Origin of the sequence: Halomonas sp. DQ26W (assembly GCF_003339685.1) — a bacterium.
Taxonomy (GTDB): Bacteria; Pseudomonadota; Gammaproteobacteria; order Pseudomonadales; family Halomonadaceae; genus Halomonas.
Genome location: NZ_QPKI01000018.1, coordinates 1 through 57,240, shown reverse-complemented (window position 1 = coordinate 57,240; position 57,240 = coordinate 1). Strand labels below are relative to the sequence as shown.

Sequence of the window (57,240 nt, the reverse complement as noted above, 5' to 3'; positions counted from 1 at the left end):
CGCACCATGGCCGCCAGACCATCATAGGAGCGCCGCATATCGGTGGGCTGGGTGCACAGCCAGAGCTGGACGGGCGGCCTCATCGGCCATCTTGCCGGAAGCGCAGGCAGACCCCATCGCCCAGGTCGAGCTCGATCTCCCAGCCTCGTGCGTTATTCTCTGGCGACTCATCAGGATCGGGCGCTATCACCGGCGCGAAGACGCAAGCCTCGGCATCGATAGGCCGAGATGAAGCCGGAGCCGTTGCCCCACGCGCTTCAGCCGCCGCTTCCAGAGCTGGAACGAGCTCTTGGATAGGCCCTTCTGTTCACAGAACACACGCTGCGACAGACCGCTACCGTCTTGTTCCTCGATCCAGGCCTGCCACTGCTCGGCCGGGTAGCGTGGATGGCGTCTTGTCGGCATAGGAACTGGTTCTCCGTCGGTGAGTGACGGGATCAGCGTAGGGGCTCAGGCCACTTCAAGAAATGACGCGCCCGAATGGCCGGTTACATTGGAAAAATAGTTCAGTGGCTGCTCTTGGTATAGGGGGGTAATTTCACCATAACCGTTCAGCATTTAGATTTAGGGGAACGGTGCCGTGAGAAACGCTCTCAGGCCATCAGTCAGGATTCCGGCTGTATCGGTGCCTATTATTGTAGAAATGATAGCGCAACCCTATCGGTTGGCCCCCGGTACCCAGAGCACGTCCTGGGTGCCATTGGCATTGGCCTTACGGGCTGCGACGAATAACAGGTCGGAGAGGCGATTCATGTAGCGCAAAGTCTCGAGATGAGTCGGCGCGCCTTCCACCAGCTCGCTGATCAGCCGTTCTGCCCTTCGGGCTATGGTACGGGCCATATGTAAGTGAGCTGATAGCAGGGTGCCGCCAGGGAGGATAAACGAGCGCAAGCTCTCCAGTTCTGCATTGAACTCGTCAATACTCTTCTCGAGAATTTCCACTTGTGACGAGGTGACACGCAAGGGGGGAAAGGGCGGGGCATCTTGATCGGGCGTGCACAGATCAGCACCGACATCAAACAAATCGTTCTGGATCCTGGCTAGCAGGAGTTTCATGTCGCCCTCGGCATAGCACTGGGTCAAGCCGATGGCGGCGTTGGCTTCGTCCACCGTGCCGTAAGCTGCTACCCGCAAATCATGTTTTGCGATCCGGCTGCCATCGCCTAGGCCAGTTTGTCCCTTGTCGCCGGTGCGGGTATAAATTTTTGTAAGCTTTACCATCCCGTTTCCTCCTGCGAGGAATTTATCATTGAGTATCCTCGGCTAGTGCCAGAAGGATACAGTCATAGGCCTCTGCCAGGCTCGTTGCATCGAGTAACTGAGGCTGATGCTCCAGCAGTTCGGAGACGCGACGCACGATCAGCGATTGGACGTGATAGTGGCGCCGCCGCCGCAGCGTTTCGCTGGCATTGCAGTGCTCTGCCTGCCAGGCGAGATGTTCACTGATGGCAGAATCCAGTTTGGCCAGCCCCTCTTCGTGTTTCTGGCTGGTCTCGATTACCGGGGGGCGCCACGCTGCTTGAGATCGCTGGACGATGCCGCGGATTTCCGAGGCGCTTTTCTTGGCGCCGGGGAGGTCGGCCTTGTTGATCACGTAGATATCGGCCAGTTCGAGAACCCCGGATTTCATCGCCTGAATGGCGTCGCCGGCGTTGGGCTGCAGCACCATCACCAAGGTGTCCACCGAGTGGCGAATGGCGTGCTCGGCCTGGCCCACGCCCACCGTTTCCAGTAGCACCTCGCGAAAGCCATACCCTTCCACGGCTTCCAGCAGGTCAAGGACGTTATCGGCAAGACCGTCATGAGAGCTGCGACTGGCCAGCGAGCGGATGTAGAGATCCGGCTCGTTGGCGATGGCGTCCATACGAATGCGGTCACCCAGAATCGAGCCACCGGAGAGCGGGCTGGTGGGATCGATTCCGAGGATAGCGACACCACCTTTTTCGCGGCAGGCGGAAAGCCGGTGCTTGGCAAGACGACTGATCAAAGTGCTCTTTCCGGCGCCTGGCGCGCCGGTAAAACCGATACGCACTGGCTCCATCGAGGGCTCGGGGCGCTGCGTACTGTGTGCCAGGCTTTCCGCCACCGAGGCATTGGCCAGACGGGTCAATTCTCGGCCGAGTGCACGGCGCGATCGAGGGGCAAGGCCGCTCATGTCAGCCTCCTCGTGGGGTATGTGGCGCCTGGATATGCCAATCCAACTCGGACAGCTGATCGGCATCCTCGTCGAGCAGTGGCGGTGGCCCGTAGTAAGACGGCTGGCCTTGGATCTTGATCGGGTTGCCCACCATGCGAATGTCGCCATGGGCCGTGGGTACCGTGACGACCATTTGTCGGGAGCGGGTCAGCTCAGACTCCAGGGCGTCTTCGAGGCTTTGAACGCCGGCCACGACCACACCCAGCGGGGCGAGTCGTGTGATCCATCTGTCGGTAGAATCCCTCAACAGCACGGCTTGGACGTCGGCAATTACCGCCTCGCGATTAGCGGTGCGCCCGGCCATGGTGGCGTAGCGCGGATCCGTGATCCACTCCTCGCGGTCGATTTCGCGGCAGAAGTCGGCCCAGAAGCCATCATGGGTAATGAACAGTGCCACATGGCCATCGCTGGTAGGGAATATCTGTGCCGGCACGATGTAGGGGTGGCCTCCGCCGGGGTATCGCTGGGCCTTCTGGCCGGCGTTGAGATAGGCCCCGGCCAGGTAGTTGAGCTGCGAAAGCATGGTGTCGTAGAGGGAAACATCCACCTGGCCCCCTTTGCCCTCCACCAGCTTGGCGGTGAGCCCCAATGCGCCCATGATCCCGGCAGAGTTATCGACAACGGAGTAGCCGGTTTTCACTGGTGGGCCATTCGGATCACCGGTCATGGCCATGACACCGGCCAAGGCTTGAATGACGTAGTCGTAGGCAGGCTTCTCGGCGAAAGGTCCCTCAAGGCCGAAGCCTGTCAGTGCAAGGCAGGCAATCTTGTTATTGTGTTTACGAAGGGCATCATAAGTCAGTCCCAACTTGCGGACTGCTGCGGGCCGCATATTAGTGAGCAGGGCGTGGGAATTGCTTGCTAGCTCACCAAGCCGCTTCTGGCCCGCTTCGCTTGTCAGGTCGAGACTAACGCTGCGCTTGTTGCGGTTGAGGCTGGCGAAGTAAGCATTGTGGGGCCCGATGAAATGGGGTCCTATCTGACGGCCGATGTCGCCTATGCCGGGGGCCTCGATCTTGATCACTTCGGCACCTAGGTCAGCAAGCAGCATGCCGCAATAGGGGCCTGCCAGCATATGGCTGACTTCCAGTATGCGGATGCCGTTTAGTGGGCCGGAGGGTGCGGCGTTCTGGTTCATGAGAGAGCCCTCTCGATGGCGAGAATAACCTCCTGCAGGGGCATGTCCGCAGTGAACACGCCGCATACACCTGCCTCAAGCAAGGCCTCGCGGTCCTTCTCAGGAATGGTGCCGCCCACGAAGAGCTTGATGTCGGCAGCGTCGTACTCTTCCAAGCAGCGCATGGTCTCACTGACCAGTGCCATGTGGCTGCCGGACAGCATGCTGAGCCCCACCACGTCTACATCCTCATCCACCGCCACCTTGGCGATATACTCCGAACTCTTTCGCAGCCCGGTGTAGATGACGTCGGCGCCGGCATCGCGAAGCGCCAGGGCGATCACCTTAGCTCCTACGTCGTGTCCGTCTAAGCCGGGCTTGGCGATCAGGATTCTTTTGCCTTTTAAGCTCATGGGATGTCTCCACTGGTGATGGGTGAGCGTCGGCTCAGAGTCGGATGGGTTCCTGGAACTCGCCCCACTGTGACTTGAGAGTGGCGACCATCTCGCCCACCGTGGCGTAGGCGTGGCAGCAGTCGATCAGGTATGGCATAAGGTTCTCGTCATCCTTCGCTGCAGCCTGCTCCAGCGCCTTGAGCGTATGTTCGGCCCTAGCCGAGTCGCGCTCGTCGAGCAGGCGCTGGTACTTCTCCTGTACCCGCTGGGCGGCCTGGGGGTCGACCTTGAACACCTCTCCGAAGTCGCCAGTCTGGTTTTCTCGGCGGAAGTAGTTCTGCCCCACGATCACCGTTTCCCCTCTGTCGACTTTCTGCTTGCGTTCGTGCGCGCGTTCAGCGATGCGCGCCTGCAGATAACCGTCCTCTATCGCCTTCTCCACCCCGCCATACTCATCTATCTCATCGATGACACGGCGCGTTTCCTCTTCCATCTTGTCGGTCAACCATTCCACGTACTGGCTGCCCCCCAAGGGGTCCACCATCTTCGAGATGCCGCTCTCGTAGGCGATAATTTGCTGAGTGCGCAGGGCAATCTCGGCACTGAATTCGGTGGGGATCTGGAATGCCTCGTCATAGGCGCAGGTGAATACCGACTGCGCGCCGCCGAGGGTGGCCGCCAGTGTCTCGATGCTCACGCGCACGATGTTGTTGTAGGGCTGGGCGGCGGTAAGCGACGAGCCGCCGCAGACTACCCCGAAGCGGAAGCGCTGCGCCTTGGGGTCGGTGATCCCGAAGCGCTCTTCCAGGAGTGACGCCCAGAGGCGACGTGCCGCGCGAAATTTACAGATCTCTTCGAAGAAATCCATGTGCACGTAGAAGAAGAAGCTCAATCGGTTGGTGAACTCGGTTGCGTCTCCACCGCGGCGAATCAGTTCGTCCACATAGGCCAGGCCGTTGGCGAGGGTGTAGCCCAGTTCCTCCACCGCGGTGGCGCCGGCGTCGCGCACATGGGCACCGGCGATGCTGATCGGGTTGAAACGCGGAGTTTCGCGGTTGGAAAAGAGGATGGTATCGGAAATCAGGCGCATGGAGGGGCGCACTGGAAAAATCCAGGTACCGCGGGCCACGTACTCCTTGAGGATGTCGTTCTGGATGGTGCCGGTGAGTTTTTCGCGGGGGACCCCTTGTTTGTCGGCCACTGCGCAGTACATCGCATAGATGATCGCGGCCGTGCCATTGATGGTGAAGGAGGTAGAAATGCCGCTCAAGTCGATACCGTCGAAGAGGATCTCCGCTTCGGCGAGATTGGAGAGAGACACGCCCACCTTGCCCACCTCGGAGCGCGCCATGGGATCATTGGGGTCAAACCCGCACTGGGTGGGCAGGTCGAGGGCCACCGACAGGCCGGTCTGGCCGCTTTCCAGCAAGAAGCGATAGCGTGCGTTGGTGTCCTCTGCGGTGCCGAAGCCGGAGTACTGGCGAAACGTCCACAGCCGGCCGCGGTAGCCGTTAGGAAAGATGCCGCGTGTGTAGGGTGGCTCGCCGGGGGTACCTGGGTCGGGGTGGCGGAGCATGTCGGGGGTGATTCGCTCGGGAATCTCGATACCGGAGGCGGTATGCGGCGCTGGAATGGGTGGTGTGCGGTTTCCGGAATCGCTCATGGAGATTTCCTCGTATTCAGAATCTTGTCTGCGGCTTCCCAGTGATCGTCATGCGTCCAGGTAGCGACGAGATGGTGGGTCTCGATCTCGGCAAGTTCTGGTTTTGACAGGCCGTCGGCATGGCTCAGCGCCAGTGCCTTGAAGCCCCGAAGAACTTGGGGTGCCTGGGCAAGCATGGGCTTGGTGAACTGCTCGACACACTGCTCGAGCGTCTGATCGTCCTCGGCCACTTGGTCAATCAAGCCGATGCGATGTGCGGCATGGGCGTCGAGTAGCTCGGAGCGGGTCAGCAGGCGCAATGCCAGCGGTGTCGGAAGACGGCTCAGCAGGCGAGTGCCACCGCCCCAAGCGGTCGTGATGTTGAGCTTGCCCTGTATGAAGCCAATGCGGCTGGTGGGCGGGGAGATGATGAAATCGCAAGCCACGGCGAGTTCTGCGCCACCGCCAATGGCGTCACCATTGAGGGCGGCGATGACAGGAACCGGAAACTGGCTCACGGCATCGAGTGCGCGCCTTGCCTCTTGGCTCATGGTGGTGGCTTGCTCCTCGCTGCGTACCTGAGCGAGATCCCGCAGATCGCCACCGGCGGCGAAGTTCTTGTCACCCGCGCCGGTCAGCACGACCACTTTCCACTTGGGTTCCGCGGCGTGCTCAGTGAAGACATCGGCGAGCTCATTGAGTACCGCCCGGGACAGGGCGTTTCGTTTCTCGGGGCGATGGATGGTGACCCTCAGCAGAGGGCCTTGTGCGTCGACAAGAAGGTATTTGGCCATGGAGGCTCCGACGGAAGATGTTGGCGTTGTTTATTTCCGCATAATGAATAAACATACTTATATGTGAAATTATCTGTCAAGTTGAGATGCCCCAGCGATCAGCCCATTTGGGGCAGGGCACCGAGGCGAAAGGAGGCATGGCATGCCGAAGTCTCCACCCCCCACCGCGCCACTTGACCACCCCCTGGCCTCTAGGCGGGAGGCTTGGGTCGTGGTGGCGACCACCACTTGGGTGCAGGCATTGACCAGTGCCGCCATGCTGCTGATACCCGTGTTGGCACCGCAGATTGCGGCCGATTTCGGCATTCCCACCGGCCTGGTGGGAATGCAAGTGAGCCTGCTGTATGGGGTTGCCATGCTGGTGTCGTTGCAGGCGGGATCGCTGGCTCGGCGCCTCGGTGCCTGCCGCTCCAGTCAGGTGGCCATGGCGTTGGTGATGGTGGGTTGCGCGGTGGCAGGGGGCGGTACGCCGGCCGCGCTGCTGCTTACCACGCTGCTTCTCGGCGTTGCCTACGGTTTGACCAACCCCGCGGCGGCACAGCTTCTGGCGCGTTATACGCCGCTGCGCCATCGCAACCTGCTCTATTCGATCAAGCAGTCCGGTGTGCCGCTGGGCGGTGTGCTGTCGGGCTCCCTGGCGCCGTCACTTGCCCAGGCCTGGAGCTGGCACGCTGCGTTTCTTGTCCTGAGCCTGGCCGCGCTGGTCACCGCCTTGGCATTGCAGCTGCGGCGCCGCGAGTGGGACAGCGACCGCGCGCCCGCCACGCTGCTGCGGGGCTCCGGTAGCCTCGCGGTACTCTATCGGCGTCCGCCGATTCTATGGCTAGGGATGGCTGGGTTCTGTCTGGCTGCGGCTCAGTTGTCGTTGCTGAGCTTTACCGTGGCGTTCATGGTTGAAGAGTTACTGATTACCCTGGTCACGGCCGGGGTGATCATGTCGGTCGTTCATGCTTCAGGGGTCTTTGGCCGCATTGGCTGGGGGATGCTGGCCGACCGATTGGGAAGGAGTGTTCCCGTGTTATGCGGCCTGGCCATTGCCATGTCGGTCTTGTTTGTCGCGGTCTCATTGCTCGGGCCAGACACCCCAGTTTGGCTGGTGATAGTCCTGCTGAGTGCAGCCGGGGGCACTGCGATAGGCTGGAACGGTGTTTACCTTTCGGAAGTGGCGCGTCGCAGCCCCCAGGCCGAAGTAAGTGAGGCCACCGCCGCGGTTCTTGTGCTGACCTACATGGGAGTATTAACTGGGCCCGCACTGTTCAGTGTGATTGTCTCGCTGGGAGGCAGTTATTCCGTCGGCTTTTTGCTTCCGGGTTTGGCATCACTCTTCGCGCTGTTTTGTCTGCGTCGCGCTGTTCTGGTGTCTGAGACTACTGCTCATAGCGAGGCTAGTCGGTCGCCATGACGAATCAAGGCTTCACGGTACCGCTCGTAGTGACGAGCCATACGCTCCATCGGCCCGGCAATGGCTAGGCCCAATGTTTCACCGAATACCGGAAGGGCGATGGCGAGCGCCATCACGTCATCGACATTCTCGCCGCGAGTGACGAAGTAGCCGCGTCGCTGGCCATTGAGGATGTCATCCAGCAACTGGTCGCGGTCGGTAATGGTGCTCGATGTCACGCTGGGCAGTGGAAGACGCTCCAGCAGACTCTGCAACCGCACGCCGCTTTCCTCACCGAGCATGGCCTTGCCGATGGCGCTGGAGTGCAACGGTTTGGCGTCACCCGGGTTCGCGGCGTAGCGCACGGTATGGGTGCCTTCGATGATGTCGAGATACACCACACTGTAGTCCTGGCGCTTCCCGAGAATCACGGTTTCACCAAGCTCATCCCGAAGGTCCTGCAGCACGGGCGAGACACTCTCGAGCAGCGGGTCATGCGAGGCGATCGACTGGGCGATCTGCAGCAGCCGCTTGGTCGGGTAGACGCGTTTCTTTTGCTCCAATACGTAAACGTAACCCAGGCTCTGCAGGGTCTTGACCAGGGCATGGCAGCTGCTGACAGGGGCGTCGATGCGCTTGGCAAGATCCGTCAGTGCGAGGGGGGTCTGGGCTTCGGCGAAGGCTACGAAGAGGCTCAGGGTGCGGGCTGCCGTCTTGACGCTTTCGGGCCGGGAGGGGGCTTTCTGGCCAACGCCAGTGCTGACGCTAGAGGATTGCTTCATAGTGACTCGTCCATTGCTCTTGAGGACCCGCCGAACGATGCCTGGCGACTGACCGCTTCTTCCTCTCCAACCCCGCAAGGGTACTTGATGCGCAAGCGTTTGCGAAATTCGGTCAGGCGGCCCTTTCATTCTATTCGGTTTGCTGAATAGTATTACACATGCATGAAAATCTGCTAGCTTTGTACTAAGCATGACAGCGAGACACCAGTCGCTCTAGAGGTCTTGCACTCGGGCATACCATGAGAACTTGATAAGGACCACATTTCCAAGCGAGACAACCTACGCACCACGGACACGCCAAGAGGACAACAACAATGCATACCAACAAGCATGGCACTTCCTTCAGCTTGAACGCCTTGACTCTCAGCGCTGCGGGTATTTTTGCGCTCAGCCTAGTGCCGCTGGACTCGGAGGCCCAGGCTCGTCTGGCCATGGGTGGAACCCATAGTGGATCGGCGTTCTACTCTTACCAGGTTGCCGTCGTTTCCGATTGGAACGATAACGTCGACGGCGTCAACATGAGTATCCAGGAATTGGGTGGTGCCTCGGCCTCGACCCAAGGGCTGCTACGCGGCGAAGTCGACATGGGAATTGCGGTGACGTCTTCCGATCACCAGGCCATGCAGGGTGAGGGCGAGTATGGCTCGCCAGCAGAGAACCTGCGCACCCTGTATTTTTTCGCGCCGCTACCCTTGAACTGGGTTGTGTCAGCCAATTCTGATATCCATTCGCTAGAAGACCTCGCCGGCCGAGATTTCAACTCCGGGGGCAGGGGCACCGCCACCGAAGGACAGACCGAGACAGTGCTGGAAATTCTCGGCATCGAGCCTGACTATTATCGTGCCGGGGCCAGCGATGCGCTGGATGCCTTCCAGAACCGCCGTCTGGATGCCTTCGTCAAGGCCGGTCTGCACCCCGATGGTTATATTCAGCAGGCCCATTCATCACGTCCCATTCGACTGCTTTCCATGACACAGGATCAGGCGGAGAAAGTCGCAAGCGAACAAGCCTACTTTAGTGTCGGCGAAGTTGATGCCCAAGATCATTATGGCGAACAGCAAAGCCCTCTGATGACCATTCAGACCGGTATCGGTATCAACACCACCAGTGAGCTAGATGAGGAGACTGCGTACGGAATCATAGCGCGTGCTTTCTCCGAGGCTGGTATGAAGGCAGCGTCCGATGGTTATGCGCCTGCCGCTGATATCGACCCGTTGCAGTTGACACTTAATGCAAGCGTGGCTCCGTTGCACGCCGGCGTGGTGCGCTACCTCAAGGAACAGGGCCACGACGTTCCGGATCATTTGATTCCGGCCGAATACGCCGAGTAAGAACCTGCTTGTCGGGTACTTTAAACCGTGTGTTAGGCGGAGCAGAGCCTAAGGCTTTGCTCCGCCTGTCGACTGTGAGTTCAAGGCGGCAGGGCTTCTTCTATGAGTTCAAGTGAACGCGTCACGCATCTTCGTCGCTTCAATGGTGTGGCCGGGGGGGTGATAGGCGGCCTGGCGCTGGTATGGATCCTGTTCCATATAGTGACTGCTGGCGTGGGCACACTCCCCAATTACCAACAGCGAGCCGTCCACCTGGGGGGAGCGCTATTCTTTGTATTCCTGCTCTACCAAGGACGTCCCCGCTTTCCTCGCCTGCAGCTTTTCTTGCTCGACCTGCCCTGTGCATGTGCCTGCGTGGTACTTCTCGGCTATGTGTTTGTCAACTACGACGCCATCGTGATGAGCAACTGGTATGTGAATGAGTCCGTCGAAAAGGTTTTTGGCGTGACCCTGTTTTTGCTGTTGCTGGAGGCGGTACGACGCACTTTGGGCTGGATGTTTGTCAGCCTGATCGCGGTCTTTTTCTGCTATGCGTATTTTGGCCCCTATCTCCCGGATCCTTTTGGCCATAGGGGCTTATCGCTCGAGAGGTTGATCTACGTCTTCTATATGGGTAACAACGGTTTGTTGGGCACTCTCATGGGCATCTCTGCCACGGTGGTGGCCTTGTTCCTGATTCTTGGTGCGCTGCTCAACGTTAGCGGGGCTGGCGACACCTTTATCCGTATTGCCATGCGCCTGGGGGGACGCCTGCGTGGTGGGGCGGGCATGGTGGCGGTTATCGGCAGCGCCTTTATGGGCATGATCAACGGCAGCACAGTGGCGAACGTGACCAGTACTGGTGTGCTGACCATTCCGCTGATGCGACGGCTCGGCTTCAATCGCAACCTGGCTGGTTCCATCGAGGCGGTAGCCTCCACGGGCGGGCAGATCATGCCGCCCATCATGGGGCCCGGGGCCTTCTTGATGGCGGAGCTTTTAGGGATCCCCTACCTCGAGGTGGTGAAGGCAGCCCTGGTACCATCGGTGCTTTTCTTTACCGCTCTGCTGCTGGGCGTCTATCTCATGGCCCGCCGCTACGGGCTTGAGGCGCTACCACCCCAGCTGATTCCATCACGCCGCGAGGCCTTTGAGCCCCGAGCTATGGGCAACCTGCTGGTACCGATCGTGGTGCTGCTGTTCTTCATCTTGCAGCACTACACCATCCAGACCGCGGTGTTCTGGTCTCTAATGTCGATCATGGCAATGATGTTTCTCAACTCGCTGCTCCCGCGAAGCCAGCTCAGTAACGAGGCCAGTGCTCGTTCGCTGGAGCTCGCGGGTCTCGAGGCGCAGGTGGCTCGGGAGGAGGCAGCGTCTACACGGGGGCGCATGATTGACCTGCTGCGGGACACCTACGAGGGCCTCTACAGTGCAGCGCTTAGCGTGGTGTACATCGCTATGATCATTGCCGCGGCCCAGGTGATGGTCTCGATCATCAACCTGACTGGATTGGGGGTGACGCTGTCTCAGGTGATTCTGGCCATCGGCGGAGATTTTCTGATCCTCTCATTGTTGCTCACCATGGCTCTGGCCATCGTGTTGGGTATGGGCATGCCGACGCCAGCGGCTTATGCGGTGGGTGCCGCGGTGCTGGCTCCGCCTCTGTTGAATCTCGGCTTCGATCGCCTGCCTTCACACTTGTTCCTGTACTTTTTCGCCAGCGTCTCGGCCATTACGCCACCGGTGGCAGCGGGAATATTTGCGGCCATTGCGATTAGCGGGGGCACCTTCCTTGCTACCGCACGCTTTGCATTGACCCTTGCTTGCAGCCTGTTCCTGCTGCCGTTTCTGTTCATTCTCAATCCGGAGCTAACCTTGGCCGGCGATCCTTTGACCATCATACTTGCTGTGGTCAGCGCTATGCTGGGAATTGGATTCCTTTCGGTAGCAGCCATTGGTCAGTTGGGAGAGAGGATGAAAGTGTTGCCTCGGTTAATGATAGGAGCAGGGGCCATCGTCATGGTCACTCCTGGCTTGTGGTTCGACATCATTGGCATAGCTTGTCTGCTAGCGGGCATTACCTTTCATCACTTGAGTTATCGTCCCAGCCGCCTCAACAAACACCGTGATGAGAACTCCTGACTTAACCCTTAATTCGTCATCGCGAAATCTCCTGCTATCAAGATAAACGTAGCGGAAATCTCACATTGTCGGTGGACCGGTTTCTGGGGGGGAAGGTCACCGCCGACATCATGAGTCTGATCCAGACCGCTAAGCTGAATAGCCATGATCCACCGCCTAACTGGAAGATGTGCTGGTTCGCCTGCCAACAGAGAAGTCCAGTCAGATCGACGAACTCCTGCCGCAGCACTGGAAGCCGGTCGACTGATCACTCGCAAAGGGTGATGACCGACTGCTTACGGAACACTGCCACTGATGTGCATAACATCTGTACCCATGGGTGCAACTTGAGGGCGCAGGATTGCGCTAGGATTGGGGAATGCGAGACCTATCGGATCCGAATATGGCAGATCACTCAGTGACACACCTCTCTCCCGAGCAGCAGGCCCGATGGATCGTGGAGCGAATAACGCCCTGGTCCGGTTCAGAAGACGCCGCCTGGGCGTGGTATCGCAGCTACCCAATCGCCGCGCTTGGCGGTCGCACTGCCCAACAGCTGGTCGAGGATGGGCATGCCGACGATTTGCTGGAGTACCTGTCACTTGCCGACAGGGGAGGGTACGCATGACACGGGCCACTCCTGACGCCCCCTTTCGCGCTGGCTGCGCAATGGAGAACGTTCATGGGCGTCATCGACTTCGAGGTGCTACGCGCTGCCGAGCAGCTCAGCGGCGACAGGAAGAAGGCCTAGGCATGGTATCGCCAGCCGCTGCTTCTCTTCGATCACCAGACGCCAGAGCAGTTGGTAAATGCAGGTCGAAAGACGGCCCTTCTTCGCTATCTTTGGTCGCTTGAAGCTGGCCCGCTTGGCTGAGTAGCTCATGAACGAGCCGAAGGGGAGGACACTATGGGCGACTGGATTTTCCCCGAGGACTAACCGGAGCTACGCCTGATATGCTGGTTCCGCCGCACTGATGAGCCAATCGAGGAACGACAGGCCTGGGAAATCTATGAGCTGAATTGGCGCTATGTGTATCTAAACTGGCTGACCGAAGAAGAAAAGGCGCTCATCGATAAATTCAGGAAAAGTACGGCAACGGTGTCAACGCCAGATCACCCGGCTTGCCGGGAGGTATTTGGTAGCTAGGAAAAGGGCGCCGGGTGGTTGAGCAAGCCGAGTCGGGTACTAGGGGGTATCAGTGCGCTGGAGGCCAGCACAACGCCGCAGGGCTACGCTGCTGCGGTGAAGTTGTTGGAACAGCTACGCCATGGCTTCGCGCCATGAGAGCCGATACTTGGCAATCCCTAAGAATTTCTTAGTGCTTCGAGATCATGTGTAAACCCCATGGTCGATTCGGCCAATCAGATCCAGCACCTGCTGAGGGTCGTCTTGCATGACATCGATGGGGCGCTTCCACCCAAGTCCCATTGCCTCATGATGTAGCCATCGGTCTGCCGCTGTTCGATCACCCCCGAACAGATCGATTGCTGCCCGCCAAACTGCGATTGCACCATCCTCCTGTGTGGGCTCCAGTGGTTTCTCATCTATCGCTGAGCTGAATACCGGCAAGAGGAGCGTTCCTTCGCCGGCACTCTCCTCCAACTTCCCCGCCATTAGAATCTCCTCCTGGGAAGGGTAGTGGCGCAGCAGGCGCCAGGCTTCCTGGCGGATAGCCTCGGGGAGTGACAGGTCGCGGTGTAGCGCGTCAATCTGGATGAGAAGCCAGCGACAATCAGGATGAGAACCGGGGTGTCACTGAAGGATGTTGCCTCTCAGGGCGCCCGCCATATCGGCAGCAAGCTCTGGCCTGGGGAAGTAGATCACGGCTTGTGAATGTTGGTGGTTGTCTGGCATTTGTCTTGCCTCAGGGAATAAGGCGGACGAGCGGAGAGTGATCAGGTGGCTTGCATTCCCGAGAGCACGTCTTCCATGTCAAGGTCGAGGAAGGCGAGAAGGTTCTTTTCATCCAGAGGCCGGGAGAGAAAGAAACCCTGGACGGTGTTGCATTTCATTGCGATGAGGGCCTGGAGGGTTTCCCTGTCTTCGACGCCCTCGGCGGTCACCGTCAGGCCCATTTCATGAGCGAGGGCGATGGTGGAGCGCACGATGAGGAAGTGCCGGTCATTGATCAGCATGTCGCCCACGAAGCTCATGTCTATCTTGACCTCATCGACGGGGAACTCGCTCATGTAGGAGAGCGAGGAGTAGCCGGTCCCGAAGTCGTCTACCGAGATGCAGGCGCCGGCATCATGCAGGTTGGAGAGCACATCGCGGGTGCGCGATGGATCTTGGATGAAGCCGGTCTCGGTGATTTCCAGCCAGAGGCTGCGTGCCAGCATCGGCGGCGCCAGGCCCCGGGTAATGAAATCGACCAACTCGGGTTCCATGAGGTCCTGGGGCGCCATGTTGACACTGATATGGAAGCCCGAGGCAGCGAGGCCCGTGCGGCTCAACATGTCGCTGGCCTCCTCGATTACCCAGCGTGCGATCCGGTGCGTCAGGCCGGCCTGTTCCAGCATGGGAATGAAGCGCCCCGGTGATACCCGCCCCAGGGCGGGATGCCGCCAGCGGATCAGCGCCTCGACACCCCGCACTCGTCGAGTCTCGAGATCCAGCTGGGGTTGATACTCGAGGAACATGTCACGGGTGCCGTGGCGATTGAAGTCCTGGAGCAGGAGCAGGTCGTCGATATCCGGCTCGAGATCGGCGCTGTAGATCACCCATCGACGGTGCGACTCTCGGGCCTTCGCCACGGCCAGGATGCCACGGCGAACCAGATCCTCTGCACCGTCCTTCTCGCCGAGGCTGGCCTCGTTGACGATGCCGACGACGTAGACGGGGTCGAGATCAACCAAACCGAGGTTCAGCGGTTCGGACAAACGCCCGACGAGTTCGTTGCCTTCCAACACCTTTCGCGTCGCAATGGCGAAAAGCCCCGAACCGAAATGGCCGACCAGCCGAGCATCCTGGCTCTCCAGCAGCCTGGCAAAAGCTCTCTGCAACTCCAGCGCCACCTCGTAGCTGAAGGCAGTGATCAACTGCTCGAGATTGACCAGTTGGATCAGGGCAACGGTCGGAGACCAGTCGGGGTCGGCCTCGATCAGTTTGTTGAGTTTGCTGATGAAGGCGCTGCGATTGGGGAGCTCAGTTAGCATGTCGTGCTCGATGCGATACTCGAGCTCGCCCTGCAGCGCCCGGCGAGATTCCAACTCCCTGGAGAGCTGGCGGGTCTTGCGGGCCACCTGCCGGCGCAGGGACCAGGTCCAGAAGTAGCCGGCAATTCCCAGTAGCAGCAGCGGTAGGGCTATCCAGGCCAGGGTGCGCAGGTGGTCCCGCCAGGTTGGCGGCTGCCACTCCATCTTGGGGAGCCAGTCCGCGTGTATATCGAAGTAGGTGCCGCTGGCTTGCAGCAGGCCTACCTGCTCCTCGAGCCACGCATGCAGGTCGTCACGCCCTTGCCTGACGGCGAAGGCATAGGCCTTTGGCCAGAAGGGCCGGCTGATCTGATAGATATCAAACTCCGCCTCGGCAATGACATACCGCGCTGTGTGGGCGGCGACGAGGGCGATATCCGCGCGACCTTCCACCACAGCCAGCAGGGCGCTCCGGATGTCCACCTGGGGGATCAGCTCTGAACCGGCCGGGTTCTCGATCAGATGATTCTGTGCATAGCCACCCTCCACGACGGCCACCCGCATGCCGGAGAGGTCGTTGGGGTCCTTCTGGGTTGATTCGGGAGAGGGGGCATAGATGCCGTGTGCCACGTGATAGATCGGCGAGGTGAAGTCGAATCGCTCGTCTCGCTCCTCGGAAATGAACAGCGCCACCACGTCGGCTTCGCCCCTCTCGATGGCCTCAAGGGCCTGATCCCATGCCATCAAACGGTGCTCGGCCTCGCGGCCCTGTTGATGCGCGATGGCGTCTTGGAGATCGATCACGAAGCCCATCGGTTTGTTGTTGTCATCGAGCCACTGGAAGGGGGGGTAGTCGTTGGAGCCCGCGAATACCACGGGGTCGGGGATCTGTTCCGGAGGTGGCGGAATCTGGGCGACTAGCGGCAACGAGGAAGGTACAGCCAAGCCGACGACGAGCAGGCAGGACCCGCTCACTTTTCGCATCCCATCGCAATGTCTGAACCCCATGGAAGCCTCACGTTTCCAGTTCCGTATGGTTTGTTGCCTTGTACTTGTTGTCTTGTAAAGGCGTGTCTCAATCAAGGGCATACCATCCCACTATGAAGCATATGAAGCCGCGTGGCTGTCGCAGCATGGCGACCTGAGTCAGGGCGCACAGCGCATCACGCAGGTCGGCCTTCAGTGGCATGGGTTTCAGACCGTGACAGGCCAGCAGGCCCCAAAGCTTCCCTCTTCGTGCATGGCCACCGACAGCGAGGCGCCGACGCCCCATAGGCGGCCACCCCGGCCTGCCGAGCACCGCGACGATCATCAGCGGTCCGAGTATGTTGAGCCACTGGGGCATGCTGCCGAGGCCGTCATCGCCGACAAGTTGCGAGAGGCGGTGCCGCATCCACAGTGAGTTACGGCCACTTCAAGTCTACCGCGATCGGGTCGTGGTCCGAGGAGCGGAAAGGGTCCGGCTGGAAGTAAGGCGCTGCATTGTCCGGTCCGTCGTAGCCGAGGAAAGGCGGCTCGTCGGCATTGATGGGCCAGGGGCGGACATCTGCCACTGCCGCGGCCAGTTCGGGGCTGGCCAGGGCATGGTCCAGATAGCCTGACTCACCGCGAAACACATAGCTATAGCGGCGTTCTGGCGGCAGCTCCCGGGCAATCAGATTGAGCAGTCCTGCGTGGGCCAGGGTGCGGATCGGGTCCTCGGCGCCGTAGGCATTCAGGTCGCCGATCAGCAGCACGCGTTCGTGTCCCTGGGCGGCAGCGAGGCGGTCGATAAAGTCTTTCATGGCCTGTGCCTGTTGCACCCGGCGCTGGTTCCAGCAGCCCTGGCCACGGTCGATATCGCCCCGGGGCGGGCAGCCGGTCTTTGACTTGAAGTGGGCGGTGACGACGCCGAAGGCGGGGCCGCCGTCCACGCTGCGGAAGAAGGCCGCCAGCGGCGGGCGGTGATGGGTGGGGTCGTTGTCGGCATAGAGCTCGCTCACGGCCTCTACCCGGTCCGGCCGGTAGATCAGGGCGAGCTTGATGGCATCGCTGCCTCGGTCGGCATTACCGCCGACCGCGCGATAGCGGATACCGGTCCGCTCGCTCAGCTGCTCGACCAGGTCGACCAGGGCGCGTGGGTCGTTCTCGACCTCCACCAGGGCCAGGATGTCGGCCTGCAGGCCCTCAACCGCTGCGGCGAGCCTACCCCTCTGGCGCTCCAGCTCGTGGGCGTTCGCCGCGCCGCGCTGGCCGAGTGTGATGAAGTAGTTCTCGACGTTGAAGGTCGCCACCCGCAGACGCTGCCTCGGTTCCGGCAGCGGCCCCGGGCGCGGGTTGGCGTCCTCGAAGTATGGCTCCAGGGTCGGGTGCAGGCGGTAGGCGTCGAAGGCGTGGGCAAGTATCCCGGTCAGCCCCTCGACGCTGCTGCCGACGCGGCGGCTGCCGTCCGCATCCAGATAGGGAATGGGGGTCGGAAAGGCGCGGTAGCTGCCGTCGTCCAGCACGAGGATATCCCGCTGCTGGGTCTCGCCGGGGGTATTGGTGGGGCGGAACAGGCGTTCGGCGGCAAGCGCGAGGGAGCCGTAGCGGGCGAGCTCGTAGTTGCCGGTGACGGTCAGGGCCTGCGGAAACGCCAGCATTAGACCCTCCTTCCGTGACAGCTGCTCCTCGCTGAGCGGCCAGCTCACCGTCAGCGGCTCGGGCAGCCGGTCGCGGGCGCAGGGCTCGATCCGCTCGACCCGCTGCAGTTGGATCTGGCCGCGGTACTCGCCGGTCCGGGCGTGGAGCTGCAGGTGCCTGCCGGGGGTGATAAGCGCTTTATCGGTCGACGTTGCGCTGGGCATATAGACGAACAGGCCGACAGGGCCTTGCTCGGTAGTCCGTTGCAGATAGAAACCGCCCAGCCGTTCGCGGCCGAGGAACTCCCCGGTCACCACGCCGTCGGCGATCACCTCGCGGCCGGAAGGCAGGGCCGGACGTTCGCCATGGCCCTTGATGGCGGCCAGGTCGGTGCTGGACGGCTCGGGGCAGCTGGCCGCCGCCGGTGCGGCCACCAGCAGCAGGGCGAGCAGCAGGGGTAGTGGCCCTGCGCAGCGGGCCACGGCATGGCGGCGGCGCTTGCCGGTGGCAAGAGGGTGGTCGGTGTCGGTCATGGTGGGCGTCTCAAACGAATTCGGCGTTGTGTGTCCTGACCGTCACACCGGCTTCTTCGCCCGGCACCACGATCATGAATTCGCCGTTGCCGAGGTAGGTCACGTCGTGTCCGTCGTGAGTTCGGAAGACGGAGGTGCCACGCGTGGCTCCCTGGCTGACCTCGAGTCAACGGCTGCCGGGGCGGTCGCTGGGGCGTCGATTCGGATTTCTTCCGGATTGCCGTTGATCAGGCTTCTTCCCGCGCATGCCGTTCCAGGCGTTTTTCGCCTTGGCTCGGTTCGCAGGTTTTCTCAGCCAGTTGATAACGGCGAACAGGATCCATCTTCTCATACAGACCTCCCTGCCTGAGTGAGAGTGACATGGTTGACAAGGTCGCTACAGGTCACGGTCGTGGTTGGGCCTCCGTGAGGCGTGATACGGGCTGACATCTTGCCTACGCTTGTCGGGTCCGTGCACGACACGGTTCCACCCCTCCTTTATTTTTTCTTCAGCGAGTTTGCGATTTTCAGGCTTGCGTAGCCAATAGGCGCCGGCAGCCAACACGAGCAAACGTAGCATACGAACTCCTTTTCGTTTGGGCATTCCGCTTAGGTATGGCTGGCTGCCCCCCATCAGTCAAGCGGTATAGCGGTGCAGGAATCGAGGCAAGACATGAAAGGGCTCGGTTCGGTACGCCTTGCGTTTCACTCCGGTCGCCAATTTATTTAGCGCTTCCCTTGGTGTCACGAGCCGGTATCGTTAAGCTGCACGCTGTTTCGATACCTGCTTCGATCCCGTTTCGATCCCCAATGTAAAGGAAGCCCCGGCATGTTCGTGATGATTCTTGGCCTACTGATCTTTCTTGGTGTGCACTCCGTGCGCATCTTTGCCGACGACTGGCGCAGCGCACAGGTCCAGCGTATGGGGGAGTTGCGCTGGAAGGCGGTTTTCTCGGTGATCTCGATCATCGGTCTGGCCATCGCCATCTGGGGCTACGGCCAGATGCGCCTCGATCCCCTCTGGATCTGGTTTCCGCCCACGGGCCTGCGCCATGCCGTCGCACTACTGATGATCCCGGCTTTCATCTTGCTGGTGGCGGCCTATGTCCCCGGCAACCATATCAAGGCCAAGCTGGGTCACCCGATGGTGCTGGCGGTCAAGGTGTGGGCACTGGCTCACCTGCTGGCCAACGGTCGCCTGGGCGATATCGTCTTCTTCGGTGCCTTCCTGGCCTGGGCGGTGCTGGACTTCCGCTCAGCCCGCCGCCGCCAGCCGGCACCACAGGCGACGCCTCGTATGGCCGGAACTGCCATTGCCGTGGTCGGCGGTCTGATCGCCTATTATCTCTTCGCCTTTCATCTGCACGTCTGGATTACCGGCGTCCCGGTCATGTAGGCCGTCGCCACCTCTGCATCACAATCATTCGCCTCACAATCATTCGCCTCACAATCATTCGCCTCACAATCATTCGCCTCACAATCACGCCGGCTTTTTGCCGGCGTTTGGGTCGGCCATACCTCCTCCAGCCCCCCTAGTGCCGCGGCGATGGCGGGCTCATCGCTGCGCTGGCGCTGCCAGATGAAGTTCAGCGAGCAGGGCAGGCGCCCCCCTTCGACGACCACCAGGCCCTGCTCCTGGCGTTCGCCCATGGCCAGGGCGTCACGAGCGAGACTGAGCCCCACACCGGCACGCACCAGATCCAGCATGCAGGCCTCCTGATCCACCTGGGCCACGCCATTGGGGGTAACCCCTTGCGGTTCCAGCACGCCCTGCAGCAAACGATGATGGACGGATTCCTGGGGGAGTTACGATCCACGGCAGGGCTGCCAGGCTAGGCCAGTCAGTGCGGGTAGGCCGCTCGCTCCAGCCGGCGGGGGCGATTGATTGAGACGTAAGACGCGTTACTCTTGTAGTCTGGACGGATTTAATGGCAATACGTAGCGAACAGAGGCAAGTATTATGACAACGACCAACATCGATCACTATATTGCCGGTCAGCGTGACGCGGCTGAGACCACAGAGCGCCAGGCGGTGACCAACCCCGCCAGCGGCCAGGTGACTGGGCAGGTGGCATTGGCCGGTTCGGCCGATGTCGACCGCGCTGTCGATGCGGCGAAGGCCGCCTTTCCGGCTTGGGCCGATACCCCACCGATTCGACGCGCTCGAGTGATGTTCCGCTTCCTGGAGCTACTCAACGCCCACAAGGATGAGCTGGCCCAGGCCATTACCGCAGAGCATGGCAAGGTGTTCACCGACGCTCAGGGCGAGGTGGCCCGTGGTATCGATATCGTCGAGTTCGCCTGTGGCATTCCGCAGCTGCTCAAAGGCGATTACACCGAGCAAGTCGGCACCGGCATCGACAACTGGACGATGCGCCAGCCGTTGGGTGTGGTAGCGGGAATCACCCCGTTCAATTTCCCGGTGATGGTGCCGATGTGGATGTTTCCGCTGGCGATCGCCGCCGGCAACACCTTCATCCTCAAGCCGAGCCCGCTGGACCCCAGCCCCTCGCTGTTGATCGCCGACCTTCTCAAGCAGGCGGGGCTCCCCGATGGCGTATTTAACGTGGTCCAGGGCGACAAGGCCTCCGTCGAGGCGCTGATCGAGCATCCGGAGGTCAAGGCGCTCTCCTTCGTCGGCTCCACCCCCATCGCCAACCTGATTTACGAACGCGGCGCGCATCACGGCAAGCGCGTCCAGGCCCTGGGCGGCGCCAAGAATCACATGGTGGTGATGCCCGATGCCGACCTGGACAAGGCCATCGACGCACTGATTGGCGCGGCCTACGGCAGTGCCGGCGAGCGTTGCATGGCGATCAGCGTGGCGGTGCTGGTGGGTGACGTGGCCGATGAGATCGTGCCGCGCCTGGCTGAGCGCGCCCGTGCGCTCAAGGTCAAGAACGGCCTCGAGCTCGACGCCGAAATGGGTCCCATTGTCACTGCCGCGGCCCACCAGCGCATCACCGGCTATATCGACAAGGGCGTGGAAGAGGGCGCCGAGCTGGTGGTCGACGGCCGCGATTTCGACGCCGCCACCACCGGCGAGGGCTGCGCCGAAGGCTTCTGGATGGGCGGCTCGCTGTTCGACCATGTCACCCCGGAGATGACCATCTACCGCGAGGAGATCTTCGGTCCGGTGCTAGCCTGCGTGCGCGTGCCTGATATCGCCACGGCAATTCAGTTGATCAACGACCACGAGTTCGGCAATGGCGTGAGCTGCTTCACCGAAAGCGGCAGCGTGGCGCGCGAATTTGGTCGTCGCATCCAGGTGGGCATGGTGGGCATCAACGTGCCGATCCCGGTACCCATGGCCTGGCACGGCTTCGGCGGCTGGAAGCGCTCCATGTTCGGCGATACCCACGCCTACGGCGAAGAGGGCGTGCGCTTCTACACCAAGCAGAAGTCGATCATGCAGCGCTGGTCGGACTCGATCAACGCCGGCGCCGAGTTCGTCATGCCGACCCACAAATAATCTTGGCTAGGCACAGGCGAGTGCCTTTGCGTAGCGAGAGGCGCCTGTTGCCGGGATAGCCTCGAGCGATATCGCCAAGGGGAAAGATAAAAAGCGATCTGGCCGCCGCAACGCGGCTGCCCTGAGAGAGCACACCATGGCAGAGCAGGAATTCGACTATATCGTGGTGGGCGCCGGTACCGCCGGCTGCCTGCTGGCCAATCGCCTGAGTGCAGACCCGAATAACCGGGTGCTGCTGATCGAGGCCGGAGGCCGCGACAACTACCACTGGATTCACGTGCCGGTGGGCTACCTCTACTGTATCAACAACCCGCGCACCGACTGGTGCTTTCGCACCGAGCCAGACAAGGGGCTGAACGGGCGCTCACTGATCTACCCCCGTGGCAAGACCCTGGGTGGCTGCTCCAGCATCAACGGTATGCTCTACATCCGTGGCCAGGCCCGGGACTACGACGGCTGGGCCGAATCCACCGGCGACGATGCCTGGCGTTGGGAGAACTGCCTGCCGGATTTCATGAAGCACGAGCATCACCAGCGGCTCGACGAAGGCGGCGATGCGGACCCTGCACACCGCGACTACCACGGCCATGGAGGCGAATGGCGGGTGGAGAAGCAGCGGCTCAAGTGGCAGGTTCTGGAGGACTTCACCGAGGCGGCGGTTCAGGCCGGCATACCCCGCACCCGGGACTTCAATCGCGGCGACAACGAGGGGGTCGATTACTTCGAAGTCAATCAGCGTGGCGGCTGGCGCTGGAACGCGGCCAAGGCGTTTTTGCGCCCGGTATGTGAAAAGCGCGGCAACTTCACATTATGGCACTCCACCCAGGTGCACCGCCTGCTGCTCGAGATCGGCAGCGAGGGCCGGCCCCGCGCTACCGGCGTCGAGCTAGAACGCGACGGCGGCCTCAGCCAGGTGAAGGCGACTCGCGAAGTGATTCTTGCTGCCGGCGCCATCGGCTCGCCGCAGCTGCTGCAACTCTCGGGCATCGGGCCGGCCTCGCTGCTTGCCGAGCACGACATTCCCCTGGTACACGAGCTGCCTGGTGTCGGGGAGAACCTGCAGGACCACCTGCAGATCCGCTCGGTTTACAAGGTCACCGGGGCCAAGACGCTCAATACCCTGGCCGCCTCCTGGCTGGGCAAGGCGAAGATTGGCATGGAGTACGTGCTCAAGCGTACCGGCCCTATGAGCATGGCGCCTTCGCAGCTCTGCGCCTTCACCCGCAGCAGCGATGAATACCGCCACCCCAATATCGAATACCACGTCCAGCCGCTGAGCCTGGAAGCCTTTGGCCAGCCGCTGCACGACTACCCGGCGATCACTGCCAGCGTGTGCAACCTCAACCCCACCAGTCGCGGCAGCGTGCGTATCAAGAGTCGCGACCCGCGTCAGGCCCCGGCCATCGCGCCCAACTACCTGAGTACCGAGGAAGATCGCAAGGTGGCAGCGGATTCGCTGCGGGTCACGCGGCGCATCGCCGAGCAGCCGGCCTTCGCCAAGTACCATCCCGAAGAGGTCAAGCCGGGTCTGGAGTATCAGAGTGACGACGAGTTGGCGCGGCTGGCCGGCGATATCGGCACCACTATCTTTCATCCAGTAGGCACGGCGAAGATGGGCTGCGCTGATGATCCCATGGCGGTGGTGGACCCCCGCTTGCGCGTCCACGGCGTCGATGGGCTGCGGGTGGTGGATGCCAGCATCATGCCGACCATCACCAGCGGCAACACCAATTCGCCAACCCTGATGATCGCCGAGAAGGCGGCGGGTTGGATTCTTGCAGAGCAGTCGTAACGCCACTGGGTTGGCAATCAGTGCAGTTCGAGCCGGCGCGATCCGCCAGGGAGGCGCCGTTTCTCGCTTCTTATCATGCTTTCGATGAAAATAGTGTTTGACGCGGACCTGCCAAAGGGGCATTCTTGGCACCAGTTGGTTAGTAAGTGGAACATCGCAAGTGGTCATCGAAGGCTCATGGCGTCGATCTCCCGGTGAAAGTTTCTTGTCTTACCCAGCATAACTCGGGTATTTCCCGGTAACATCTAACGCTATTCGAGGAATTCGATAATGGCTACTGGTACAGTTAAGTGGTTCAACGACACTAAAGGCTTTGGCTTCATTTCTCCGGACGAAGGCGGCGACGACCTGTTCGCACACTTCTCCGAGATTCAGGTTGACGGCTTCAAGACCCTGCAAGACGGCCAGAAGGTTTCCTTCGACGTCACCCAGGGCAAGAAAGGCCTCCAGGCTTCCAACATCAAGTCTGTCGACTAATCGATTGACCTGATGCACGCTACCGTCAGGTAGCGTAGGAAAGGGCTCGCTTCGGCGGGCCCTTTTCATTTTCGTCTTTTGCAAAATTAGCATTTGACGTGTGCTGGCATAAGGCCCAAGCTGTGCCCAGTTGGTAGCAAGGCGAACATCGCAAGAGGTCATCGAAGGCTCATGGCATCGATTTCCCGGTGAAAGTTTCTTGTCTTACCCACTGCAACTCGGGTATTTCCCGGTAAATCAAAACGCTATTCGAGGAATTCGATAATGGCTACTGGTACTGTCAAGTGGTTCAACGACACCAAGGGCTTCGGCTTTATCTCTCCGGACGACAGCGGCGACGACCTGTTCGCTCACTTCTCCGAGATTCAGGCTGACGGCTTCAAGACCCTGCAAGACGGCCAGAAGGTCTCCTTCGACGTCACCCAAGGCAAGAAAGGCCTCCAGGCTTCCAACATCAAGGTCGTCGACTGAGTCTTGACCGACCCGGTTTGATCTGATGTGCGCTTCCGAAAGGCAGCGATGAGCAGGGTCCGCTAAAGCGGGCCCTGCTTTTTGATAGGGTGTAACAATTGTTATATTCGATTATCGAATAGGCAAATCTCCACAAATATCTTTATGGAATAAGCGTCGTTAGGCACAATGGGGTCTTTATTTCCGACGGAATCACCCAATGCCCTTCGACGCCTGGATCGCACTCAGTGTTGTCATCGCGGTCTTCCCGCTGATGGCCTTCACGCGTCTCGGGCCTGACATGGTGCTGCTCGGCGCCCTGATTCTGCTGCTGACGCTGGGTGTCATCGATAGCGGCGAGGCGCTGGCCGGCTTTTCCAACAGCGGCCTGTTCACCGTGGCCTTTCTCTATGTGCTGGTGGCGAGCATTCGCGATACCGGCGGCATCGACCTGATCATTCGCTTCGTGCTGGGGCGTCCACGCACCCAGGCTGGTGCCCGGGTGCGGCTGCTGCTGCCGGTCGCCGCCCTCAGCGGCTTTCTCAACAACACCCCGGTGGTCGCCACCTATATCCCCGCCGTACTCAGCTGGAGCCGACGGCTTCAGATCCCCTCGCACCGGCTGCTGATGCCGCTCAGCTTTGCGTCGATCCTGGGCGGTACCATCACCCTGTTCGGCACCAGTACCAATCTGGTGGTGCACGGCCTGCTGGTAGAGCGCTACCCGACTCTCGCCATGGGCGTGTTCGATATCGCCCTGGTGGGCGTGCCGGTCGCCGTGGTCGGCCTGGCCTATCTGCTCTTCATCGGACACCGCCTGCTGCCCCAGCGGCGCGACGCGGCCCAGGCCTTCGAGAACCCCCGGGAATACACCATCGAGATGGAGGTGGACCCCGGCGGCCCCCTGGTGGACAAGACGGTGGAGGAAGCCGGGCTGCGGCACCTGCAGGAGCTTTTCCTGGTGGAGATCGAACGCGACGGCAATATCGTCAGCGTGGTGGGGCCGGGCGAACGGCTCAAGGCCGGCGACCGGCTGGTCTTCGCCGGCACTTCGGCGGCGGCGGTGGAGCTTCAGCAGATTCGCGGGCTGGTGCCGTCGCACCATGACGGCTCGAGCCTGGAGAAGGACTTCAAGGAGCGCCGGCTGGTGGAGGCGGTGGTCTCCGACCAGTGCCAGTTCGTGGGCCAGCGCATTCGCGACGGTCATTTCCGCACGCTCTATGGGGCCGCGGTGCTGGCCGTATGCCGCGGCGGCGAGCGGGTCGCCGGCAACCTGGGGCAGGTGCGCCTGCAGCCCTCCGACGTCCTGCTGCTGGAGGCGCGCCCCCCCTTTATCGAACGCCACCGGCAGTCCCGCGACTTCCTGTTGATCAGCCAGCTCAATGGCGCGGCGCGCCCGGTACACGAGAAGGCCTGGTTGGCCTGGAGCATCTTGCTCTGCGTAGTGGGGCTTGCCACCTTTGGCGTGATGAGCATGATGAACGCCGCCATGCTGGGCGCCCTGCTGGTGCTGATAACCGGGTGTTGCACGGTGGGGGCAGCCAAGCGCGGCCTGGACACTCAGGTGCTGTTGACCATTGCCGCTTCCTTCGGCCTGGGGGCGGCACTGGAGAGCTCCGGTGCCGCCGGCACGCTGGCAGGGATGGCGCTGGAGCTCGCGGGTGGCAGCCCTTGGCTGTTGCTGTTCGGTACCTATGTGCTGGTGGCGCTGCTGACCGAACTGGTGACCAACAACGCTGCGGCGGTCATCGTCTTTCCCGTGGTCATGGCCAGTGCCGAAAGCCTGGGGGTGAGCCCCATACCCTACGTGGTGGCGGTTATGTTCGCCGCCTCGGCGAGCTTCCTCACCCCCATCGGCTACCAGACCAACCTGATGGTCTACGGACCCGGTGGCTACCGTTTCGGCGATTACCTGCGCGTGGGCGGACTGCTCAACCTGCTGGTGGCGGCCACGGCGCTGACGCTGATCCCCCTGTTCTGGGCCTTTTGAGCGGGCCCTTTTGAGCGGGCCCTTTTGAGCGGGCCCTTTTGAGCGGGCCCTTTTGAGCAGTGCTGCTCGCGGTGAACCCGGCTTTACGTTAGGGTGTCGGTTTTCGTCCACTCCCTCGATTGGAACCCAGCTCATGAGTAGCCACGATGAACTGATCATTGAGCCGAAGAGCGGCAAGCCTGCCGATGCCTGCGTCTTCATTCTTCACGGCCTGGGCGCTGATGGCCGCGACTTCGAACCGCTGGCCCCGGCCTTGCCGCTGCCTGCCGATACCAGCGTTCGCTTCATACTGCCCCATGCGCCGCGTCTTCCGGTGACCATCAACGGTGGCATGGTGATGCCGGCCTGGTATGACATCCTGGAGATGAGCCTCGACCGACGCGTCGACGAGAAGCAGCTGGTGGCCTCCGCCGAGCGTATCCAGGAATTGATAAGGGAACAAATCGGCCATGGCATCGACAGCCGTCGGATCATCCTGGCCGGTTTCTCCCAGGGTGGCGCGGTGGCCTATCACGCGGCGCTTTCGTTCCCCGAGCCACTGGGCGGCCTGCTGGCGCTTTCCACCTACTTTGCTACCGCCGACAGCATCCCGCTGGCCGAGGCCAACCGTGACCTGCCGGCCGAAGTGCACCACGGCTCCTTTGACCCGGTGGTGCCGGAGCAGTTGGGCAAGGCGGGCTACGAGAAGCTGCTGTCGCTGGGCCACCCGGCGAACTATCGCAGCTATCCCATGGCCCATGCGGTCTGCCCCCAGCAGATCGGCGACATCGGCAAGTGGCTGGGCCAGCGGCTGTCCCGCTAGGCTTACGCAGGGCACAATTCCATGAAAATGTCTGCTTACAAATTCTCCCTGCTCGCCTGTCTGCGCAGCAGTCGCCCCAACTTCCTGGTGCTGGCACCGCTGTGCGCCGGTTTGGCGGTGTCCGCTGCCTGGCACGACGGCCATTCGCCGGCCGGGCTCGACATCTTGCTGGTCATGCTCGCGGCGCTGCTGGCCCATGTTGCGGTCAACCTGTTCAATGAGCATCACGACTTCCGCAGCGGTCTGGATAGTCTCACCACCCGGACACCCTTCTCGGGAGGAAGCGGCTCGCTGCCGGAGAATCCTGAGGGCGCCGGTGCCGTGCGCATCGCGGCCTGGACCTGCCTGGTTGGCGTGGTGGCGATTGGCGCCCTCTTTCTATGGCAGGTCGGGGCGGTGATGCTGGCCTATGGGCTGCTGGGCCTGCTGCTGATCGTCGCCTATACCGGCTGGCTGACCCGGCGCCCCTGGCTTTGCCTGCTGGCGCCCGGGTTGGGTTTCGGCATCCTGATGGTGGCGGGGGCCTACCAGGCGCTCACGGGGATGTTCTCGCTTACGGCCCTGGCGGTCTCACTGGTACCAGCACTGATGGTCAGTGCGTTGCTGCTGGTCAATCAGTTGCCTGATATCGAGCCGGATCAGCGTGTGGGGCGCGATCATCTGGCCATCCGGCTGGGGGTTCGTCGCGCTTCCAGGCTGGCGGCGGCCATAGTGCTCGCCGGCTTCGCCGTCATTCCGATCGCCTGGCTTTTCGGCGTGCTGCCTGCCGGCGCCTGGTTGATGTGGCTTGCTGTTCCGGCAGCCGCCTGGCTGGCCCGCGGGCTCTGGTGCTTGCCGGTCGACGTGGAGCGGGGAAAGCTCGCGCCGCTGCTGCCGCTGATGGGGCTCAATGTGGTGGTGTTGTTGGGGAGCTTGATCCTGCTCAATGCGGGGCTGTTATTGGCCGGCTAAGGGCCGTCTCATCCAAGGTCTGTCTCGACAGCCACCGTTAGGCTGGGCAAGATAGGCGGATACTTCGGATGCCGTCAGGATTACGCCATGAGCACTTCCCCCTTCGCCAATCTTCCCGACTCCCAGGGCTTTTTCGGCCGCTTCGGCGGCCAGTTCATTCCGCCCGAACTGAAGCGGGTCATGGACGAGATCGATGCCGCCTATGAAGAGATCCGCGTGCGCGAGGATTTCCAGCAGGAGCTCGCCGAGCTCTTCTCCGACTATGTCGGCCGGCCCAGCCCGATCTTCCATGCCCGCCGGCTCTCCGAGAAGCTCGGTGGGGCACAGATCCACCTCAAGCGCGAGGATCTGAACCACACCGGCGCCCACAAGATCAATCACTGCCTGGGCGAAGCCTTGCTGGCCAAGTTCATGGGCAAGACCAAAGTGATCGCCGAGACCGGCGCTGGTCAGCACGGTGTGGCACTGGCCACGGCCTGCGCCTTGGTGGGCATTCCCTGCGAGATCCACATGGGGCAGGTGGACATCGAGAAGGAGCACCCTAACGTCACCAAGATGAAGATCCTCGGCTGCAAACTAGTGCCGGTGACCCGTGGCACGGCGACGCTGAAGGATGCCGTGGATAGCGCCTTCGAGGAGTACCTCAAGGACCCGCAGAACTACATCTACGCCATCGGCTCGGTGGTGGGGCCTCATCCCTTTCCCAAGATGGTCCGCGACTTCCAGTCGGTGATTGGCCGCGAGGCCCGCGAGCAGTTCCTGACTCGCCATGGTCGCCTTCCCGATCATGTCACCGCCTGCGTCGGTGGCGGCTCCAACGCCATCGGCATATTTACCGCTTTTCTCGAAGATGAGTCCGTGCAGCTGGTCGGCGTGGAGCCCGCCGGCGAGGGACTCGACACCCAGCGCCACTCCGCCACCCTGACCCTGGGCAAGCCCGGCGAGATCCACGGCATGGCCTGCTACGTGCTGGAGGACGAGGCGGGCAACCCGATGCCGGTCCACTCCATCGCCTCCGGCCTCGATTATCCCGGCGTCGGGCCTCAGCACAGCCACCTGAAGGAGCTGGGTCGGGTCGACTACGAGACGGCCAGCGATGATGAGTGCCTGGAGGCCTTCCTGGCCTTGTCCCGAGTGGAAGGCATTATTCCGGCACTAGAGAGCGCCCATGCCGTCGCCTGGGCAATGCGTGTCGCTCGCACGCTGCCCAAGGATCAGCATATCCTGATTAACCTCTCTGGCCGCGGCGACAAGGATGCCGACTACGTGGCGGACAAGCTCGGCCTGTAAGCGATAGGCAGGGTGGAATTGGCCCTTCGGGGTTGAGTCAGGCAGGATAAACCCCAAGGTATCACTATTGATACCTTCGTAATCAAGCACAAGGAGCCTGTGGCGATGCCCGATTTATCCGAGGAGTTACGCCTGCCTGAGGCCTGCCCTAATTGTGGTAGCCACCTCTACCGCGTGTCGGAAGTTCATAATCCCGACGACAAGGTGGTCTGTGCTTCCTGCAACCACCACCTGTGTTCCTATGAAGAAGCCGCCGAAATGCTCAAGGAGGGCTCAAGCAGCGAGACCGAGGCCTTGGTCGAGAAGGTCGTCAACCGCAACGGTAAATAAGGCGTCGCGCCGTCCATGCCGCCGCTTGTCGATGTGCTGCTGGCAACGCTTCCGGTGTTTCTGGCGGCCTTTGCCCTGCTTGACCGCCACCTGGTTCGCGCCTGTTCGTTATTCGTGCTGTTTGCCCTCGTCGTGGCGCTGAACTGGTGGCAGCTGGGCTTCATCTGGCTGGCGCTGCTGGAAACCCTGTTGGGAGCCGCCCTGACCGGCGCCTTCCTGTTCCATGCCTTGGGTATCGGCCCCGCCAGGCGAGCGCCTCCGGTTCGACGGAGTCATGGCCAGGACCCCTTGCCGCTGACCTGGCGGCGGGGGCTTGTTCACCTCATGCCCGTTCTGGCTCTTCTGGGGATGCTTGCAGCCGCCTTGGCCAGCTTGCCGGCCAGCGATACTAGCCCGGCTGCGCGCTGGAGCGGGTTGGTGCTGGTTGGCCTGGGGCTATGGGTCTTCAACCTGAAAGCCCATCTCCTTCGACGGCTGCTGGCGTTCAATATCACCGGTACCGGTATCTTCCTGCTGCTGATGACTCTGGTTGGTGAAGCCGGCACAGCCGCAGGCCAGGCGCTGGTGATTACCGGCCTGGTTGTGGCCTGGTTGGGTACAGTACTTGGCGCGTTGCTGATCCGCCGCCTCGGCGCCTTGGCAACACACCATGAGTCGACACTCATCAATGACGGGCAGGCGTCATGATCGAGCGCCTGGGCCTTGTGACAACCCAACTACCGACGGCAACCAGCAGCGCAATGGTGCTGTTGGCCGTCGTGATGCCTGTACTGCTAGGGGTGCTGGGCGGTGCATGGCGGCCCTTGCGGGGTTGGCCTGGCCTCGCGCTGGCGCTGATCCCCCTGCTGGCACTGTTGTGGCTGGTACAGCAGATCGCCGTCCACGGCACCCAGGCCTGGGTGCTGGAGCTAGGTTCCCTGACACTGCATTGGCGCGCCAATGGTCTGACGCTACTGTTGCTGCTGCTCACGCAATGGCTGGTGCTGGCCAGCGCCGTCTATACGCCCGCCTATCTGCGAGTGGCGGAGCAGGCCCTGGGCAGGGGGGCTGTCTGGCTGTGGCCGTTGATGGGGTTGCTGGCGACGAGCCTGTCGCTGATCTGGATGGCTGCCGACCTGTTGACGCTCTACATCGGCCTGGAACTGATGGGCCTGACGGCGGTCGGCCTGATTCTGCTGCCGGGGCGAGAAGAGGCGCTGGCGGCGGGCATGCGCTATCTGCTGCTCGCCCTGATCGGCTCGCTGGCCTTCCTGCTGGGCGTGGCGCTGCTTCTGGGCAGCTGGGAGCGGCTGGACCTGGCGGGGCTGGCTGTGGTGGTTGAGCCGAGCCCTGTGCTGTGGGTTGCCATGGCGCTGCTGAGCGCCGGGTTGCTGCTCAAGGCGGCGGCCTTTCCCCTGCACGCCTGGTTGGTGCCGGTGCATGGCTCGGCCTGGACTCCAGTCAGCGCGCTGCATGCCGCCCTGGTGATCAAGGCCTCGTTCTTCATTGCCCTGCAGCTGTGGCTGGTGCTCGCACCCCAGGCCGCCGCAGCCGCCTGGCTGGTAGGCGGCATGGGCGCGGCGGCGGTGGTATGGGGCGGGCTATTGGCCTGGCGCGCCGACAAGCTCAAGGACGTGGTGGCCTGGTCCACGGTGTCGCAGCTGGGCTACCTGCTGATCGGCTTTCCGCTGCTCATCGGCACGTCGACGGCGGTGGCCAGCATCGCCTGGGCCGGGGTCTGGCTACAGCTGCTTGCCCACAGCCTGGCCAAGGCCGCCATGTTCTTGGCCGTCGGTAACCTGATGCTGGCCACCGGCGAGTCGCGGGTCTCGGGCCTGGCTGGCGCCAGCCGGCGCTTTCCGCTTTCGCTGCTCAGCTTCGGCATCGCCGCCATCAGCCTGGTTGGCCTGCCGCCCAGCGCCGGGTTCACGGCCAAATGGCTGCTGTTGCATGCGTCACTGGCTGCCGGACAGTGGCCCTGGTTGGTGGTTCTGGCAGTAGGGACTTTGCTCAGTGCTGCCTATGTGTTCCGTGTCTTCCGCTACTCCTTCGTCGAGGACGTGGAACGGGAGGACTACCGGCCGGTACCCCTGAGGATGGATCTGGTCGCCCTTGCCCTTGCCCTTGCCTCGCTGATTCTGGGCCTGACGGCCACGTGGCCGCTGGCGCTGCTGGCGATCGCGGGAGGCACGCCATGAGCCAGGCCTGGCTGCCGCTGATCACTCTTGCCACCTCGCTGCTGGTGGCGCCGCTGATCCTGCTGCTGCCGGAACGGGCCTGGCGAGCTCGGGCGGTGCTCAACCTCTCGGCGGCGCTGCTCAAGCTGCTGCTGGTGGGCCTGATGGTGGTGGGGCTCTATCAGGGGCGCGAGTTCGCGTTCGGCTTCACCGTGGTGCCGGGTGTCGAGTTCCTGCTCAGGGTCGATGCGCTGGGGATGATGTTTGCCGGCCTGTCGTCGCTGCTGTGGCTGGCAACCACGGTCTACGCCATCGGCTACCTGGAGGACTCCCCCAACCGCAAGCGCTTCTTCGCCTTCTTCAGCCTCTGTGTGGCCAGCACCACCGGCATCGCACTGGCCGGCAACTTCTTCACCTTCCTGCTGTTCTATGAACTGCTGACGCTCTCCACCTATCCGCTCGTCGTGCACCGGGGACACTCGGCGGCATTGGCTGCCGGTACCGTCTATCTGCGCTACACCCTCTCCGGGGGGCTGGTGCTGCTGCTCGGGGTCGTGGCGCTGCATGCCCTGGTGGGGGATATCACCTTCGGCGAGCGCGAGATGTTGCGCGACCTGGGCCCGGAATATCATTCGCTGCTGATCGGCCTGTTCCTGGTGCTGCTGCTGGGGCTGGGGGTGAAGGCCGCACTGGTGCCGCTGCACGGCTGGCTACCACGGGCCATGGTGGCACCGGCTCCGGTCAGCGCCTTGCTGCATGCTGTGGCGGTGGTCAAGGCGGGCGCCTTCGGCATCGTACGCCTGGTCTATGACGTCTACGGCATCCAGCTGACCTTCGAGCTGGGGCTGCTTACGCTGCTGACGGCGCTGTCGGTCTTCACCATTCTCTACGCCTCGCTGCGTGCCCTGGCGCAGCAGGAGCTGAAGCCGCGGCTGGCCTTCTCCACCATCAGTCAGGTCTCTTATATCGTGCTCGGTATCAGCCTGTTCGGCCCCTTCGGCACCATTGCCGGTCTGGCTCACCTCATGCATCAGGGTTTGATGAAGGTGACGTTGTTCTACTGCGCGGGTAACTATGCCGAGGAGCTCGGCATCCACCGCATCGACGAGCTGGACGGAGCAGGACGGCGCATGCCATTGACCAGCCTGGCCTTCACCGTTGGCGCGCTGGGGATGATCGGCCTACCGCCGGTGGCCGGCTTCATCAGCAAGTGGTACCTGGGGATAGGGGCCGTGCAGGCCGGCATGTCATGGGTGATCGCCGTCCTGGTGGCCAGCAGCCTGCTCAATGCCGCCTACTTCCTGCCGATCCTGCACCGGCTGTGGTTTCGAGCCGGGCCAGAACACGGCAAGGGGCAGTGGCCCGAGGAGCGCCACTTGGGTCGCTTCGAGACCAGCAGCTGGCTGCTGTGGCCGACCCTGGCCACGGCGCTGTTCAGTCTTCTGGCAGGGCTGTTGGCCGGGCTTCCCTTCAGTCCGCTGGACCTGGCAACGCTGGTGGCCACGGAGGAGTACCTGCCATGACGGCGACGCTGCTGCTGATACTGACCCTCCTCTGGCCGCTGTTGGTGATGCTGCGCAGCCCGCTGCGGATGCTGATGGAGCAGGATGCGCTGCGGCGCCCTGGCCCCCGGCCGAAGCTGCTGGATATCTGGTGGGCCTCGGCCCCGCTGCCTGCACTGGCGCTGGTGCTGTGGCCCGGGGAGACGACCCTGGTGCTGGAGGGGTGGCTGTTGGGTGGCGTGTGGCAGCTCGACGATGCCCGCAGGCCCTGGCTGCTGTTCAGCGCCCTGTTGTGGGGGCTGGCCGGTATCTATGCCCGTGGCTACCTGATGACCGAGCAGCAGGCCGCCGAAGCGGGAGATGGCGATGCCTTTCGCCGCCTGGCGGGCTTGGCCCTGCTCTGGCCGCTGACGCTTGTCGGTAATCTGTTGTTGCTGCTCGCCGAGGACATTCCCAGCTTCTACCTGGGCTTCGCGGTGATGACCTTCGCCGCCTACGGCCTGGTGGTGCATGCCGATAACCGTGACGCCCACCTGGGGGGACGAGCCTACCTGATCATGGCTCTGTTCGGTGAGGCATTGATCCTCGGTGGGCTACTGTGGTCGGCGGGCAGCGCCGACGTGCTGACCCTCACCGCGCTGCGCGATGGCATCGCCGACGCCGAGCATGGGGCCTGGATGGCGGCCATCTTGTGGCTTGGGTTCGGCGTCAAGGCGGGGGTTGTGGGGTTGCACGTCTGGCTGCCGTTGGCCCATCCGGTGGCCCCGACGCCAGCCAGTGCGGTACTCAGCGGGGTGATGATCAAGGCCGGCCTGGTGGGCTGGCTCAGCGTACTGCCGCTGGGCGACCCAACTGCCGGACTCGAGCCGTTGGGGCGATTGGTGATCGCACTGGGGTTGATGAGTGCGCTGGCTGCGGCACTGTTCGGCATCACCCAGCGTCACCCCAAGGCGGTGCTGGCCTACTCCAGTGTCAGCCAGATGGGCATACTCACTGCCCTGGTGGGCATCGGCCTGATCGACCCGGCACTATGGCCGGCGCTGTCGGTGGCGGTGGTGCTGTTCGCCGCTCACCACGGCATGACCAAGGGCGCGCTGTTCCTGGGCGTAGGCATCAGCGAACACCCACCCAGGCTACCGGGCTGGCTGCTGTGGCCGTTGCTGGTGCTGCCGGCAGTGTCGCTGACGGGGGCGCTGGCATCTGGCCTGGCCGGCAAGTGGGCGTTCAAGAGCGTGCTCTACGAGGGCGGCCACGAAGCCCTGGTCACCTGGCTGAGCCTGGCTGCCGTGGGCACCACGCTGCTGATGGCACGGACACTGTGGCGGCAGTGGCGCGAGCGGGGGCACAACGCCATACCCTTGCTCGGGACCATGCCGCTGGCCTGGCTCTTCGCTATCGCGGCCGCAACCAGCGTACCGCTGTGGCTACCCGTGGTCGGTGCCGATTCGCCGTGGCCACCACCCGACGAGCTGCCCAGCCTGTTGTGGCCGGTGGGGGTAGGTCTGGCACTGGTCGGCCTGGGCTTCTTCTGGCTGGCGGGTATCACCCGGCGACGACCGTTTGTCTGGCGACTGAGGCCGGGGGATCTCTGGTGGCTCTATGCGCTGCTGGCACGGTACCTGGGTACCGCCTTGAAGGGAGGCGCCGCGCGCCTCGAGGCGCGTGGAATGCGGCTGCGAGCCAGGTTGGTGGCGCGTGAAAGAGCGGCGATGGTGTGGATCGACGGCCTGCCACGCTATGAGCGACGCTTTCGTCAGCTAGCGGTGCCGCTGATGATCGGGGTTGCGGTGGTGCTGTTGCTGGGGTTCTGGCTGGGTTAGGCGATGCCCAAGCCCAGCCAGTCGGATCACGCTACAGCAGCTCTTCCCCGGCGAGTGCCAGGCGCGAGCGTTCCACGCTTCTCAGGGTGACATGGCTGGCATGTGCCCAGTTGCTGAAGCGCTGCACCACGGCTGCCATGCCGCAGGTATTGGCGGTGAGGTAGGGCGTGTCGATCTGGCCGACGTTGCCCAGGCAGACGATCTTGGTGTTACGCCCCGCGCGGGTCACCAAGGCCTTGAGCTGCTTGGGGGTGAAGTTCTGGGCCTCGTCGATGATCAGGAAGGTATCGTTGAGCGTGCGGCCGCGCATGAAGCCCGGCGCGCGAATCTGCACGCGGGAGCCGATCAGCGTGCGGGTGGCATCCTGGCTCCAACTGGTGCTGCCGTCATGCTCGTCGCGCAGCAGGTTGTCCATGTTGTCGTGGAAGGCGCCCATCCAGGGCGACATCTTCTCCTCCTCGGTGCCGGGCAGAAAGCCGATGTCCTCGCTCATCGTGATCGGCGCCCGGGTGAAGACGATGCGCTCGAAGCGCTTGCCGTCCAGGGTCTGCTGGAAGGCCGCCGCTAGGGTCATGTAGGTCTTGCCGGTGCCGGCGCTGCCGGCGATGGTCACCAGGTCGATGTCGTCGTCCATCAGCAGGTTGAGGGCGAAGTTCTGGCGGCTGTCGTGGGCGTGAACGCCCCAGACGCCGGCCTTGTGGCGATAGTTGGTGAGTAGCTGCAGCCGGGCGTGGTGGGGGCCCAGTTCGCGGACGATGGCCTCGAAGCTGGCACCGTTCTCGCTGTCCGATACCAGCATGCCCAGGTGCCAGTCGGCAGGCATGCACCCCTCCAGACGGTAGAAGGTGTGGTGGTCGACCCGCTCCACCGTAACGTCTACCTCGAGCTGGTCCCAGGGGCCGTTGTCGCCGGCCTCCGAGTCGGGGTAGATGCGTACGCCGTCGAGCATGGCGTCGCTGTCGCTGAAGGCGCGGTCGGTCAGGTAGTCCTCGACCGGCACCCGCAGGGCGGCGGCCTTGACCCGCAGGTTGATATCCTTGGAAACCAGGATGACCGAGGCGTCGGGGCGTTCGTCGCGCAGCTGGCACGTCTCCGCCAGCAGCCGGTTGTCGGGGCTCTCTTCCAGGTGTTCGAGGGACTTCAGTTCGGGATAGCAGAGAAATCTCAGCCGCCCCATGGGGGTGCCACCGGCGCGGGGAATGGGGATGCCTTGCTGGATTTCGTCGAAGGAGACCTGATTGGTCAGGTCGGAGAGGGTACGACTGACCTGGCGGGCGGTGCGAGCGATCTCGCGCAGGCCGTTCTTGTGCTTGTCGAGTTCCTCGAGCACGGTCATGGGGATGACCACTTCGTGTTCTTCGAACTGATACAGGGCAGCGGGATCGTGGATCAGGACATTGGTGTCCAGCACATAGAGCCGCTTGGCTTTCTTGTCGAGTCGAACCATCGGGCAACGCTCCTGGGTAGAGGGCACCTCCGGCACCGGCCCGCTTGCCTTCCCGTCGCCTGACAGTCCGGCTCACTCACTGGCCAGTGCCACTACGAAAGGCTGGTTCCTCCTCTTCAACCGTCTTTCAGACGTTTGACTCCAGGATGACGCCTTCGTCTCCAGGCTACCATTGAAAGGCTTCAACGATCTGCCGTGGTTTGTCGGAGCTGGCCCTGAAGTAAGCTGCGATCATTGATGGCGAGCATGGCCCGGCGCACCATATCGGCATATTATTGAATGATCGTTGAACCGGCCTAATCCCGCTGAACATGAGGCTATCGGACTCCTCGGGGGGGCCGATACTCGCCTACGGTGATGTATCGGTAGTGCTAATAGCGGTGTCCATCGTCGCGCGATTGGCGAAACGGCCAGCTTGAAATACATATGCAGAGTGCACTCAGTCGCACGATAAAACATAACAACGTAGGGAGAAGTGAATGGAACCGGCACTCGTGGTCTTGATGGTGGCCGGTGCGGCGCTGCTTCTGGCAATGCTTTGCATGGTGATGTACTTCTCGGGCCGCGCTAAGCGAAGCGCTACTCCGCCGGCAGCCTCAACGATAACGCCGACGGCCGAGCCGGCCACCTCTGTCTCCGCCCCCGCCGAGCCCGAAAGCCCGGTTCAGGTAACCGCAGCTGAGCCGGAGGAGGCACCACCGCCCCCCCCCCCCCCACCCATCGCTTCCAGGCGGTGTCGGGCAACGACATCAAGCAGTGCCTGTTCGTGGTGCTCGACTGGCCGGGGCTCGATACCAATCGACGCCTCGTCAAGCTGTTCCGGGAAGTGAATGCCCACTACGACGACAAGCTCGGCGTCTACGTGATCCGCGCCCCCCAGGCCGGCTACAAGCTCACCATCGCCAACTCCTCGCCACCCGGCACACTGCCGCCCATCCATGAAGGTGACGACCAGCCCATCGTCAAGGGCGTATCGATCCTGATTCACTTCATCAACAAGCGCAGCGTGGCACGCAATCCTGAGACGCTGATCCGCATCACCCAGTCCATCGTCGCCATCGGCGGACATATCCTCGATGCCGATCGCAACGAAGTCAGCAAGGAGGAGTTTGAGCAGTTGAGAAAGCAAGCACTATGAAGCAAGCACTATGAAGGGTGGCGTCGATACCCCGGTGATCAGCCCTTGCGGCGCAGCGGGTCGAGCAGTTCGCCCAGGCCGTTGTGGTCGATCTCGTGCATCAGGTGCAGCAGCCGGCCGATCTCGCCGGGCGGGAAACCCTCACGGGCAAACCAATTGAGGTAGGGGCCGGGCAGGTCGGCGATCAGCCAGCCTTCGTACTTGCCAAACGGCATCCTTAGTGTAACCAGCGTTTCCAGATCCTCGGGGTTCACGCCTTGTCGCTCCTTTGCCGTTTGCAGTGGACACTCTGACAGCTCGACACTTTACGGCTTGGCGACGTCGCCCGCCAGCCGTCCTCCTCGACAGAAGCAACTCATCTCCTTGACGGAAAATACCGCTATCGAGCGCCGCATTGCGTCGCGACTGGCGCCGCCGGGCGCCGCCGGGCGCCTTGGGTTCTGCGTGCAAGCCCTAACACCCCGTTTGACGCCCCCACGCCGGCTAACTAGCTTGGACCGGTAAGTGATCGTGTTCCGACGAAGGAGCCCGGCATCGTCGGGGACGGCGGGTGAGTAAGTGCTTGCGGGGGCGAAAAATTGGGTTCTTCACACTTTGGCGTGAATCTGCTCTGCACAGACTGCATTGTGGAAGGACGCCTCGGCGATAGCGACGCAGGCGCTCCTTGTTGGAGCGCACGGTTCGGCGCCCCGACTCCGCATCGCGACTGGCGCCGTCAGGCGCCTCGGCGGAGGCCACAGCGTTGGCGATGGTCGCTGGCACGGGCAACACCGCCGGGAGGCCTTCGGCCTCCAGTCGTGATCTAAAGATTTTCCTACAGGGTGGTAGTCGCCTGTTATGGCAGGGAAAAGCAGCTGTAGGAGCGCTGGTCCCCATCGCGATTGGCGCCGTCAGGCGCCTCGGCGGAGGCCACGGCGTAGGCGATGGTCGCCGGCACGGGCAACCCCGCCGGGAGGCCTTCGGCCTCCAGTCGTGATCTAAAGATTTTCCTACAGGGTGGTAGTCGCCTGTTATGGCAGGAAAAAGCAGCTGTAGGAGCGCTGGTCCCCATCGCGATTGGCGCCGTCAGGCGCCTCGGCGGAGGCCACAGCGTTGGTGATGGTCGCTGGCACTGGCAACCCCGCCGGGAGTCCTTCGGCCTCCAGTCGCGATCTGAAGATGCTCCTACAAAATGGCGTGGCACCGTCGGTAGAAAGAATCATTGTTGGAGCGCTGGTCCCCATCGCGATTGGCGCCGTCAGGCGCCTCGGCGGAGGCCACGGCGTAGGCGATGGTCGCCGGCACGGGCAACCCCGCCGGGAGTCCTTCGGCCTCCAGTCGCGATCTGAAGATGCTCCTACAAAATGGCGTGGCACCGTCGGTAGAAAGAATCATTGTTGGAGCGCTGGTCCCCATCGCGATTGGCGCCGTCAGGCGCCTCGGCGGAGGCCACGGCGTAGGCGATGGTCGCCGGCACGGGCAACCCCGCCGGGAGTCCTTCGGCCTCCAGTCGCGATCTGAAGATGCTCCTACAAAATGGCGTGGCACCGTCGGTAGAAAGAATCATTGTTGGAGCGCTGGTCCCCATCGCGATTGGCGCCGTCAGGCGCCTCGGCGGAGGCCACGGCGTAGGCGATGGTCGCCGGCACGGGCAACCCCGCCGGGAGTCCTTCGGCCTCCAGTCGCGATCTGAAGATGCTCCTACAAAATGGCGTGGCACCGTCGGTAGAAAGAATCATTGTTGGAGCGCTGGTCCCCATCGCGATTGGCGCCGTCAGGCGCCTCGGCGGAGGCCACGGCGTAGGCGATGGTCGCCGGCACGGGCAACCCCGCCGGGAGTCCTTCGGCCTCCAGTCGCGATCTGAAGATGCTCCTACAAAATGGCGTGGCACCGTCGGTAGAAAGAATCATTGTTGGAGCGCTGCTCCGCATCGCGACTGGCGCCGTCAGGCGCCTCGGCGGAGGCCACAGCGTTGGTGATGGTCGCTGGCACTGGCAACCCCGCCGGGAGGCCTGCGGCCTCTTCACGCCAGTCTGCGTAGAACCAAAAATTGCCGGCGCATGGGAGCAATAGACCTGAACAACAAGACAGGAGTGGCAATGACCACCTTCCAGACAGGCATCGTGACAGAAAGCGACAACACCGAATGGCGAAAGCTGTTCGATGGCTATGCCGAGTTCTACGGCTTACCAATGGACGACGCCACTGCGGCAACCGTCTGGAGTTGGCTGCTGGACCCCCAGCACGTACTCGAAGGAATGCTCGTTCGGGATGAGAGCGGCAAAGCGGTCGGGTTCGTCCATGTGCGCGCCTGCCCCAGGCCCCTGGGCGGCTGCGAAGTCGGCTTCCTCGACGACATGTTTGTCGCCCCCGGCGCGCGTGGCAGCGGAGCGGCCGGTGCATTGTTCGAGGGCCTGAAAGAGATTGCTGAAACCCGCGGATGGCCAACGATTCGATGGATTACCCAGCATTTCAATGAGCGGGGTCGGGCATTCTACGACCGTTATACGGGAGGGCCGAGCGACTTCATCATGTATCAGTGGAAGCAGGAGTAAAAGCACCAGCCACAGCGCGGCAGCGCATCTTCTTGACATAAAATACCGCTGTTGGAGCGCCGCTTTGCGCCGCTACCGGCGCTGGCAGGCGCCCAGCTTTGCCGCGAGCCAGCGTGGTGAGCATGGTCGCGGCGAGCCCCGTGGCGGCGAAGCCGCAGAATGCAACCTCCCCCTGATCTGCTAGTCTCAGAGTTGAGTCATGGATGGTCGACTCATGCGGCGACACACGCAACCGGAGCGGACGATGAAGAAACTCAGGATTCGTGACAACGCATTGAAGGCGCAGTTGCGCACGCCAATGTTTTGCATGCGGCAACAGAAGCCCAGGAAGGGCAAGGGGAGCTACTCTCGCAAGGGGCGGGAGCATCGCCAAGCGGCCTGATCGGCTGTTTCGCGATACTTTCGCCCCTTCAGGCGGGATGCCTGGTACAAACAGTAAGGAGCTGACATGGATGATGGCTTCGGGAACCTGTCGCTATTTACGCGGCAGGTGCTTATCGCGGTGGGGCTGCTCGCCCTGGTGGCGATACTGCTTTACTTTGCTGGTCAACTGATCGACGTAATGCTGCTGGTTTTCGCCGGCATCCTCGTCGCCGTGTCCATCGACGGGGTTTCGCGGCTTTTTGCCCGCCACCTGCCGCTCCCGCGGTTCTGGACGCTATCCCTCGCCTTTCTATCGATCGTGCTCTTGCTTGTGGGGCTGAGCTCCCTTATCGGTCCCCCCTTGATGGCACAGTTCCCGCAGCTGATCCAACAGTTGCCTGAGGCGCTGGAGGAACTCACGGCCATGTTGCTGGGCCTGCCTGGTATCGAAGCGGCGCTGGATGAAGTGGAGGAGCCAGGCCAACTCATCAATCCGCTGCTGGAGCAGGTCACGAAAATCTTCACTTCCACCTTCGGCGCCATTGCCAGCTTCTTCCTCATTCTGCTGATCGGCATCTATCTGGTTCTGAGCCCGTCCATGTACCTGAGCAACGCTTTGCTGTTGTTTCCACCCGCCCTTCGCGAACGCTGGTCGAATGTCATTGTCACTCAAGGGAGAGCCTTGCGCCTCTGGTTATTGAGCCGGCTGATCTCGATGTTGTTCGTCGGCATCTTTATCAGTATTGGCCTGTATTTCATGGGAGTTCCCATGGCCGGAGCCCTGGGGCTGATTGCCGGCCTGCTGACCTTTATTCCCTATCTGGGGCCGATACTAGGCATGATCCCCACCGTGCTGATTGCTTTCCTGGCGTCGCCTGAGCTGGCGCTCTATGCCATCTTGCTCTATTTCGTCGTGGAAACGCTGGAGTCGAACGTGGTGATGCCGATTGCTGCCAAGGGGGTCGTGCGCTTGCCGCCTGCCTACACCGTCATCGTACAGCTTGCCGGTGCGGCAGTTGCCGGCCTGGCCGGTGTGATCCTGGCAACGCCAATCGCCGTGGTGGCGGTCGTTGCCGTCCAGATGCTCTATATCGAGGATGTGCTGGGCAGCAAGGTTGACGTGCTAGGGAAATGATCGATTTTGTTGATGGCTCTGATGCGGCGGCGCCCCCGGTAAAGCCCTATGATTGATGACGGTGACATCTGATGGGCAGGTTTGTGATTAGTGTGAAAACGGCATGACCTTGCAAATCTCCGGGGGGCACTCGCTGCCATGACAACGCGTATCTTGATCCTCCAGGGGCATCCCGACGCCGGCAAAGCTCACCTGTGCCACTCGCTGGCCGACCACTACCGGGCAGGTGCCGAATCACATGGACATGAGGTACGGGTGGTCGATATCGCCACACTCGAGTTCCCCTTGCTGCGCAGCCAGAAGGCATGGAAGGAGGACCCGCTGCCGGCTGCCTTGCAGGAGGCACAGAATGCCATCGCCTGGTGCCGGCATCTGGTGCTGATCTTTCCCCTTTGGCTTGGCGACATGCCGGCCCTGGTAAAAGCCTTCCTCGAACAGGTGATGCGCCCCGGTTTCGCCTTCGAGTATGAGGACGGTAATCCGATGGGCAAGAAGGGCTTGACCGGCCGCACCGCGCGGCTGGTCGTCACCATGGGCATGCCTGCACTGATCTATCGGCATCTCTATCGTGCGCACAGCGTCAAGTCGTTGGAACGTAATGTGCTCGGCTTCGTCGGCTTCTCTCCTATTCACGAGACCCTGATCGGCAGGGTCGAGTCGATGAGCGAACGAGGTCGCGCGAAGTGGTTCCGCAAGATGCATGGGCTTGGTGCCGAGGCAGAGTAGGACGCAAGCGGGTATCGATTGATATATACGGGTACTGGCGACCTGTTGACTGGCAATAGCATGGATGGACAGCCAATGACGCAGCGCCGCTCAGATCAGTACGACGAAATGCTGTTCAAAGTCATCTATCAAGTCTCCCAGCTGAGACTCAAGCAGTGCCTGCATGAAGCCCAAGCAGCAGCGGCGCATATTGCTGAAGAGCAGTTCCCAGGCTTGCTGGCGTGGCGGCTGGCTTGCCACGCCATAGTGCGGCAAGCTAGAGTTTCGCCAGCACCGCGTCGACGCTGCTCTCGTCGACCACGCCTCGCTCGGTATCGACCCCAATGTATTGCACTACCCCATCATCGGCAATCAGTGCGTAGCGCAGGCTGCGCACGCCCATGCCAGCGGCGCTACGGTCGTTCTCCAGGCCTATTGCTCGGGTGAAGTCTGCATTGCCATCGGCCAGCATCAGAATCGCCTGGGCGTTCTGATCCTTCTGCCAGGCACCCATGACGAAGGCGTCGTTGACCGAGAGGCAGGCCAGTGTATCGACGCCTCGCGCCAGCACCTTGTCGGCTTTGACCACAAAGCCTGGCATGTGTGTGTTGGAACAGCCGGGAGTGAAGGCGCCGGGCACGGCGAAGAGCACGACTCGCTTGTTGGCGAACAGTTCGCCGGTGGAGATATCTTCCGGGCCATTGGGCCCGTTGGTCTTGAGGGTGACGTCTGGGATGGTGTCGCCGATAGAGAGTGTCATGCAATGATTCCTGAGTTGAGAGTCGGGCTGCAGTGGACAGACGGTATTGTGTTTAACCTCCCTGATAGGCGTCGAACACTTCCTGCCCGGTCATGTCTTGGGTCTCGTTGGCGAAGGTATAGTAGTTCGGCTTCTGGTCGATGAATATCTGGGTATCGAAGCTCCAGGCCTCGCCGCCGTCGACCAGGCCCACTGGGATCGCATAGTGGTCGCCGGTCTTCAGGCGATAGAAGAGATGGGTACCGCAGCGCTGGCAGAAGCCCCGTTCGGCCCACTCCGACGAGGCGTAGACTGTGACGTTCTCCTCGCCTTCGATCTCGACTTCACTGACCGACTCCAGGGCAAGCATCGGGCCGCCACTCCAGATCCGGCACATGCTGCAATGGCAGGCTCCCAGGTTCTGCTTGCGGGCTACTACGCCGAGTTGCACGGCACCGCAAAGGCAGCTTCCGCGCGCGGTCATCCCTTCCATCCTCGTTTCCTCCCGGTTTTCGACAGTGTAACGGTCAGGCAATGATTGAGCCTGTGCCCCGCTTCAACCCTGTTCCTTCGCAGAGAAGGCCGGTCGGTGGAAGGCAGCAGCTGCTTCCACCTCGGTCAGGCCGATGAGGCCGGGCTCGGGGACCTCGCCGCCGGCCAGCACCTCCAGCACCGTTCTCACGCCGCGGGCCAGAGAGAGTAGGTGATACCCCCCTTCCAGCACGAAGACCAGTCTGCTGTCACAGTGCTTTTGGGCCAGTTCCTGCAGGGTGCGCGTCATGGATGCGAAGCCCTCGTAGGAGACATTGAGCGCCAGGTCGAAAGGATGAGGATCAAAACCGACTGAAACCAGGATCAGGTCCGGCTGGAAGGAATCTGCGGCGGGGACCAGGATGTCCTCGAAGGCCTTGAGGTAGGCTAGGTCGCCGGCGCCTGCCGGCATGGGCACATTGACGGTGGTGCCTTCACCGAGGCCCACGCCGACATCCTCGAGGTTGCCGGTGCCGGGATAGAAGGGGGAGGCACGGTGGATATCGAAGAGCATCACGTCGGGGTCGGCCCAGAAGATATCCTGGGTGCCGTTGGCGTGATGGGCATCCCAGTCGACGATCAAAACACGTTCGCAGCCAAGCTCCGCCCTGGCATGGGCCGCTGCGACTGCCACGTTGTTGAACAGGCAGAAACCACGGGCACGGACAGGCTCGGCGTGATGTCCGGGTGGCCGAACCAGGGCAAAGGCGCTCAGGGTTCGCCCCTGTATGACGGCCTCCACCGCGGCGATGGTCGTGCCGGCGGCCACTTCTGCCGCCTCGACGCTACCGGGAGAGACGGCGGTGGTGTCGACATCGAGCCAGGCATTGTGGCCGCGCAGTTCGAAAACATGGTCCAGATAGGAGCTGGTGTGAACTCGCCCCAACTGCTCGCGGGTGGCGGCTTTGCCGCTTTCGAATTGCAGTCCGGGGACCGGTTCGAGTTCGAGCAGTTGTCGAATGGCGGTCAGTCGCCCGGCGTGCTCTGGATAGACCCAGGGAACCTTCAGAGCCGAAAGAAGTTCGCGCACACGTCGGTCCATGCGCCCCGGGAGGAAAGGGGCATCGGAGTCCGGCTTATGTGCCAGGACTCGCTCATCGTAGAAGGCGGTTACCTTGGTTGCATCTGCCACTGGCAATACTCCTTGAGACGGCGCAGGGAGCGTGGGGTATCACGGCGCTATATCCATATGGGCCAAGGATAGCCGAGGAAGTGGCGACATGCCGCTTTCTGGCAGGATTCATGCAGAAGGGGGTGCCTCTGAGCCGACGTTGCCGCCAGCGCCGACGATGCCTGCTACGGCTCCCAGGGCCTTCTTGTTGATGAAGGGCACTACGCCATAGGTTGCGCCCTCGGCCATCTGCACGAACAGGCTGAACACCAGCATGATACCGATGGCGTAGGAGAGTACATGCATCTGCGAGAAGGCGACCAGGGCGATGCCCTTACACACCAGCGCGATGAACAGCCAGCGCACCCGGCCCTTGAGCCCACCGTTGCGTGCGAAGAGGTCGGAAAGATGCCGCCCATGGTGCGGGCGAAGACGTTCATCAACCCGAATAGCCCGGCGATCATCCCGGCGGTGGCCAGCGTCAGGTCGAAGTGATCGAAGAAATAGATAGCGGCAATGTTGTTGACGGTCAGTTCCACGCCGAAGCAGATGGCATAGACCACGAACAGTGCCCAGACGCGGATGTCCTTGGCGGCCGCCAGAAAGGTCTGGCCGGCACCGCTGTCACCGTTGGCCTGGGGAAGCTCGCCCCGGGCGCGCAGGTCTTCGAAGTTGCCGTTGGGCGCGTCCTGGGTAAAGCGGTAATAGCAGATGCCGGTGATGAACAGCACCACGCCGGGTACTACCATGGCCAGGCGCCAGCCAAGTGTCTCGCTGACACCCAGCATCAGCAGGCCTGAGAAGATCAGCGGCATCAGGATCTGGGTGGTACCGCCACCCAGGTTGCCCCAGCCGGCGCTGGTGGCGTTGGCGGTGCCGACCACGTTGGGGGCGAACATCATGGTGGTGTGGTACTGGGTAATGACGAAGGAGGCGCCGATGGCACTGATCGCCAGGCGTGCCAGCAGGAAGGTCTCGAAACTGTTGGCGAAGCCGATACCCATCACCGGAATCGAGCCCAGGATCAATAGGCCTGAGTAAGCCTTGCGTGGTCCGATGTGGTCGCAGAGCACGCCGATGAGCAGGCGCACGACCACGGTGATGGCCACCGACGCGATGATGGTGTTGCCGATCTGGGTCTGGGTGAGGGAGAGGTCTTCACGGACTACCGCCATCAGCGGGGCGATACCGAACCAGCCGAAGAAACAGATATGGAAGGCGAACCACGAGAAGTGGAAGGCCCGCATCTGCGGGGTACTGAAGTTCAACAGGCGAATCCTGTTGGCTTTGTTGAGGATTTCCATGAGTCAGGCCTCGCGCTTGATGGGTAGCGATTACGGAGAACGTGTCCTTCATCGTTGAAGGTCAGGTTCGACGTACTCGTACTCCGGAGAGCCTGGTTCACGCCTACCACTCGTTGATTTGAATCAAGCAAGCGGCTTGCCACTGTTCGTTTAAATATTATATTTCATATGCTTAAAAGAGAATTGCCGCGCTCCGGCAGCGGCGGGTGCGGCTGTCGGAGTACGGCAAGGGTGCAGTGCGAAAGGGTCATGCCCTGTGATGGTGCTGCCGGTGCCAGGTTACGGTTGTGAGGAGGTGGCACGGCGCTCAGCTCATGGTCAATTCATGGCCAACTGCTGATTGTCCCTCTGGCAGGCCAGGAAGGCAGAGTTTTCCAGCCACTCCGAGTCGGGGTAGTAAGCGAAGAGGTACTGGTCTTCCTTGATGCTGTCGATCAGCGGGTAGGTGACTTCCTGGCGTACGGCGGGGCAGCCCTGGCTGCGCCCGAGCCGTCCGGTCTTCTCGATGAAGGCCTCGCTGACGTAGTCGGCACCGTGGATGACGATGGCGCGCTGGTAGGCCAGGTCATTGACGCCTTCCTCGAGGCCTTCCAGGCGCAGCGAATAGCCGTTTCGGCCGTAGTAGCTGTTCATGGTGCGAAACAGGCCCAGGCTCGACTGGTGGCTTTCCGGTGTATTGGAAAAAAATGTTGCCTCGGCGTCGCCGGAGCCTTGGCCGTGAGAGACCAGTTCCTCGAATATCAGCTCAGTTTCGGCAAGGTCGAAGACCCACAGGCGTAGCTCGGTCGAGGGGCGGGAAAAATCGATCACCGCCAGGCGTTCGGCATTCGGTTCGGCGCAGGCCAGGGCATTGGCGGCAAGCTGGAGCACATGGGGATCGGCATCTGGCGCCAACCGAGTCAGAGTGTATCCAAGCGAGGCGTCATGCTGCGGCTCGGAGAGCAGGGCCTGGGCGAGGAAACCGCTGGCCTGGGCCGCTGGAGCGGCGAGAAGCAGCGTGGCAAGCGCGGTGCAGGAGAGTCGTGATAGCGTGAAGTGTCGGTTCATGGCTAGCCTGTATGCAGCTCATCAGGTCGTGCCGCTCAATACCGTCGGCGACGTGACCCAGGCAATCGTTGCGGAGCCAGCATCCATGGGCCCCGGATAAAACTATTATGAAGAGATGGGCCAGGAAGGCCAGGCAGCTTATCAACGGATCAGGGGTGCATCATGCGGGTATTTGTCGCAATTGGATTTGTATTGGCCATATTGTCGGGAGTGTCGGGGATCGCCCAAGCGGAGGATCCGTCGACCGGCCAGGACGATGCCGATTCGGTATCGCAAGCCATTGCACGCCTGGCCGAGGAAGAAGGGGTTTTCCTGCAGGCCTTCTACGACGCTCGCGGCCATCGCCCGGCCTGGCATGATGGCGAGACGGTGGCGGCCTTCGCCGCGGCGCTGCACACCCTGGATAGCGATGGGCTCATGCCTCAGGATTACCAGGCCGATAGCCTGATGACTACACATCGCCAGGTCTATGCCGAGGGGGATAGCGAGGGGGATAGCGAGAGAGAGGCGCGATTCGACCTGCATGTCAGCCGGTTGCTGCTGACGGCACTCGCCCACCTTCAGCGCGGCAAGGTGGATCCACGCGCCATCGACCCCGATTGGGAGATCCCGATAGAAGCCGTCGAGCTGGACCCGGTTGACCTGTCCCGGGTGGTCGATGCCCAGCGCTTCGAGCAGGCCTTTGCCGAGGCGCGTCCTGCCTATGCGACCTATGAGCGACTTCGCTCAGGTCTGGCCCGGTATCGAACCCTCGAACGATTGGGCGGATGGGAGAGCCTTTCCATGCGTCAGCAGGCGCTGCGGCCGGGGGACATCGATGACGATGTTGCGCTGTTGCGGGAGCGTCTGGCCATCATGGGCGAAGTTGAACTCATGGCTGCCGCCATTGAGGCCTTCCCCGGGGCCGTACTCGAAGGGCGGGATCCGCGGTACTACGATGCGAAACTCGAGGCGGCAGTGCGTCGCTACCAGCGCCGCCATCTGCTGGAGGGGGACGGCATCGTCGGCCCCCAGACTCTGGCCGCCTTGAACGTGCCGGTGGCTGATCGTATCGATCAAATTCGCTTGAACATGGAGCGTGCCCGCTGGTTGCTGCATGGACTGCCGGAATCGTTCGTGCTGGTAGACATTGCCGGCTATCGGCTCAGTTATTTTCGCCCCAATGGGGAAATCTGGCGTTCGCGGATCGTGGTGGGGCGCCCCTATCGACGCACACCGACGCTACGCTCCGAGATCACTCATATGACCGTCAATCCGACATGGACGATTCCCCCGACGATCCTGCGTGAAGACGTGCTGCCCGCGGTGCGCCGGGACCTGGGCTACCTGTGGCGTGAGCGGATCCAGGTGCTCAGTCCTTCGGGCGCGCCGCTGGATCCCTGGGAGATCGACTGGTCGCGGCCGGGCAATGTCGTGCTGCGCCAGAGTCCCGGGCCGCATAATGCGCTGGGGGAGCTGGTGGTCCGTTTTCCCAATGACCATATGGTCTACCTGCACGATACCCCGTCCCAGGGTCTCTTCGCTCGGGAGCAGCGAGCCGCCAGTTCTGGCTGCATTCGGGTGGAAAATATCGGCGAGTTCGCTCAACTGCTGTTCGACGACACCGACAGCGGCCACGATGTGCGGGCGCAGATCGACCGTGGGGAAACCCGCAACGTGCGGCTTGCGGAGCGCATGCCGGTGATCCTGCACTACTGGACCGTGCACCCGGCCGAAGATGGCCAACTGGCCTTTCGACCCGATATCTACGAGCGCGACGATGCGCTGCTCCAGGCGCTGGATCGGCCGTTATCGCAACAACGACTCGGCGGATGAAAAGTGCATCCTCAGCGATACCCCTTGGCCTGCAGGCGGAACAGCCGGGCATAGCGGCCGTTGGCGGCCAACAGCGTCTCGTGATTGCCCTGCTCGATGATCTCGCCGCCGTCGATGACCAGGATGTGGTCGGCGGCGCGCACGGTGGAGAAGCGGTGGGAGATGAGAATGGTCATCTTGTCCCGGCTGTGTTGGCGAAAGTCGTCATAGACGGCGGCCTCGGCGGCGGCATCCATGGCGGCGGTGGGCTCGTCCAGCACCAGGATATCGGCGCTCTCGCGCATATAGGCCCTGGAGAGGGCGATCTTCTGCCATTGGCCGCCGGAGAGCTCCTGGCCACCCTTGAACCAACGGCCGAGCTGGGTGTGGTACCCCTTGGGCATGGCGTCAATGAACTCCTCGGCGAGCCCGCGGCGAGCCGCCTGCTGCCAGCGTGCCTCATCCTCGAAGGAGGCTACGTCGCCGGCCCCCAGGTTCTCGCCCACCTTCATCTGGTAGCGCACAAAGTCCTGGAAGATCACGCCGATGCGTCGACGCAGGGTCTGCACGTCCCAGTCGCGCAGGTCGCTGCCGTCGAGCAGGATCCTCCCTTCGCTGGGTTCGTAGAGTCGTGTAAGCAGCTTGATCAGGGTGGTCTTGCCGGAGCCGTTGGCGCCAACCAGGGCCAGGCTGCCGCCGGGGGTGACATGCAGTGAGATGCGGATCAGTGCCGGTTTGTCGGCACCGGGGTAGGTGAAGCTGACGCCTTCGAAACGGATGCCATCACCGGGCCGGGCTCCCTGCGTGAGGGTGCCTTGCTCGGCGGCCACCGGTTGCTCCAGATACTCGTATAGGTTCGACAGGTAGAGGTTGTCCTCGTACATGCCGCTGATCGAGGTGAGGCTCGCCGAGAACGCCGCCTGGCCCTGCTTGAAGACCATCAGGTACATGGTCATCTCGCCCAGGGTGAGTTGGCCAGTCACGGTCTCCACCACCACCCAGGCGTAGGCGCCGTAGAAGGCGAGTGTGCCCAGCAGACCAAGAAAAAAGCCCCAGGTCTCGCGGCGGATGGTCAGGCGGCGGTCCTCGCCGTAGAGGGTGTCGAAGATGGTGCGGTAGCGTGAGAGCAGCAGTGGCTCGAGGCCGAAGAGCTTGACCTCCTTGATGCTGTCCTCGCGAGCCATCACCGTCTCCAGATACATCTGCATGCGGGTCTGGGGTGATCGCCAGCGAAACAGGCGGAAGGCATCGCCGGAAAACTTGGCCTCCGAAGCGAAGACCGGCAGGGCGCCGACCATCAGGATCAGGATCGCCCAGGGCGAGAACTGCACCAGCAATACGCCGAAACTCAGCAGAGAGATGGCGTTCTGCATCAGCGAGAAGGTCTTGTTGACCAGGCCGAGCGGGCGAATCGAGGCCTCGCGCCGGGCTCGGGTCAGCTTGTCGTAGAACTCGGAGTCTTCGAACTGGGCAAGTGACAGGGTGCCCGCTTTCTCAAGGATCATCACGTTGACCTTCTGGCCGAGCAGCGCGCGCAGCAGCGACTGCTGCCCCGAGAGCCCACGCTGGGCCATGGCGATGGCGGCGATGACCCCGCCTTCCGCCATGACGTAGCGCAGCACCGGCCACCACTCGACCTCGCCGGTGTCGCGATGGTGGGCCATGGCGTCGACCACCGAATCGACAATGAGCTGGCCGATCCAGGCGGCGACAGCCGGGAGTATTCCGGCGACCAGGGTGCAAACGGCCAGGCCAACGGTCAGCGGACGTGAGGTCTGCCACACCAGGGCCAGCGCTCGCCGGCTGTAGCGAAACACGCCAAAGAAAGCGCCTAGGCGGTTGCCTGCCGGAGGCGGGGTCGGAATGGCAGTTCGCGAATAGGACGAGGACAAGGGACGTCTCCGGAAGAGGGCCTGGCTCAGCGTCCGTTCTGGTCAGTCAGGGCTATCCTGAACGAACCGACGCCCCACCGGTTGGCGGGGCGTCGGTTATAGGACGGAAGCGTGTGGGGTCAGTCGTCGTCGCTGCCCGAGGCCTGGGCCACCACGGTGCCGGTCTCTCCGGAGCGCAGGACGGCCAGCAGCGGTTCGGCTTCTTGCTGGAAGGCCATCAGACGTTCTCCATCGAGGCTCTGGCTTTCCGGCAGCTCAACCTTCATGGCGTCGACGGCGGAGTTGTTGACGATGACCTCATAGTGCAGATGAGGTCCGGTGCTGCGGCCGGTATTGCCCGACAGTGCAATACGCTCGCCCATCGACACCCGATCGCCGCGGCTGACCAGCGGACGCGACAGGTGGAGGTAGCGGGTACGATAGCCATTGTCATGACGAACCACCAGGTAGCGGCCTGCGACCGGATGGTTGCCGACCTTCTCGACGCGACCGTCGGCCGGAGCCTGGACCGGCGTGCCGATCGGCATGGCCCAGTCGGTGCCCCGGTGGGGGCTGACCCGCCCGGTGACCGGGTGAGTGCGCCGCGGGTTGAAGCTGGAGCTCATGCGGTAGCTGCCCTCGAAGGGGTAGCGGCTGAAGGCAGGGTCGAGGCTCTGGCCATCGGGGGTATAGTAATTGTTGTCGGCGCTGTTGCGTACCAGGGTGAGGTCCATGCGCGCCCCTTCATACTGGATCGCCAGTATGCGGGAGTCGAAGCTGGCACCGTCGATGATGTCGGACTCGATCAATACCTGGAACTCGTCACCGCGGCGGGTATCACGGCGGAAGTCGAGCTTCTTTTCCAGCAGCCGTGAAATCTGGGCGACTTCGGTGCTGGAAAGACCGGTGGCCTGGGCAGAACGGGCAAAGCTGCCGCTGACGCTGCCGGCGAACAGGCGCTGGGTGGCCTCGCCGGCACGCTCGATGGTGGCCACCTCGAAGCCTTCCTCCTCGCGTTCCAGCAGGAAACCTTCGCGGGCATTTTTCATGACCCGCATGGCCATCAGTCGATCCTGTTCATCCAACTGGTACTCGAAGGTGTTGCCGGCTCGCCAGTGGGTCAGGACTCGCTGGTCCGGCAGGCCTTCCAGCAAGCCGATCGCTTCGCTGTAGCCGAGGCCCAGCTCGTTCTGGGCCAGTACGGCGAAGGTATCGCCCTGCTGCACGGTATAGGTCCGCCACTCGGGCACGAAGGGCTCGTCGGCGTCTATTTCCCGCTCGAAGGCAACGGGACCATCCTCGAAGAACGCCAGTTCCGCGTCGTCATAGTCCTCGTAGGAGGTGGCGTCGGCGGCCAGCGCTTCGTCGTCGGTATGGGTGTCATCCAGCATGCCGCTGGCCAGGGTGCCAATGACCAGGGCCATATGCAGCGCGCCGGAGTCCAGGGTGGCGACCAGTTCTACGCTGGGGGCTTCCTGTTCGGCGGCGACCGTCTCGACTCCCGGCGGCGAGGCAAGCAGCTTGGGGGCGGCTTCACCATGAGTGTCGCCGGACAGGCTTGCGCTGCTGAGATCGATGATCTCGGTGGGCTTCAGCTGGGAAAGGGGAATGTAGCCGCGGGTGGCATCGATGGTCTGGGTGGCGATCTCGATGGCATCGGCTACCGAGTAGCGGTCGCTGTTTAGCGAGGGGAGACCGGGCTGGGTCTCGGGCGCCAGGGGATACAGAACGGTTTCGGGTATCTGCCCCTGTCGCTGGGTGTTCTCGACAAGAGTGACGATCTTGTGTGCGCCCAGCACTGTGACCATGGTGGCAACGGGTAACAGTAACAACTTATGCGTGCGGGGCAGCGAATGAAGGATTCGCAACATGGTGTTCGGCCATATGAAAAAGTGACATGAGTAAAAAAAGGCATGGGAACCTTAACCCATGCTATATGGCATGCCTAGACTGTAAGAATATACAGCCAAGTGCTTCCCGGGAGAATTGTCTCTATTCTCCCGGGCCATGTCACTATTTTCGAACACCGTTCCGGAACATTTCCATTGAACGGTAACGGGCCTGAAAAGACAACCCCTTGGCCCGGATGAGTGCAAGAACGAGGGCTGTGCCGATTCTCCGGGTGGCATCAGGGTGCGGTGAAGGTGCCATTGCGATAATCCGCCAGGGCCTGTTCGATCTCGTGTGGGTGGTTCATCACGAAGGGCCCATAATGCACGATGGCCTCGCGATGGGGCGTGCCGGCCAGAATCAGGCACTGAGCGCCATTCTGGCTGTGCAGCGACAGGCACTGACCTTCGCTGAGACGGGCCAGTTCTCCTGCCCTCACGGGCTGCCCGTCGATCGTCAGCGCACCCTCGAAGACATAGACTGCCAGGGTTTCGTCGGCCATGAGCAGGCTCAGCGTGCCATCGGCGGATAGCCGAGCGTGACCCACGCCCCCTTTGCCGGCCAGGGCGTCCAGCGGCCCTTCCACGGCGTCGCCGCCCTCACTCTGCCAGCGCCCCCCCAGCGCTATCAGTTCGGCACGTTCGCCTTGCAGGTGCGGCATTTCGCCACTGCGCACGTCCCGGTAGGTGGCCGGGCTGAGCTTGTCCCTGGCAGCCAGGCTTAGCCAGAGCTGGAATCCGTGCAGGCCATCGCTATCGGTCAGGGGCATCTCGGAGTGCACGATTCCCCGGCCAGTGTGCATCCACTGGGCATCACCGGCGCAAATGGTGCTCGCATGGTCCAGATGATCCTCGTGGGTGAGTCCGCCATGCAGGATATAGGTCAGGGTCTGGATGCCGCGATGGGGGTGGGGCGGGAAGCCGCCGATATAGTCGTCGGGGCTGTCGGATCCCAACTCGTCGAGCATCAGGAAGGGATCGAGGCCGCCACCGAAGTCGTGGATGCGCTGGATCTTGACCCCGTCGCCGTCCTGGCTGGGCTGGCTACGCATGAGATTGGCAATGCGTCGTGTCTCGAGGGAAGCGGCCATGGGAATGACTCCAGTTTCGGGGAATACAGCTGGCATTCTAGAGCGGAATTTTCGAAACTTAAGCGCATAGTTTTGCAAACTGCATTCGAGGAAATCGAATATGTCTCGCGTCACCCTAGCCCAATGGCAGATGCTTGCGGCAGTGGTGGACCACGGTGGCTTTGCTCGAGCTGCTGAAGTGGTGCACAAGAGCCCATCGACGCTGAACCATGCGGTTCACAAGCTTGAACAGCAGCTCGGCGTGCAGGTGTTGGAGCCGGTGGGGCGGCAGGTGAGGCTCACCGAAGCCGGTGCAATGCTACTGCGTCGGGCGCGACAGCTGATCGAAAGCGCCGAGGCGCTGGAGGATGTGGCGGGGCGACTGGCAGAAGGGCTTGAAGCGGAAGTGGTACTGGCGATCGACCAGATATTTCCTCCCCAGTCGTTGGCAGTGGCATTGAGTCGCTTCTCTGCCGCCTACCCTCATGTACGGGTGCAACTGCACGAGACGGTGCTCAACGGGGGCATCGAGATGCTCTACGATGGCCGCGCCGACCTGGCCGTCTCCGGTCTTGCGGCCCAGGGATTTCTCGGCGAGCCACTGGCCCACGTGCGCTTCATCGCCGTGGCGCACTGCGAGCATCAGTTACACCTGCTCGATCGACAGCTTGACTTGCGTGACCTGTTGCGCCATCGCCAGGTGGTGGTGCGTGACTCGGCGCTGCGTCAGTCGATGGACGCCGGCTGGCTCAAGGCCGAGCAGCGCTGGACCGTCAGCCATCTTGAAACTTCGATCGACATGGTGCGACGCGGCCTGGGGTTCGCCTGGTTGCCGGATACCCGAATCGCGGCGGATATGGCAGCGGGCAGGATGAAGGCCCTGGCATTAGCTGCCGGAGGCATTCGAGAAATACCCATGCAGCTGATTTTTCGTGACCGGGACCGTGCCGGGCCCGCGACCCATGCCATGGCCAAGGCGCTGCATGGAGCGGTTGCCAGCGAGTGTCCGACGGATGCAGAGAGAGGTGATTCGATGTAGTCGTATGAATGTGGCCAAAAACTGCACTTGAGGGTCGAGGAAATCAGCTTAATCTGAAGGCAGATAAATTTTTTGATCGGGAGTTCATGATGGGCCTGTTGATCGACGGCGAGTGGCAAGACCAGTGGTACGACACCAAGAAACATGGCGGTGAATTCGTCCGTGAGTCCGCCAAGCTGCGGGACTGGGTCACCGCGGATGGCGGTGACGGACCCGAGGGTCAGTCGGGGCTGTGCGCTGAGCCGGGGCGATATCACCTCTACGTGTCGCTGGCCTGCCCCTGGGCGCATCGCACCCTGATCATGAGCAAGCTCAAGGGGCTGGATACGCTGATCGGCATGTCTTATGTCAGTCCCCTGATGCTGGATCAGGGCTGGAGCTATGACGAGCAGGAAGGTTCGAGCGGCGATTCCGTCAACGGCGTTGCCTATCACCACCAGCTCTATACCATGACCGACCCCCGCTACACCGGGCGGGTGACGGTGCCGGCCCTGTGGGACAAGCGCGAAGGGCGCATCGTCAACAATGAGTCGGCCGAGTTGGTGCGCATGTTCAACGATGCCTTCGATCACCTGACCGGCAACCGGTTGGACTTCTACCCGGCCGACCTGCGCGAGACCATCGACGCGGTCAACGAGGATGTCTACGAGCACATCAATAATGGCGTCTACAAGTCGGGCTTTGCCACCGAGCAGGCCGTGTACGAGAAGCACGTGCTGGCGCTGTTCGAGTCGCTGGATCGCATGGAGGCGAGACTTGCCGAGAATCGCTACCTGGCCGGAGAATGGCTTACCGAGGCCGATATTCGCCTGTTCACCACCCTGGTGCGCTTCGATGCCGTCTATCACGGCCATTTCAAGTGCAACCTGCGCCGCATCGAGGACTACCCGAATCTCTCGAACTACCTGCGCGAGCTCTACCAGTGGCCGGGTATCGCCGACACGGTGGACTTCGGGCATATCAAGCGCCACTACTACTACAGCCACGACACCATCAATCCCACTCGCATCGTGCCGGCAGGTCCTCTGCTCGAACTCGATCGCCCCCACGACCGGGAGCGGTTGGCGGGGAAGGGGATCCGAGAGAAGGGATGAAGCAGAAAGGGTGGGCGCCGTCGATGGATAGTGTCGCTGTTGGAGCGCTGGTTCCCATCGCGACTGGCGCCGGCGGTCGCCCCGGCGGTCGCCACCGTGGCATGAAAAAGCAGCTGTTGGAGCGCTGGTTCCCATCGCGACTGGCGCCGTCAGGCGCCTTGGCGGAGGCTGAAACGCTGGCAGTGGTCGCCGGCATTGGCAACACCGCCGGGAGTCCTTCGGCCTCCAGTCGTGATCTAAAGATACTCCAACAACGGCGTGGTGCCGTCGGTGGAGAGGATCGCTGTCGGAGCGCTGCTTTGCATCGCGACTGGCGCCGGCAGGCGCCCCGGCGGAGGCCACCGTGGCATGAAAAAGCAGCTGTTGGAGCGCTGGTTCCCATCGCGACTGGCGCCGGCAGGCGCCCCGGCGGTCGCCACCGTGGCATGAAAAAGCAGCTGTTGGAGCGCTGCTCTGCATCGCGACTGGCGCCGGCAGGCGCCCCGGCGGAGGCCACGGCGTTGGCGGTGATCGCCAACATGGGCAACACCGCCGGGAGGCTAGCGCCTCCAGTCGCGAGCTGAAGCTTCCTCCAACAGCGGTGTGGCGCCGTTGGTGGAGAGGATCGCTGTCGGAGCGCTGCTCCGCATCGCGACTGGCGCCGTCAGGCGCCTTGGCGGAGGCTGAAACGCTGGCAGTGGTCGCCGGCATTGGCAACACCGCCGGGAGTCCTTCGGCCTCCAGTCGTGATCTGAAGCTTCCTCCAACAACGGCGTGGCGCCGTTGGTGGAGAGGATCGCTGTCGGAGCGCTGCTCCGCATCGCGACTGGCGCCGTCAGGCGCCTTGGCGGAGGCTGAAACGCTGGCAGTGGTCGCCGGCATTGGCAACACCGCCGGGAGTCCTTCGGCCTCCAGTCGTGATCTAAAGATACTCCTACAGGGTGGTAGTCGCCTGTTATGGCAGGAAAAGGCAGCTGTTGGAGCGCTGGTTTCCATCGCGACTGGCGCCGGCAGGCGCCCCGGCGGTCGCCACCGTGGCATGAAAAAGCAGCTGTTGGAGCGCTGCTCTGCATCGCGACTGGCGCCGTCAGGCGCCTTGGCGGAGGCTGAAACGCTGGCAGTGGTCGCCGGCATTGGCAACACCGCCGGGAGTCCTTCGGCCTCCAGTCGTGAGCTGAAGCTTCCTCCAACAGCGGTGTGGCGCCGTTGGTGAAGAGAATCGCTGTTGGAGCGCTGGTTCCCATCGCGACTGGCGCCGCCAGGCGCCCCGGCGGAGGCTACGGCGTTGGCGGTGATCGCCAACATGGGCAACACCGCCGGGAGTCCTTCGGCCTCCAGTCGTGATCTAAAGATACTCCTACAGGGTGGTAGTCGCCTGTTATGGCAGGAAAAGGCAGCTGTTGGAGCGCTGGTTTCCATCGCGACTG

The 57,240-nt window shown here is 62.4% G+C and carries 51 protein-coding genes and 2 pseudogenes (1 of these 53 only partly in view); 29 read left to right on the top strand and 24 right to left on the bottom strand.

The features are described 5' to 3' along the window. The 8 genes from tnpB to DU490_RS10885 form a co-directional block, all read right to left on the bottom strand. A protein-coding gene (gene tnpB, locus DU490_RS10920) for an IS66 family insertion sequence element accessory protein TnpB (RefSeq protein WP_114574319.1) crosses the window boundary here: on the bottom strand, positions 1-83 show its beginning. 268 nt of this gene lie to the left of the window's left edge; 83 of the gene's 351 nt are visible here — the first part of the coding sequence; its start codon is at positions 81-83; its stop codon lies beyond the left edge, outside the window. Positions 84-186: 103 nt separating this feature from the next. Beyond that, on the bottom strand, positions 187-405 hold the full coding sequence (tnpA, locus tag DU490_RS17650; RefSeq protein WP_114574318.1) for an IS66 family insertion sequence element accessory protein TnpA: 219 nt from the start codon (positions 403-405) through the stop codon (positions 187-189). Between the two features lie 252 nt (positions 406-657). Further along, complete coding sequence (locus tag DU490_RS10910; protein WP_114574317.1) at positions 658-1,221, bottom strand: cob(I)yrinic acid a,c-diamide adenosyltransferase; 564 nt, start codon at positions 1,219-1,221, stop codon at positions 658-660. Positions 1,222-1,246: 25 nt separating this feature from the next. Then, the gene (locus DU490_RS10905) at positions 1,247-2,155 is read right to left on the bottom strand and encodes an ArgK/MeaB family GTPase (protein ID WP_181870021.1); all 909 of its coding nucleotides are present in this window, start codon (positions 2,153-2,155) and stop codon (positions 1,247-1,249) included. Between the two features lies 1 nt (position 2,156). Beyond that, on the bottom strand, positions 2,157-3,335 hold the full coding sequence (locus tag DU490_RS10900; protein ID WP_114574315.1) for a CaiB/BaiF CoA-transferase family protein: 1,179 nt from the start codon (positions 3,333-3,335) through the stop codon (positions 2,157-2,159). Next, positions 3,332-3,727 (bottom strand): cobalamin-dependent protein, encoded by a 396-nt coding sequence (locus DU490_RS10895; protein WP_114574314.1) that lies wholly within the window; start codon positions 3,725-3,727, stop codon positions 3,332-3,334. The genes DU490_RS10900 and DU490_RS10895 overlap by 4 nt, the downstream gene beginning before the upstream one ends. A 34-nt stretch (positions 3,728-3,761) precedes the next feature. Continuing rightward, positions 3,762-5,372 (bottom strand): methylmalonyl-CoA mutase, encoded by a 1,611-nt coding sequence (locus tag DU490_RS10890; protein ID WP_114574313.1) that lies wholly within the window; start codon positions 5,370-5,372, stop codon positions 3,762-3,764. Next, the gene (locus tag DU490_RS10885; RefSeq protein WP_114574312.1) at positions 5,369-6,145 is read right to left on the bottom strand and encodes an enoyl-CoA hydratase/isomerase family protein; all 777 of its coding nucleotides are present in this window, start codon (positions 6,143-6,145) and stop codon (positions 5,369-5,371) included. Before DU490_RS10885 ends, DU490_RS10890 begins: the two co-directional genes overlap by 4 nt. Positions 6,146-6,287: 142 nt before the next feature. Between DU490_RS10885 and DU490_RS10880 the strand changes: the two genes are divergently transcribed. Next, complete coding sequence (locus tag DU490_RS10880; protein ID WP_114574311.1) at positions 6,288-7,547, top strand: MFS transporter; 1,260 nt, start codon at positions 6,288-6,290, stop codon at positions 7,545-7,547. Here the strand turns inward: DU490_RS10880 and DU490_RS10875 are convergent. After that, a complete protein-coding gene (locus DU490_RS10875; RefSeq protein ID WP_181870020.1) occupies positions 7,520-8,308 on the bottom strand; it encodes an IclR family transcriptional regulator in 789 nt (262 codons plus the stop codon). The two genes, DU490_RS10880 and DU490_RS10875, sit on opposite strands and share 28 nt — an antisense overlap. A gap of 314 nt (positions 8,309-8,622) precedes the next feature. Here DU490_RS10875 and DU490_RS10870 point away from each other — a divergent pair, with 314 nt between their 5' ends. From DU490_RS10870 to DU490_RS17645, 5 genes and pseudogenes are all read left to right on the top strand, one after another. Beyond that, on the top strand, positions 8,623-9,639 hold the full coding sequence (locus tag DU490_RS10870; protein ID WP_114574309.1) for a TAXI family TRAP transporter solute-binding subunit: 1,017 nt from the start codon (positions 8,623-8,625) through the stop codon (positions 9,637-9,639). A 102-nt stretch (positions 9,640-9,741) separates the two neighbouring features. Beyond that, on the top strand, positions 9,742-11,763 hold the full coding sequence (locus DU490_RS10865) for a TRAP transporter fused permease subunit (protein WP_114574308.1): 2,022 nt from the start codon (positions 9,742-9,744) through the stop codon (positions 11,761-11,763). 89 nt (positions 11,764-11,852) lie between these two features. Then, positions 11,853-12,010, top strand: a pseudogene (locus DU490_RS17460) (transposase domain-containing protein); the annotation flags it as partial. Between the two features lie 135 nt (positions 12,011-12,145). Next, the gene (locus tag DU490_RS10860) at positions 12,146-12,370 is read left to right on the top strand and encodes a hypothetical protein (protein WP_147270457.1); all 225 of its coding nucleotides are present in this window, start codon (positions 12,146-12,148) and stop codon (positions 12,368-12,370) included. Between the two features lie 537 nt (positions 12,371-12,907). Continuing rightward, a complete protein-coding gene (locus DU490_RS17645) occupies positions 12,908-13,027 on the top strand; it encodes a DUF2384 domain-containing protein (protein WP_114574306.1) in 120 nt (39 codons plus the stop codon). A gap of 45 nt (positions 13,028-13,072) precedes the next feature. On the opposite strand, the gene DU490_RS17585 is transcribed toward DU490_RS17645, so the two are convergent. From DU490_RS17585 to DU490_RS10830, 3 genes are all read right to left on the bottom strand, one after another. Further along, positions 13,073-13,453 (bottom strand): BPSL0761 family protein, encoded by a 381-nt coding sequence (locus DU490_RS17585; protein WP_309485738.1) that lies wholly within the window; start codon positions 13,451-13,453, stop codon positions 13,073-13,075. 185 nt (positions 13,454-13,638) lie between these two features. After that, positions 13,639-15,852, bottom strand: coding sequence for a bifunctional diguanylate cyclase/phosphodiesterase (locus DU490_RS10840; RefSeq protein WP_181870019.1), 2,214 nt, complete (start codon positions 15,850-15,852; stop codon positions 13,639-13,641). Between the two features lie 428 nt (positions 15,853-16,280). Next, positions 16,281-18,011, bottom strand: a complete 1,731-nt coding sequence (locus tag DU490_RS10830; protein ID WP_114574303.1) for an ExeM/NucH family extracellular endonuclease — start codon at positions 18,009-18,011, stop codon at positions 16,281-16,283. 808 nt (positions 18,012-18,819) lie between these two features. On the opposite strand from DU490_RS10830, the gene DU490_RS10820 reads away from it, so the two are divergent. Further along, complete coding sequence (locus DU490_RS10820) at positions 18,820-19,386, top strand: NnrU family protein (RefSeq protein WP_114574301.1); 567 nt, start codon at positions 18,820-18,822, stop codon at positions 19,384-19,386. Here DU490_RS10820 and DU490_RS17640 read toward each other — a convergent pair. Then, positions 19,347-19,757 (bottom strand): LysR substrate-binding domain-containing protein, encoded by a 411-nt coding sequence (locus DU490_RS17640; RefSeq protein WP_404872846.1) that lies wholly within the window; start codon positions 19,755-19,757, stop codon positions 19,347-19,349. The two genes, DU490_RS10820 and DU490_RS17640, sit on opposite strands and share 40 nt — an antisense overlap. Positions 19,758-19,950: 193 nt before the next feature. On the opposite strand from DU490_RS17640, the gene DU490_RS10810 reads away from it, so the two are divergent. From DU490_RS10810 to DU490_RS10750, 13 genes are all read left to right on the top strand, one after another. Continuing rightward, positions 19,951-21,462 carry a CoA-acylating methylmalonate-semialdehyde dehydrogenase gene (locus tag DU490_RS10810; protein WP_114574300.1) on the top strand — a complete coding sequence of 504 codons (1,512 nt, stop codon included), beginning with the start codon at positions 19,951-19,953 and terminating at the stop codon, positions 21,460-21,462. A gap of 136 nt (positions 21,463-21,598) precedes the next feature. Then, positions 21,599-23,254: a GMC family oxidoreductase gene (locus DU490_RS10805; protein ID WP_114574299.1), complete on the top strand. Its 1,656-nt coding sequence runs from the start codon at positions 21,599-21,601 to the stop codon at positions 23,252-23,254. 270 nt (positions 23,255-23,524) lie between these two features. Further along, positions 23,525-23,731: a cold-shock protein gene (locus DU490_RS10800; RefSeq protein ID WP_043517745.1), complete on the top strand. Its 207-nt coding sequence runs from the start codon at positions 23,525-23,527 to the stop codon at positions 23,729-23,731. 264 nt (positions 23,732-23,995) lie between these two features. Continuing rightward, positions 23,996-24,202: a cold-shock protein gene (locus tag DU490_RS10795; RefSeq protein WP_043517747.1), complete on the top strand. Its 207-nt coding sequence runs from the start codon at positions 23,996-23,998 to the stop codon at positions 24,200-24,202. A 199-nt stretch (positions 24,203-24,401) separates the two neighbouring features. Continuing rightward, positions 24,402-26,171, top strand: coding sequence for an SLC13 family permease (locus DU490_RS10790; RefSeq protein WP_114574298.1), 1,770 nt, complete (start codon positions 24,402-24,404; stop codon positions 26,169-26,171). A 133-nt stretch (positions 26,172-26,304) separates the two neighbouring features. Next, positions 26,305-26,973: an alpha/beta hydrolase gene (locus DU490_RS10785; RefSeq protein ID WP_114574297.1), complete on the top strand. Its 669-nt coding sequence runs from the start codon at positions 26,305-26,307 to the stop codon at positions 26,971-26,973. A 21-nt stretch (positions 26,974-26,994) separates the two neighbouring features. After that, complete coding sequence (locus DU490_RS10780) at positions 26,995-27,924, top strand: prenyltransferase (protein WP_258801621.1); 930 nt, start codon at positions 26,995-26,997, stop codon at positions 27,922-27,924. Between the two features lie 87 nt (positions 27,925-28,011). Beyond that, entirely contained in the window at positions 28,012-29,214 is a 1,203-nt protein-coding gene (gene trpB, locus DU490_RS10775; RefSeq protein WP_114574295.1) for a tryptophan synthase subunit beta, read from the top strand. A gap of 105 nt (positions 29,215-29,319) precedes the next feature. Then, positions 29,320-29,544 (top strand): hypothetical protein, encoded by a 225-nt coding sequence (locus tag DU490_RS10770; protein WP_114574294.1) that lies wholly within the window; start codon positions 29,320-29,322, stop codon positions 29,542-29,544. 15 nt (positions 29,545-29,559) lie between these two features. After that, positions 29,560-30,231 carry an NADH-quinone oxidoreductase subunit K gene (locus DU490_RS10765; protein ID WP_114574293.1) on the top strand — a complete coding sequence of 224 codons (672 nt, stop codon included), beginning with the start codon at positions 29,560-29,562 and terminating at the stop codon, positions 30,229-30,231. Next, on the top strand, positions 30,228-31,721 hold the full coding sequence (locus DU490_RS10760; RefSeq protein ID WP_114574292.1) for a complex I subunit 5 family protein: 1,494 nt from the start codon (positions 30,228-30,230) through the stop codon (positions 31,719-31,721). The genes DU490_RS10765 and DU490_RS10760 overlap by 4 nt, the downstream gene beginning before the upstream one ends. Then, positions 31,718-33,223, top strand: a complete 1,506-nt coding sequence (locus DU490_RS10755) for a complex I subunit 5 family protein (RefSeq protein ID WP_114574291.1) — start codon at positions 31,718-31,720, stop codon at positions 33,221-33,223. Before DU490_RS10760 ends, DU490_RS10755 begins: the two co-directional genes overlap by 4 nt. Further along, positions 33,220-35,022, top strand: a complete 1,803-nt coding sequence (locus tag DU490_RS10750) for a complex I subunit 5 family protein (RefSeq protein ID WP_114574290.1) — start codon at positions 33,220-33,222, stop codon at positions 35,020-35,022. Before DU490_RS10755 ends, DU490_RS10750 begins: the two co-directional genes overlap by 4 nt. Before the next feature lie 31 nt (positions 35,023-35,053). On the opposite strand, the gene DU490_RS10745 is transcribed toward DU490_RS10750, so the two are convergent. Further along, positions 35,054-36,469: a PhoH family protein gene (locus DU490_RS10745; protein ID WP_114574289.1), complete on the bottom strand. Its 1,416-nt coding sequence runs from the start codon at positions 36,467-36,469 to the stop codon at positions 35,054-35,056. Positions 36,470-37,202: 733 nt separating this feature from the next. Between DU490_RS10745 and DU490_RS10740 the strand changes: the two genes are divergently transcribed. Next, positions 37,203-37,607 carry a cell division protein ZipA C-terminal FtsZ-binding domain-containing protein gene (locus DU490_RS10740; protein WP_114574288.1) on the top strand — a complete coding sequence of 135 codons (405 nt, stop codon included), beginning with the start codon at positions 37,203-37,205 and terminating at the stop codon, positions 37,605-37,607. A gap of 38 nt (positions 37,608-37,645) precedes the next feature. Here DU490_RS10740 and DU490_RS10735 read toward each other — a convergent pair whose 3' ends face one another. Next, on the bottom strand, positions 37,646-37,861 hold the full coding sequence (locus tag DU490_RS10735) for a DUF3820 family protein (RefSeq protein WP_114479588.1): 216 nt from the start codon (positions 37,859-37,861) through the stop codon (positions 37,646-37,648). A gap of 1,825 nt (positions 37,862-39,686) precedes the next feature. On the opposite strand from DU490_RS10735, the gene DU490_RS10730 reads away from it, so the two are divergent. The 4 genes from DU490_RS10730 to DU490_RS10715 all read left to right on the top strand — a co-directional run bounded on the left by DU490_RS10730 (position 39,687) and on the right by DU490_RS10715 (position 42,366). Beyond that, the gene (locus tag DU490_RS10730) at positions 39,687-40,142 is read left to right on the top strand and encodes a GNAT family N-acetyltransferase (protein WP_114574287.1); all 456 of its coding nucleotides are present in this window, start codon (positions 39,687-39,689) and stop codon (positions 40,140-40,142) included. A 199-nt stretch (positions 40,143-40,341) separates the two neighbouring features. Continuing rightward, positions 40,342-40,524, top strand: a complete 183-nt coding sequence (gene arfA / locus DU490_RS10725; protein WP_309485737.1) for an alternative ribosome rescue factor ArfA — start codon at positions 40,342-40,344, stop codon at positions 40,522-40,524. A 66-nt stretch (positions 40,525-40,590) separates the two neighbouring features. Next, complete coding sequence (locus DU490_RS10720) at positions 40,591-41,640, top strand: AI-2E family transporter (protein ID WP_114574285.1); 1,050 nt, start codon at positions 40,591-40,593, stop codon at positions 41,638-41,640. Between the two features lie 138 nt (positions 41,641-41,778). Beyond that, entirely contained in the window at positions 41,779-42,366 is a 588-nt protein-coding gene (locus tag DU490_RS10715) for an NAD(P)H-dependent oxidoreductase (RefSeq protein WP_114574284.1), read from the top strand. Positions 42,367-42,456: 90 nt separating this feature from the next. Here DU490_RS10715 and DU490_RS17200 read toward each other — a convergent pair whose 3' ends face one another. The 6 genes and pseudogenes from DU490_RS17200 to DU490_RS10685 all read right to left on the bottom strand — a co-directional run bounded on the left by DU490_RS17200 (position 42,457) and on the right by DU490_RS10685 (position 47,077). Beyond that, a complete protein-coding gene (locus tag DU490_RS17200; RefSeq protein ID WP_181870018.1) occupies positions 42,457-42,621 on the bottom strand; it encodes a hypothetical protein in 165 nt (54 codons plus the stop codon). A 1-nt stretch (position 42,622) separates the two neighbouring features. Further along, positions 42,623-43,105, bottom strand: coding sequence for a peroxiredoxin (locus tag DU490_RS10705; protein ID WP_114574283.1), 483 nt, complete (start codon positions 43,103-43,105; stop codon positions 42,623-42,625). Between the two features lie 52 nt (positions 43,106-43,157). Further along, the gene (locus tag DU490_RS10700) at positions 43,158-43,577 is read right to left on the bottom strand and encodes a GFA family protein (RefSeq protein WP_114574282.1); all 420 of its coding nucleotides are present in this window, start codon (positions 43,575-43,577) and stop codon (positions 43,158-43,160) included. Between the two features lie 63 nt (positions 43,578-43,640). Continuing rightward, positions 43,641-44,747 (bottom strand): histone deacetylase, encoded by a 1,107-nt coding sequence (locus DU490_RS10695; protein ID WP_258801617.1) that lies wholly within the window; start codon positions 44,745-44,747, stop codon positions 43,641-43,643. Between the two features lie 129 nt (positions 44,748-44,876). Then, positions 44,877-46,030: pseudogene (locus DU490_RS10690) on the bottom strand (MFS transporter); the annotation flags it as partial. Positions 46,031-46,348: 318 nt separating this feature from the next. After that, positions 46,349-47,077 carry a murein L,D-transpeptidase catalytic domain family protein gene (locus tag DU490_RS10685; protein ID WP_114574281.1) on the bottom strand — a complete coding sequence of 243 codons (729 nt, stop codon included), beginning with the start codon at positions 47,075-47,077 and terminating at the stop codon, positions 46,349-46,351. 192 nt (positions 47,078-47,269) lie between these two features. On the opposite strand from DU490_RS10685, the gene DU490_RS10680 reads away from it, so the two are divergent. Next, positions 47,270-48,892 (top strand): murein L,D-transpeptidase, encoded by a 1,623-nt coding sequence (locus tag DU490_RS10680; protein ID WP_258801613.1) that lies wholly within the window; start codon positions 47,270-47,272, stop codon positions 48,890-48,892. Between the two features lie 11 nt (positions 48,893-48,903). Here DU490_RS10680 and DU490_RS10675 read toward each other — a convergent pair whose 3' ends face one another. The 3 genes from DU490_RS10675 to DU490_RS10665 form a co-directional block, all read right to left on the bottom strand. Further along, positions 48,904-50,736: an ABC transporter ATP-binding protein gene (locus DU490_RS10675; RefSeq protein ID WP_258801630.1), complete on the bottom strand. Its 1,833-nt coding sequence runs from the start codon at positions 50,734-50,736 to the stop codon at positions 48,904-48,906. Positions 50,737-50,882: 146 nt separating this feature from the next. Then, complete coding sequence (locus tag DU490_RS10670) at positions 50,883-52,613, bottom strand: peptidoglycan DD-metalloendopeptidase family protein (protein WP_114574279.1); 1,731 nt, start codon at positions 52,611-52,613, stop codon at positions 50,883-50,885. Positions 52,614-52,870: 257 nt separating this feature from the next. Beyond that, a complete protein-coding gene (locus DU490_RS10665; RefSeq protein WP_114574278.1) occupies positions 52,871-53,722 on the bottom strand; it encodes a pirin family protein in 852 nt (283 codons plus the stop codon). 100 nt (positions 53,723-53,822) lie between these two features. Between DU490_RS10665 and DU490_RS10660 the strand changes: the two genes are divergently transcribed. From DU490_RS10660 to DU490_RS17325, 3 genes are all read left to right on the top strand, one after another. Continuing rightward, positions 53,823-54,740, top strand: coding sequence for a LysR family transcriptional regulator (locus DU490_RS10660; protein WP_114574277.1), 918 nt, complete (start codon positions 53,823-53,825; stop codon positions 54,738-54,740). 89 nt (positions 54,741-54,829) lie between these two features. Then, positions 54,830-55,834, top strand: coding sequence for a glutathione S-transferase family protein (locus tag DU490_RS10655; RefSeq protein ID WP_114574276.1), 1,005 nt, complete (start codon positions 54,830-54,832; stop codon positions 55,832-55,834). A gap of 1,204 nt (positions 55,835-57,038) precedes the next feature. Then, a partial coding sequence (locus tag DU490_RS17325; protein ID WP_220270486.1) for a hypothetical protein occupies positions 57,039-57,240 on the top strand: 202 nt, incomplete at its 3' end.

Bases quoted from the DNA above. Each gene is read 5' to 3' on its own strand.
- DU490_RS10715 (WP_114574284.1), top strand. From the start codon at position 41,779: ATGACAACGCGTATCTTGATCCTCCAGGGGCATCCCGACGCCGGCAAA.
- DU490_RS10910 (WP_114574317.1), bottom strand. From the start codon at position 1,221: ATGGTAAAGCTTACAAAAATTTATACCCGCACCGGCGACAAGGGACAA.
- DU490_RS10720 (WP_114574285.1), top strand. From the start codon at position 40,591: ATGGATGATGGCTTCGGGAACCTGTCGCTATTTACGCGGCAGGTGCTT.
- DU490_RS10805 (WP_114574299.1), top strand. From the start codon at position 21,599: ATGGCAGAGCAGGAATTCGACTATATCGTGGTGGGCGCCGGTACCGCC.
- arfA (WP_309485737.1), top strand. From the start codon at position 40,342: ATGGATGGTCGACTCATGCGGCGACACACGCAACCGGAGCGGACGATG.
- DU490_RS10905 (WP_181870021.1), bottom strand. From the start codon at position 2,155: ATGAGCGGCCTTGCCCCTCGATCGCGCCGTGCACTCGGCCGAGAATTG.
- DU490_RS10865 (WP_114574308.1), top strand. From the start codon at position 9,742: ATGAGTTCAAGTGAACGCGTCACGCATCTTCGTCGCTTCAATGGTGTG.
- DU490_RS10810 (WP_114574300.1), top strand. From the start codon at position 19,951: ATGACAACGACCAACATCGATCACTATATTGCCGGTCAGCGTGACGCG.
- DU490_RS10660 (WP_114574277.1), top strand. From the start codon at position 53,823: ATGTCTCGCGTCACCCTAGCCCAATGGCAGATGCTTGCGGCAGTGGTG.
- DU490_RS10870 (WP_114574309.1), top strand. From the start codon at position 8,623: ATGCATACCAACAAGCATGGCACTTCCTTCAGCTTGAACGCCTTGACT.
- DU490_RS10750 (WP_114574290.1), top strand. From the start codon at position 33,220: ATGACGGCGACGCTGCTGCTGATACTGACCCTCCTCTGGCCGCTGTTG.
- DU490_RS10765 (WP_114574293.1), top strand. From the start codon at position 29,560: ATGCCGCCGCTTGTCGATGTGCTGCTGGCAACGCTTCCGGTGTTTCTG.
- DU490_RS10700 (WP_114574282.1), bottom strand. From the start codon at position 43,577: ATGGAAGGGATGACCGCGCGCGGAAGCTGCCTTTGCGGTGCCGTGCAA.
- DU490_RS10665 (WP_114574278.1), bottom strand. From the start codon at position 53,722: ATGGCCGCTTCCCTCGAGACACGACGCATTGCCAATCTCATGCGTAGC.
- DU490_RS10670 (WP_114574279.1), bottom strand. From the start codon at position 52,613: ATGTTGCGAATCCTTCATTCGCTGCCCCGCACGCATAAGTTGTTACTG.
- DU490_RS10785 (WP_114574297.1), top strand. From the start codon at position 26,305: ATGAGTAGCCACGATGAACTGATCATTGAGCCGAAGAGCGGCAAGCCT.
- DU490_RS10685 (WP_114574281.1), bottom strand. From the start codon at position 47,077: ATGAACCGACACTTCACGCTATCACGACTCTCCTGCACCGCGCTTGCC.
- DU490_RS10875 (WP_181870020.1), bottom strand. From the start codon at position 8,308: ATGAAGCAATCCTCTAGCGTCAGCACTGGCGTTGGCCAGAAAGCCCCC.
- DU490_RS10895 (WP_114574314.1), bottom strand. From the start codon at position 3,727: ATGAGCTTAAAAGGCAAAAGAATCCTGATCGCCAAGCCCGGCTTAGAC.
- DU490_RS10655 (WP_114574276.1), top strand. From the start codon at position 54,830: ATGGGCCTGTTGATCGACGGCGAGTGGCAAGACCAGTGGTACGACACC.
- tnpA (WP_114574318.1), bottom strand. From the start codon at position 405: ATGCCGACAAGACGCCATCCACGCTACCCGGCCGAGCAGTGGCAGGCC.
- DU490_RS10745 (WP_114574289.1), bottom strand. From the start codon at position 36,469: ATGGTTCGACTCGACAAGAAAGCCAAGCGGCTCTATGTGCTGGACACC.
- DU490_RS10860 (WP_147270457.1), top strand. From the start codon at position 12,146: ATGGCAGATCACTCAGTGACACACCTCTCTCCCGAGCAGCAGGCCCGA.
- DU490_RS10790 (WP_114574298.1), top strand. From the start codon at position 24,402: ATGCCCTTCGACGCCTGGATCGCACTCAGTGTTGTCATCGCGGTCTTC.
- DU490_RS10760 (WP_114574292.1), top strand. From the start codon at position 30,228: ATGATCGAGCGCCTGGGCCTTGTGACAACCCAACTACCGACGGCAACC.
- DU490_RS10780 (WP_258801621.1), top strand. From the start codon at position 26,995: ATGAAAATGTCTGCTTACAAATTCTCCCTGCTCGCCTGTCTGCGCAGC.
- DU490_RS10830 (WP_114574303.1), bottom strand. From the start codon at position 18,011: ATGACCGACACCGACCACCCTCTTGCCACCGGCAAGCGCCGCCGCCAT.
- DU490_RS10800 (WP_043517745.1), top strand. From the start codon at position 23,525: ATGGCTACTGGTACAGTTAAGTGGTTCAACGACACTAAAGGCTTTGGC.
- DU490_RS10730 (WP_114574287.1), top strand. From the start codon at position 39,687: ATGACCACCTTCCAGACAGGCATCGTGACAGAAAGCGACAACACCGAA.
- trpB (WP_114574295.1), top strand. From the start codon at position 28,012: ATGAGCACTTCCCCCTTCGCCAATCTTCCCGACTCCCAGGGCTTTTTC.
- DU490_RS10880 (WP_114574311.1), top strand. From the start codon at position 6,288: ATGCCGAAGTCTCCACCCCCCACCGCGCCACTTGACCACCCCCTGGCC.
- DU490_RS10885 (WP_114574312.1), bottom strand. From the start codon at position 6,145: ATGGCCAAATACCTTCTTGTCGACGCACAAGGCCCTCTGCTGAGGGTC.
- DU490_RS10890 (WP_114574313.1), bottom strand. From the start codon at position 5,372: ATGAGCGATTCCGGAAACCGCACACCACCCATTCCAGCGCCGCATACC.
- DU490_RS10900 (WP_114574315.1), bottom strand. From the start codon at position 3,335: ATGAACCAGAACGCCGCACCCTCCGGCCCACTAAACGGCATCCGCATA.
- DU490_RS10770 (WP_114574294.1), top strand. From the start codon at position 29,320: ATGCCCGATTTATCCGAGGAGTTACGCCTGCCTGAGGCCTGCCCTAAT.
- DU490_RS10705 (WP_114574283.1), bottom strand. From the start codon at position 43,105: ATGACACTCTCTATCGGCGACACCATCCCAGACGTCACCCTCAAGACC.
- DU490_RS10820 (WP_114574301.1), top strand. From the start codon at position 18,820: ATGTTCGTGATGATTCTTGGCCTACTGATCTTTCTTGGTGTGCACTCC.
- DU490_RS10755 (WP_114574291.1), top strand. From the start codon at position 31,718: ATGAGCCAGGCCTGGCTGCCGCTGATCACTCTTGCCACCTCGCTGCTG.
- DU490_RS10795 (WP_043517747.1), top strand. From the start codon at position 23,996: ATGGCTACTGGTACTGTCAAGTGGTTCAACGACACCAAGGGCTTCGGC.